The 53,583-nt window shown below is 65.1% G+C and carries 60 protein-coding genes and 2 tRNA genes (1 of these 62 only partly in view); 28 read left to right on the plus strand and 34 right to left on the minus strand.

Annotation, left to right across the window (positions count from 1 at the left end; genetic code table 11):
• The 3 genes from F9K20_RS15020 to F9K20_RS15030 form a co-directional block, all read left to right on the plus strand.
• On the plus strand, positions 1–1,152 hold a 1,152-nt coding region (locus tag F9K20_RS15020; protein ID WP_291003445.1), incomplete at its 5' end, for an OmpA family protein.
• A gap of 275 nt (positions 1,153–1,427) precedes the next feature.
• On the plus strand, positions 1,428–2,024 hold the full coding sequence (locus F9K20_RS15025; RefSeq protein ID WP_291003448.1) for an HdeD family acid-resistance protein: 597 nt from the start codon (positions 1,428–1,430) through the stop codon (positions 2,022–2,024).
• Between the two features lie 33 nt (positions 2,025–2,057).
• Positions 2,058–2,378: a hypothetical protein gene (locus tag F9K20_RS15030; protein ID WP_291003451.1), complete on the plus strand. Its 321-nt coding sequence runs from the start codon at positions 2,058–2,060 to the stop codon at positions 2,376–2,378.
• A 67-nt stretch (positions 2,379–2,445) separates the two neighbouring features.
• On the opposite strand, the gene F9K20_RS15035 is transcribed toward F9K20_RS15030, so the two are convergent.
• Positions 2,446–2,880: a heme-binding protein gene (locus F9K20_RS15035; RefSeq protein WP_291003454.1), complete on the minus strand. Its 435-nt coding sequence runs from the start codon at positions 2,878–2,880 to the stop codon at positions 2,446–2,448.
• 152 nt (positions 2,881–3,032) lie between these two features.
• Entirely contained in the window at positions 3,033–4,067 is a 1,035-nt protein-coding gene (locus tag F9K20_RS15040; protein ID WP_291003457.1) for a class I fructose-bisphosphate aldolase, read from the minus strand.
• 192 nt (positions 4,068–4,259) lie between these two features.
• On the opposite strand from F9K20_RS15040, the gene F9K20_RS15045 reads away from it, so the two are divergent.
• The 3 genes from F9K20_RS15045 to F9K20_RS15055 all read left to right on the plus strand — a co-directional run bounded on the left by F9K20_RS15045 (position 4,260) and on the right by F9K20_RS15055 (position 5,166).
• The gene (locus F9K20_RS15045; RefSeq protein WP_291003460.1) at positions 4,260–4,679 is read left to right on the plus strand and encodes a CHRD domain-containing protein; all 420 of its coding nucleotides are present in this window, start codon (positions 4,260–4,262) and stop codon (positions 4,677–4,679) included.
• 77 nt (positions 4,680–4,756) lie between these two features.
• Positions 4,757–4,912 (plus strand): peptide ABC transporter permease, encoded by a 156-nt coding sequence (locus F9K20_RS15050; RefSeq protein ID WP_291003463.1) that lies wholly within the window; start codon positions 4,757–4,759, stop codon positions 4,910–4,912.
• Between the two features lie 17 nt (positions 4,913–4,929).
• Entirely contained in the window at positions 4,930–5,166 is a 237-nt protein-coding gene (locus F9K20_RS15055; RefSeq protein WP_291003466.1) for a hypothetical protein, read from the plus strand.
• A 3-nt stretch (positions 5,167–5,169) separates the two neighbouring features.
• On the opposite strand, the gene F9K20_RS15060 is transcribed toward F9K20_RS15055, so the two are convergent.
• From F9K20_RS15060 to F9K20_RS15075, 4 genes are read right to left on the minus strand one after another with little or no spacing between them, the layout of a single operon-like run.
• Positions 5,170–5,757, minus strand: coding sequence for a hypothetical protein (locus tag F9K20_RS15060; RefSeq protein ID WP_291003468.1), 588 nt, complete (start codon positions 5,755–5,757; stop codon positions 5,170–5,172).
• Positions 5,758–5,783: 26 nt separating this feature from the next.
• On the minus strand, positions 5,784–7,007 hold the full coding sequence (locus tag F9K20_RS15065; RefSeq protein ID WP_291003471.1) for an aminotransferase class I/II-fold pyridoxal phosphate-dependent enzyme: 1,224 nt from the start codon (positions 7,005–7,007) through the stop codon (positions 5,784–5,786).
• A 12-nt stretch (positions 7,008–7,019) separates the two neighbouring features.
• Positions 7,020–7,994 (minus strand): NAD-dependent epimerase/dehydratase family protein, encoded by a 975-nt coding sequence (locus F9K20_RS15070; RefSeq protein ID WP_291003474.1) that lies wholly within the window; start codon positions 7,992–7,994, stop codon positions 7,020–7,022.
• Positions 7,995–8,021: 27 nt separating this feature from the next.
• Entirely contained in the window at positions 8,022–9,029 is a 1,008-nt protein-coding gene (locus F9K20_RS15075; RefSeq protein WP_291003477.1) for an NAD-dependent epimerase, read from the minus strand.
• A 378-nt stretch (positions 9,030–9,407) separates the two neighbouring features.
• Here F9K20_RS15075 and F9K20_RS15080 point away from each other — a divergent pair, with 378 nt between their 5' ends.
• From F9K20_RS15080 to F9K20_RS15090, 3 genes are all read left to right on the plus strand, one after another.
• A complete protein-coding gene (locus tag F9K20_RS15080) occupies positions 9,408–10,019 on the plus strand; it encodes an SIS domain-containing protein (protein ID WP_291003647.1) in 612 nt (203 codons plus the stop codon).
• An 87-nt stretch (positions 10,020–10,106) separates the two neighbouring features.
• Positions 10,107–11,537 carry an adenylyl-sulfate kinase gene (gene cysC / locus F9K20_RS15085; protein ID WP_291003480.1) on the plus strand — a complete coding sequence of 477 codons (1,431 nt, stop codon included), beginning with the start codon at positions 10,107–10,109 and terminating at the stop codon, positions 11,535–11,537.
• A 170-nt stretch (positions 11,538–11,707) separates the two neighbouring features.
• The gene (locus F9K20_RS15090; protein WP_291003483.1) at positions 11,708–12,103 is read left to right on the plus strand and encodes a hypothetical protein; all 396 of its coding nucleotides are present in this window, start codon (positions 11,708–11,710) and stop codon (positions 12,101–12,103) included.
• Between the two features lie 16 nt (positions 12,104–12,119).
• On the opposite strand, the gene F9K20_RS15095 is transcribed toward F9K20_RS15090, so the two are convergent.
• Positions 12,120–13,160, minus strand: coding sequence for a glycosyl transferase (locus tag F9K20_RS15095; protein WP_291003486.1), 1,041 nt, complete (start codon positions 13,158–13,160; stop codon positions 12,120–12,122).
• Positions 13,161–13,530: 370 nt separating this feature from the next.
• Here F9K20_RS15095 and F9K20_RS15100 point away from each other — a divergent pair, with 370 nt between their 5' ends.
• Entirely contained in the window at positions 13,531–14,160 is a 630-nt protein-coding gene (locus F9K20_RS15100) for a hypothetical protein (protein ID WP_291003489.1), read from the plus strand.
• A gap of 333 nt (positions 14,161–14,493) precedes the next feature.
• On the opposite strand, the gene F9K20_RS15105 is transcribed toward F9K20_RS15100, so the two are convergent.
• Together F9K20_RS15105 and F9K20_RS15110 are read right to left on the minus strand one after the other, a co-directional pair.
• Positions 14,494–14,805: a HigA family addiction module antitoxin gene (locus tag F9K20_RS15105; RefSeq protein ID WP_291003492.1), complete on the minus strand. Its 312-nt coding sequence runs from the start codon at positions 14,803–14,805 to the stop codon at positions 14,494–14,496.
• Positions 14,806–15,046: 241 nt separating this feature from the next.
• A tRNA-Gln gene (locus tag F9K20_RS15110) sits at positions 15,047–15,121 on the minus strand.
• A gap of 273 nt (positions 15,122–15,394) precedes the next feature.
• Here F9K20_RS15110 and F9K20_RS15115 point away from each other — a divergent pair.
• Positions 15,395–15,471, plus strand: a tRNA-Pro gene (locus tag F9K20_RS15115).
• A gap of 83 nt (positions 15,472–15,554) precedes the next feature.
• On the opposite strand, the gene F9K20_RS15120 is transcribed toward F9K20_RS15115, so the two are convergent.
• On the minus strand, positions 15,555–16,205 hold the full coding sequence (locus F9K20_RS15120) for a hypothetical protein (protein WP_291003495.1): 651 nt from the start codon (positions 16,203–16,205) through the stop codon (positions 15,555–15,557).
• Positions 16,206–16,381: 176 nt separating this feature from the next.
• Entirely contained in the window at positions 16,382–16,582 is a 201-nt protein-coding gene (locus F9K20_RS15125) for a hypothetical protein (RefSeq protein WP_291003498.1), read from the minus strand.
• A 159-nt stretch (positions 16,583–16,741) separates the two neighbouring features.
• On the opposite strand from F9K20_RS15125, the gene F9K20_RS15130 reads away from it, so the two are divergent.
• Positions 16,742–17,632 carry an MBL fold metallo-hydrolase gene (locus F9K20_RS15130; protein WP_291003500.1) on the plus strand — a complete coding sequence of 297 codons (891 nt, stop codon included), beginning with the start codon at positions 16,742–16,744 and terminating at the stop codon, positions 17,630–17,632.
• Here the strand turns inward: F9K20_RS15130 and F9K20_RS15135 are convergent.
• The 3 genes from F9K20_RS15135 to pdxH all read right to left on the minus strand — a co-directional run bounded on the left by F9K20_RS15135 (position 17,580) and on the right by pdxH (position 20,111).
• Positions 17,580–18,446 (minus strand): DUF1499 domain-containing protein, encoded by an 867-nt coding sequence (locus F9K20_RS15135; RefSeq protein WP_291003502.1) that lies wholly within the window; start codon positions 18,444–18,446, stop codon positions 17,580–17,582. The genes F9K20_RS15130 and F9K20_RS15135 overlap by 53 nt on opposite strands.
• A gap of 183 nt (positions 18,447–18,629) precedes the next feature.
• Positions 18,630–19,388 carry an SDR family NAD(P)-dependent oxidoreductase gene (locus F9K20_RS15140; RefSeq protein WP_291003505.1) on the minus strand — a complete coding sequence of 253 codons (759 nt, stop codon included), beginning with the start codon at positions 19,386–19,388 and terminating at the stop codon, positions 18,630–18,632.
• Between the two features lie 87 nt (positions 19,389–19,475).
• Positions 19,476–20,111: a pyridoxamine 5'-phosphate oxidase gene (gene pdxH, locus F9K20_RS15145; RefSeq protein WP_291003507.1), complete on the minus strand. Its 636-nt coding sequence runs from the start codon at positions 20,109–20,111 to the stop codon at positions 19,476–19,478.
• 158 nt (positions 20,112–20,269) lie between these two features.
• On the opposite strand from pdxH, the gene F9K20_RS15150 reads away from it, so the two are divergent.
• From F9K20_RS15150 to F9K20_RS15170, 5 genes are all read left to right on the plus strand, one after another.
• Entirely contained in the window at positions 20,270–20,752 is a 483-nt protein-coding gene (locus F9K20_RS15150) for a hypothetical protein (RefSeq protein WP_291003509.1), read from the plus strand.
• Between the two features lie 234 nt (positions 20,753–20,986).
• Positions 20,987–21,769 (plus strand): enoyl-ACP reductase FabI, encoded by a 783-nt coding sequence (fabI, locus tag F9K20_RS15155; protein ID WP_291003512.1) that lies wholly within the window; start codon positions 20,987–20,989, stop codon positions 21,767–21,769.
• A 22-nt stretch (positions 21,770–21,791) separates the two neighbouring features.
• Positions 21,792–22,379 (plus strand): histidine phosphatase family protein, encoded by a 588-nt coding sequence (locus F9K20_RS15160; protein WP_291003514.1) that lies wholly within the window; start codon positions 21,792–21,794, stop codon positions 22,377–22,379.
• Positions 22,380–22,880: 501 nt separating this feature from the next.
• On the plus strand, positions 22,881–23,981 hold the full coding sequence (gene aroC / locus F9K20_RS15165) for a chorismate synthase (protein WP_291003517.1): 1,101 nt from the start codon (positions 22,881–22,883) through the stop codon (positions 23,979–23,981).
• A gap of 291 nt (positions 23,982–24,272) precedes the next feature.
• A complete protein-coding gene (locus F9K20_RS15170; RefSeq protein WP_291003520.1) occupies positions 24,273–24,815 on the plus strand; it encodes a hypothetical protein in 543 nt (180 codons plus the stop codon).
• Positions 24,816–24,918: 103 nt separating this feature from the next.
• On the opposite strand, the gene rimO is transcribed toward F9K20_RS15170, so the two are convergent.
• The 5 genes from rimO to F9K20_RS15195 all read right to left on the minus strand — a co-directional run bounded on the left by rimO (position 24,919) and on the right by F9K20_RS15195 (position 30,063).
• Positions 24,919–26,277 (minus strand): 30S ribosomal protein S12 methylthiotransferase RimO, encoded by a 1,359-nt coding sequence (gene rimO, locus F9K20_RS15175; RefSeq protein ID WP_291003523.1) that lies wholly within the window; start codon positions 26,275–26,277, stop codon positions 24,919–24,921.
• 105 nt (positions 26,278–26,382) lie between these two features.
• A complete protein-coding gene (gene lon, locus F9K20_RS15180) occupies positions 26,383–28,770 on the minus strand; it encodes an endopeptidase La (protein WP_291003650.1) in 2,388 nt (795 codons plus the stop codon).
• Between the two features lie 7 nt (positions 28,771–28,777).
• A complete protein-coding gene (locus F9K20_RS15185) occupies positions 28,778–29,194 on the minus strand; it encodes an Hsp20/alpha crystallin family protein (RefSeq protein ID WP_291003526.1) in 417 nt (138 codons plus the stop codon).
• A 130-nt stretch (positions 29,195–29,324) separates the two neighbouring features.
• Complete coding sequence (locus tag F9K20_RS15190) at positions 29,325–29,648, minus strand: HPF/RaiA family ribosome-associated protein (RefSeq protein ID WP_291003529.1); 324 nt, start codon at positions 29,646–29,648, stop codon at positions 29,325–29,327.
• 40 nt (positions 29,649–29,688) lie between these two features.
• The gene (locus F9K20_RS15195) at positions 29,689–30,063 is read right to left on the minus strand and encodes a helix-turn-helix domain-containing protein (protein ID WP_291003532.1); all 375 of its coding nucleotides are present in this window, start codon (positions 30,061–30,063) and stop codon (positions 29,689–29,691) included.
• A gap of 327 nt (positions 30,064–30,390) precedes the next feature.
• Here F9K20_RS15195 and F9K20_RS15200 point away from each other — a divergent pair, with 327 nt between their 5' ends.
• Positions 30,391–30,639 (plus strand): hypothetical protein, encoded by a 249-nt coding sequence (locus F9K20_RS15200; RefSeq protein WP_291003535.1) that lies wholly within the window; start codon positions 30,391–30,393, stop codon positions 30,637–30,639.
• Positions 30,640–31,046: 407 nt separating this feature from the next.
• Here the strand turns inward: F9K20_RS15200 and F9K20_RS15205 are convergent, their stop codons facing one another.
• A complete protein-coding gene (locus F9K20_RS15205) occupies positions 31,047–31,490 on the minus strand; it encodes a PRC-barrel domain-containing protein (RefSeq protein ID WP_291003538.1) in 444 nt (147 codons plus the stop codon).
• Between the two features lie 345 nt (positions 31,491–31,835).
• Here F9K20_RS15205 and F9K20_RS15210 point away from each other — a divergent pair, with 345 nt between their 5' ends.
• Positions 31,836–32,510 carry a Crp/Fnr family transcriptional regulator gene (locus F9K20_RS15210; RefSeq protein WP_291003540.1) on the plus strand — a complete coding sequence of 225 codons (675 nt, stop codon included), beginning with the start codon at positions 31,836–31,838 and terminating at the stop codon, positions 32,508–32,510.
• Between the two features lie 26 nt (positions 32,511–32,536).
• On the opposite strand, the gene F9K20_RS15215 is transcribed toward F9K20_RS15210, so the two are convergent.
• Entirely contained in the window at positions 32,537–32,743 is a 207-nt protein-coding gene (locus tag F9K20_RS15215) for a hypothetical protein (RefSeq protein WP_291003542.1), read from the minus strand.
• Between the two features lie 151 nt (positions 32,744–32,894).
• On the opposite strand from F9K20_RS15215, the gene F9K20_RS15220 reads away from it, so the two are divergent.
• Positions 32,895–33,092 (plus strand): DUF892 family protein, encoded by a 198-nt coding sequence (locus F9K20_RS15220; RefSeq protein ID WP_291003545.1) that lies wholly within the window; start codon positions 32,895–32,897, stop codon positions 33,090–33,092.
• Between the two features lie 406 nt (positions 33,093–33,498).
• Here the strand turns inward: F9K20_RS15220 and F9K20_RS15225 are convergent, their stop codons facing one another.
• Entirely contained in the window at positions 33,499–35,547 is a 2,049-nt protein-coding gene (locus tag F9K20_RS15225) for a sensor histidine kinase (RefSeq protein WP_291003547.1), read from the minus strand.
• Between the two features lie 229 nt (positions 35,548–35,776).
• Between F9K20_RS15225 and F9K20_RS15230 the strand changes: the two genes are divergently transcribed.
• The 3 genes from F9K20_RS15230 to F9K20_RS15240 all read left to right on the plus strand — a co-directional run bounded on the left by F9K20_RS15230 (position 35,777) and on the right by F9K20_RS15240 (position 37,135).
• Positions 35,777–35,974, plus strand: a complete 198-nt coding sequence (locus F9K20_RS15230; RefSeq protein ID WP_291003550.1) for a CsbD family protein — start codon at positions 35,777–35,779, stop codon at positions 35,972–35,974.
• Between the two features lie 241 nt (positions 35,975–36,215).
• A complete protein-coding gene (locus tag F9K20_RS15235) occupies positions 36,216–36,557 on the plus strand; it encodes a NepR family anti-sigma factor (protein WP_291003554.1) in 342 nt (113 codons plus the stop codon).
• A gap of 59 nt (positions 36,558–36,616) precedes the next feature.
• Positions 36,617–37,135, plus strand: coding sequence for a sigma-70 family RNA polymerase sigma factor (locus F9K20_RS15240; RefSeq protein WP_291003652.1), 519 nt, complete (start codon positions 36,617–36,619; stop codon positions 37,133–37,135).
• A 76-nt stretch (positions 37,136–37,211) separates the two neighbouring features.
• Here F9K20_RS15240 and F9K20_RS15245 read toward each other — a convergent pair whose 3' ends face one another.
• Both F9K20_RS15245 and F9K20_RS15250 read right to left on the minus strand, forming a co-directional pair.
• Positions 37,212–38,021: a response regulator gene (locus F9K20_RS15245; protein WP_291003557.1), complete on the minus strand. Its 810-nt coding sequence runs from the start codon at positions 38,019–38,021 to the stop codon at positions 37,212–37,214.
• Between the two features lie 173 nt (positions 38,022–38,194).
• Entirely contained in the window at positions 38,195–38,368 is a 174-nt protein-coding gene (locus F9K20_RS15250) for a DUF1328 domain-containing protein (protein ID WP_291003560.1), read from the minus strand.
• A gap of 182 nt (positions 38,369–38,550) precedes the next feature.
• Between F9K20_RS15250 and F9K20_RS15255 the strand changes: the two genes are divergently transcribed.
• On the plus strand, positions 38,551–40,374 hold the full coding sequence (locus F9K20_RS15255) for a PAS domain S-box protein (RefSeq protein WP_291003563.1): 1,824 nt from the start codon (positions 38,551–38,553) through the stop codon (positions 40,372–40,374).
• Positions 40,375–40,476: 102 nt separating this feature from the next.
• Positions 40,477–42,141 carry a PAS domain S-box protein gene (locus F9K20_RS15260; RefSeq protein ID WP_291003566.1) on the plus strand — a complete coding sequence of 555 codons (1,665 nt, stop codon included), beginning with the start codon at positions 40,477–40,479 and terminating at the stop codon, positions 42,139–42,141.
• Positions 42,142–42,193: 52 nt separating this feature from the next.
• Here the strand turns inward: F9K20_RS15260 and F9K20_RS15265 are convergent, their stop codons facing one another.
• Positions 42,194–42,928 carry a response regulator gene (locus F9K20_RS15265; RefSeq protein ID WP_291003569.1) on the minus strand — a complete coding sequence of 245 codons (735 nt, stop codon included), beginning with the start codon at positions 42,926–42,928 and terminating at the stop codon, positions 42,194–42,196.
• A 135-nt stretch (positions 42,929–43,063) separates the two neighbouring features.
• On the opposite strand from F9K20_RS15265, the gene F9K20_RS15270 reads away from it, so the two are divergent.
• Positions 43,064–43,450 (plus strand): hypothetical protein, encoded by a 387-nt coding sequence (locus F9K20_RS15270; protein ID WP_291003572.1) that lies wholly within the window; start codon positions 43,064–43,066, stop codon positions 43,448–43,450.
• Between the two features lie 14 nt (positions 43,451–43,464).
• Here F9K20_RS15270 and ccoS read toward each other — a convergent pair whose 3' ends face one another.
• The 9 genes from ccoS to F9K20_RS15315 all read right to left on the minus strand — a co-directional run bounded on the left by ccoS (position 43,465) and on the right by F9K20_RS15315 (position 52,291).
• Positions 43,465–43,629, minus strand: a complete 165-nt coding sequence (gene ccoS, locus F9K20_RS15275; RefSeq protein WP_291003575.1) for a cbb3-type cytochrome oxidase assembly protein CcoS — start codon at positions 43,627–43,629, stop codon at positions 43,465–43,467.
• A complete protein-coding gene (locus F9K20_RS15280) occupies positions 43,626–45,839 on the minus strand; it encodes a heavy metal translocating P-type ATPase (protein ID WP_291003578.1) in 2,214 nt (737 codons plus the stop codon). Before F9K20_RS15280 ends, ccoS begins: the two co-directional genes overlap by 4 nt.
• Positions 45,824–46,345: a FixH family protein gene (locus tag F9K20_RS15285; RefSeq protein ID WP_291003581.1), complete on the minus strand. Its 522-nt coding sequence runs from the start codon at positions 46,343–46,345 to the stop codon at positions 45,824–45,826. Before F9K20_RS15285 ends, F9K20_RS15280 begins: the two co-directional genes overlap by 16 nt.
• Positions 46,335–47,777 (minus strand): cytochrome c oxidase accessory protein CcoG, encoded by a 1,443-nt coding sequence (ccoG, locus tag F9K20_RS15290; RefSeq protein WP_291003584.1) that lies wholly within the window; start codon positions 47,775–47,777, stop codon positions 46,335–46,337. The genes F9K20_RS15285 and ccoG overlap by 11 nt, the downstream gene beginning before the upstream one ends.
• 50 nt (positions 47,778–47,827) lie before the next feature.
• Complete coding sequence (gene ccoP, locus F9K20_RS15295) at positions 47,828–48,697, minus strand: cytochrome-c oxidase, cbb3-type subunit III (protein ID WP_291003586.1); 870 nt, start codon at positions 48,695–48,697, stop codon at positions 47,828–47,830.
• Positions 48,694–48,867 carry a cbb3-type cytochrome c oxidase subunit 3 gene (locus F9K20_RS15300; RefSeq protein ID WP_291003588.1) on the minus strand — a complete coding sequence of 58 codons (174 nt, stop codon included), beginning with the start codon at positions 48,865–48,867 and terminating at the stop codon, positions 48,694–48,696. The genes ccoP and F9K20_RS15300 overlap by 4 nt, the downstream gene beginning before the upstream one ends.
• A gap of 9 nt (positions 48,868–48,876) precedes the next feature.
• Positions 48,877–49,605, minus strand: a complete 729-nt coding sequence (gene ccoO, locus F9K20_RS15305) for a cytochrome-c oxidase, cbb3-type subunit II (RefSeq protein ID WP_291003589.1) — start codon at positions 49,603–49,605, stop codon at positions 48,877–48,879.
• A gap of 8 nt (positions 49,606–49,613) precedes the next feature.
• Positions 49,614–51,278, minus strand: coding sequence for a cytochrome-c oxidase, cbb3-type subunit I (gene ccoN / locus F9K20_RS15310; RefSeq protein ID WP_291003591.1), 1,665 nt, complete (start codon positions 51,276–51,278; stop codon positions 49,614–49,616).
• 329 nt (positions 51,279–51,607) lie between these two features.
• Positions 51,608–52,291, minus strand: coding sequence for a helix-turn-helix domain-containing protein (locus tag F9K20_RS15315; protein WP_291003593.1), 684 nt, complete (start codon positions 52,289–52,291; stop codon positions 51,608–51,610).
• A 184-nt stretch (positions 52,292–52,475) separates the two neighbouring features.
• Between F9K20_RS15315 and F9K20_RS15320 the strand changes: the two genes are divergently transcribed.
• A complete protein-coding gene (locus F9K20_RS15320) occupies positions 52,476–53,027 on the plus strand; it encodes a hypothetical protein (RefSeq protein WP_291003594.1) in 552 nt (183 codons plus the stop codon).
• A 21-nt stretch (positions 53,028–53,048) separates the two neighbouring features.
• Positions 53,049–53,583 carry the 5' portion of a sulfite exporter TauE/SafE family protein gene (locus F9K20_RS15325; protein WP_291003597.1) on the plus strand. Its footprint extends 290 nt past the window's final position, so the window shows 535 of its 825 coding nt (coding positions 1–535); its start codon is at positions 53,049–53,051; its stop codon lies beyond the right edge, outside the window.

Genomic DNA, 53,583 nt, shown 5'->3' on the forward strand with positions numbered 1-53,583 from the left:
GTCGAGACGCTACACGCACCGCCGCCCAGCGCTCCAGCCCCAGCAGCGCAAGGCGAAGGCGATGAGCGCCGTGGCGAGCGCAGGAAGCGTGGAGGCGGTGATCGTGCACCCGGCGCGCCTGCCCCCGACCAGCCGCCAGAGCAGGCCCAGCCAACCGCGCCTCCCGCGCAACCGGCCCCGGTGCAGCAGCCCGCCGTCGTCACTCCGCCGCCACCGCCGCCCGCTCCGGGCGCCGGCCCGCAGCAAGCCGGTCCTGCTCCGGCGTCGATCGAGGAGGTCAAGCGCCGCCGCCGCCAGCGCGTGGAGGAAGGCGGCACGCGCACCATCATCGAGGAGCCGGGCAACCGCACCATCGTGCAGGAGAAGGGCGGCCGCGCCATGATCCGCCACGACGAGACGGAGCGGATGCGCCGCACCTCGCGCGACCTGCGCCGCGAGCGCCGCCCCGATGGCGGCAACTTGACCATCGCCATCCGGCCCGGCGGCATCGAGGTGTACTCGGAGTTCGACTCCTCCGGCCGGCTCATGCGGCGCTACCGCCGCGACCGCGACGGGCGCGAGGTGAACCTCATCGACAACCGCCGCTTCCGCCGCGGCGCCCCGGTCATCCTCGATCTCGGCCCCGTCAGGTTGCGCATGCCGCGCGAGCGCTACATCCTCAACTACGAGCGGGCCAGCGACGAGGACATCTATGAAGCGCTAATGGCCGGTCCGGTGGAGCGGCTGCAGCGCGGCTACTCGCTCGACGAGATCCGCTACAACACCTACCTGCGCGACCGCATGCGCCGCATCGACCTCGATACGGTGAACTTCGACTTCGGCGCCTGGCAGGTGCACCCCGACCAGTACCGGCGGCTCGAGCGCATCGCCAACGTCATCAACCGCGTGCTCGACCGGCGCCCCGACGAGGTGTTTCTCATCGAGGGGCACACGGACGCGGTCGGCTCCGACATCGACAACCTGACGCTGTCGGACCGGCGTGCCGAGGAGGTGGCGATCATCCTCTCGGACACGTTCGGCATCCCGCCGGAGAACCTCGTCACGCAGGGCTACGGCGAGGAGTTCCTGAAGGTGCCGACGCTGCGCGCCGAGCGTGCCAACCGGCGCGTGGCGGTGCGGCGCATTACGCCGCTGCTCGCCCGCGGACGCTGACGAGTTGCAGCCGCCCGCTCGCCCGGGCGGCTGCTCGCACCGCAGCGAGTTGCATCGGCCGGGCGCCTAATCGAGGGTGCCAAATTATCCGCGTATTCGAGGTCATTTCGCGCCATTGAACGCGCATTGCTCAGCATGCGCGCAACGGCATCGCAGCACGATCGATCTTGGAACGGGCGTTGGCACTCGCGCCACCATAGAACGATGAAGGAGCGCCGAAGCGCCCGCGATTCTGCTATAGACTTGGCGGGAAACTCAGCATGGGGAGGACCGCTATGGCACAACCAATGTCAGTATCCGACATCGAGATGCGCGTTGCAGAAACACGGGCTCTCATCACCGCGAAGTGGGGCTGGTTCCTCGCCCTCGGCATCGTTCTCATCATCGCCGGCCTCGCCGCCATCGCCTTTCCGCTGGTGTCGACGATCGCCGCCAAAGTCATGCTCGGCTGGCTGTTCCTCATCGGCGGCGTGATGATGATCATCCACGCCTTCCAGGCCCCCGGCTGGCAGGGCTTCCTGTGGGAGTTGCTGATCGGAATTCTCTACGCGGTGGCCGGCGGCTATCTGGCCTTCTTCCCGCTCACCGGCCTGCTCACGCTGGCCATCCTGCTCGCCATGCTGTTCATCGCCGAAGGAGTCTTCGAGGTGATCATGGCCGTGCGCGTGCGCCCGCACGAAGGTTGGATCTGGCTGCTGCTCTCCGGCATCGCCGCGCTCGCCGTGGGCGTCATCATCGCGATGGGCCTGCCCGAGTCCGCCGTCTGGGCGCTCGGCCTTCTCGTCGGCATCAACCTTCTGTTCTCAGGTTGGAGCTATGTTTTCCTGGCGCTGGCTGGGCGGCGCGCGCACGAGGCAGCGGCAGCACGCTGACCCCGAGGCGCTGAGGGCGCGTAGGAGTCGGTCATGAATATGTTGGGGTTGTTTCCCGTGTTCGCGCTCGGCGCGGGCCTGATGCTGAATGCGCTCACCTCGGGCGTGCCCGACGCCCGGGCGCAAGCGCCGCTGCAGGTTACGGCGGCGCAGGCGTCCGAGGACGAAACCCCGGCCGACATCATCGCCGTGCAGATCCGCAAGCAGGGCTACGAGTGCACCAACCCGAAGAGCGCCAAGCGTGACCCCGAGGCTTCGAAGCCGGATCTGCCGGTGTGGATCCTGACCTGTGAGAACGCCACCTATCGCGTCCGCCTCGTCGGCAACATGGCCGATCACGTCGAGAAGCTTTGAGTTTTCTTAGCGCTACAAAAAAGGCGGGACGCCGGTCCCGCCTTCCTTTGTTTGCAGACGCGCGTCTTTAGGTGCGCCAGGGATGCGCGGGCAGCTCGCTGACACCCACCACCTTGAGGCCTGCAGCCGCCACCTTGTGGTCGTTCTCGACCGAGCTCCCCGAAACGCCGATGGCGCCGACCAGCACACCCTCGTCATCGACGATCGGCAGCCCGCCAGGGAAGGTGATCAATCCCTCGTTCGAGTGCTCGATGCCGTAGAGCGACTTGCCCGGCTGCGACAGCTTGCCGATCTCGCCCGTCGGCATGCCGAAGAACACGGCCGTCTTCGCCTTCTTGATGGCGATGTCGATGGAGCCGACCCAAGCATCGTCCATGCGCACGAAGGCCTTGAGGTTGGCACCGCTGTCGACGACGGCGATACACATCTGCGTCTTGAGCTTGATCGCCTCTTTCTGCGCGGCCTTGATCGCCGCCAAGGCGCTTTCCATCGTCACGTGCATTGTGGTTCTCCGCTAAGGGGCTAGGTGGAGCGTATGTAAGCCGCACAAAGGTTTGCAGAAGCGGGTAAACGTCCGGCCAATTGCCGCGGCAAAAAACGACGGCTCGCCGGTATCTCCAGCGAGCCGCCAAATCGTCAGCAATCGATGCGACTTCAAGCAGCCTTTTCGAGCTGCTGGCTCCACTTGCCGAGCGCTGCCAGCGAGTTCATGCGCGCGCGGTGCGTGAAGGCGCGCTGGCCGGCGGCGACGTTCTCGCTCTTGCCGCCCCAGGCCTTCAGCGCCGCCGCCTGCAGCGCCCGGCCATAGGAGAACGTCACCCTCCAAGGCAGATCGCCGATCTGATTGATCAGCGAGAGATTCTCCGTCGCCTGCTCGTCCGACTGGCCGCCGGACAGGAAGGCGATGCCGGGTACCGCTGACGGCACGGTGGATTTGAGGCACTTGACGGTGAGCTCGGCGACCTGCTGCGCACTCGCCTGCTGCGGGCACTTCTGTCCGGCGATGACCATGTTCGGCTTCAGCACCATGCCCTCGAGCTCGACACGCGCATCGTACAGCTCGCGGAACACCGTGCGCTGCGTCCACTCGGTCACCTCGTAGCAGCGCTCGATGGTGTGGCTGGAGTGTGCCCCGTCCATCAGCACCTCCGGCTCGACGATCGGCACGATGCCCGCTTCCTGGCACAGCGCCGCATAGCGCGCCAGCGCGTGCGCATTGGCCTTGATGCAGTTCCACGACGGCAGGCTGTCGGTGATGGTGATCACGGCGCGCCACTTGGCGAAGCGGGCGCCCAGCTTGTGATACTCGGCGAGGCGCTCGCGCAGGCCGTCGAGGCCTTCGGTGACCTTCTCGATCTCGGAGTGGGGGCCGGCAAGCGGCTTGGCGCCTTCGTCGACCTTGATGCCGGGGATCGACCCGGCCGCCTTCATGATGTCGACGAGCGGCGTGCCGTCTTTGGCCTTCTGGCGGATCGTCTCGTCGTACAGAATGACGCCGGAGACGCAGTTCTTCATGCCCTCGGAGGCGCGGAACAACATCTCCCGGTAGTCGCGGCGCGTATCCTCCGTGGAGGTGACGCCGATGGAATCGAAGCGCTTCTTGATGGTGCCCGAGCTTTCATCTGCGGCAAGGATGCCTTTGCCGGGAGCAACCAGCGCCTGGGCGATCTTTGAAAGCTCTTGTTTCATGAACGACCTCGTATGGGGAAGGCAGCTTCTCTGCAGAGCACTTAGCGCCAAATCGGCGCCGGGACCAGCCCCCGAGCCGCGATTGCGGGCTTCCGCTGCGCGCGGTCGCATGCATATGATGGCTTCGTCACGGTCCGGGCATAAAGGCTGTGAATTGTGGGTGTAACTGATGCCCGACGGGAGGGAGGACCAATGCCCGCAACAGCCATTCGCGCGGTGATCTTTGGGTTGGCACTGGCTGGTGCCGGCGCGTGCACCTCCGCCTCCGCCGAGATGCTGCGATTCAAGGCCGATCTCTTGCCGGTCGCCGGGACGGGCAGCACCGCTTCCGGCAGCCTCAATGCCGACTACGACACCGACAGCAAGAAGCTCACGTGGAGCGGCTCGTACAAAGGGGTCGGCACCTACGCGACGTCGGCGAGCTTTCACGGTGCCCCGGCCGGGCCGCGTCGCGCCTTCGTGCGCATCCTGAACTTCGATAGCCCGTTTGAAGGCACGGCCATCCTTTCCGCCCCGCAGGGCGAGGGCTTGCTCGCCGGCGAATGGTCGCTCGTCATCCGCACCGCCGGCTTCCCCAAGGGCGAGCTGCGCGGCCAGCTCGTGCGCAACTAGCCGGCAGGACAGCGCGGTGGAACCCTGCCGCCGGGCTCCGCGTTGCGTCTCGAATGTCTCATCGAGCGGAGACGCCCATGACACCGGCCGGCCGCCGCGATCTGCAGAACTACCCTGCCGACAAGGCCCGTCAGGGCGACATCATTCTTAAGACGCGCACGCAGCGCGCCATCTTTATCGGCGGTCTCGCCGGACTGGCGCTGTTGGCCCTGCTCGGCGTTTTCATGCGTTGACTGAGATGGAGGCGACCATGGCCGTCTGCGATACCTGCGGGAATGACTATGACAAGGCCTTCCAGGTGACGAAGGCCGGCAAGACGATGACCTTCGACAGCTTCGAGTGCGCCATCACCGCCATGGCGCCGCAGTGCGCCCACTGCGGCTGCCGCGTGATAGGCCATGGCCTCGAGGCCCAAGGCGGCCGCATCTATTGCTGCGCGCATTGCGCCGAGCAAGAGCACGTCAAGGGTCTCAAAGACCGGGTCTAAGCGTCAGAACAGACGCCGCTGCAGGAACTCCGCGTAGCTTTCGTTCTGTGCCTCGCCGAGCCCCACCTTGTTCAGCACGCTGAGCGCGGCCTCGGCGTCCAGCGACTCGAGGGCAACCGTCTGCAACTTGTCATCGCCGATCTGCAGCTCGCAGAACTCCGCAACGCAGTTGCCCAGATCATAGAGGGTGCGCTGCTTGTCGACCTTGACCGTCGCGAGCGAATGCTGACCCGAAACCAGCGCCGTCAGCGCACTCTCGCTGAGCGCGCCGCCGCGGCCGATTTCCAGGTCGAGGCCGAGCGCGGGCAGCACGATGCCTTCCACGTCCTCGACGGATACGGGAAACTCCGCGTTGAGCGGGCGCGCCCACTGCTCGAGCATCCCCTGGCGCCCGCGCAGCGTCTTCACCTGCAGGCGCCCGCCACGAATCTTGACGTTGGATTCGATGTTGAGGCGCGTGACGATGTAGGTTTCGCGGCTCACCGGCAATGACTTACCTGACCCAAGGCTCGCGAACGTGTCGCGCACCTTCGACAGATCCTGGTCAAACTGGCGGAACTCGTAGCGCGTCTCGTTATCCTCGAACTTCATGCAAGCTCCTCGGCTGCACCGCATGCTCAGCGGAAATTCGCCAGCGCCGCCAGCGCTTCGTCGATATCGGCGGTCGAGTGATCGGCCGAGATCTGGAATCTGATCTCCTCCTCGCCTTCCGGCACCACCGGGTATGCCAGGCCGGTCGCCAGGATGCCGCTGTCGCGCAGGTGCGCAACGAGCCGCGCCGTGCGCCCGGTGTCTCGCACCAGCAGCGGCACCACGGGGTGCTGGCCCTCGACGGTCTCGAGGCCGAGCTGGCGCAGGCCATCGCGGAAGCGCTGCGTCATGGCCCGCAGGTGCGCCAGCAGCGCATGCCCTTCCTCGCTGTCGACGCGATCGACGGCGGCGCGCGCCGCTTCCGCTTCGGAGGGCGTGATGGGGTTCGAGTAGATATAGAAAGGAGACGTCTCGCGCAGGTAGTCGACGATCGCCTGCGAGGCAACGACGTAGCCGCCGTTGACGCCGAACGCCTTGCCGAGCGTGCCGATCAGCACGTCCACCTTGACGCCGCCCACCACCTCCTCGGTGCCGCGCCCGCTGGCACCGAAGCCGCCAACGCCGTGCGAATCGTCGGCGACGACGATGACGTTCTCCGCGAACAAGGGGTCGAACTCGGCCGCGATGCGCATGATCTTGTCGAGCGGCGCATGGTCGCCGCGCATCGAGAAGACGCCATCGGTGACGATGATGGCGCGCGAGCACGTTTTCGATAGCCCGCCCAGCTGCCGCTCCAGCTCGTCGAGGTCGAGGTGATGGTAGATGAGCTTCTTCGCCGGCCGTGCCAGCGCGATGGCGTTGATGATCGAGTTGTGGTTGAGCTCGTCGCTGATCACCGCCGTCTTGTCGGTGATCAGCGGCGGCAGCACACCCATGACGGTCGCGTAGGCGGATGAGAACAGCATGGCCGCTTCGCGCCCGTGGAAGTCGGCCAGGCGCGCCTCCAGCTTGACGTGCGGCTGCCACGTACCGGAGATGAAGCGCACCGCGCCGGGGCCGACGCCATAGCGGCGCACGGCCTCCTCCTCGGCCTCGATGACACGCGTTGAAAACGACAGCCCCAGGTAGCTATTCGAGTTCATGCGCAGGAACGGCCGATTGCCGTGACCTTCGATGAGGAAGCGCGGCCCCTTGCCGTTCGCCGGTCCCAGCACGGCGACGGTCACCGCCTCGATGCCCTTCAGGCGGCCGGAGCTGCGCAGCTCATCGAGCTTCGTCTCCAGCAACGACGTCAGTCTATCGGTCGGCATGGCGGCCTCCGGTCATAACCGCTGGCGACGCGGCGCGGGTTTGAGCTTTTCTGTGAGGCGGGCCAGCATGTCCTGCGTCATAGCAGCGAGATCGAAGCGCGGTGCCCAGTCCCAATCGGCGTGCGCGGCGCTATCGTCGAGCGAGCGCGGCCAGCTGTCGGCGATCGCTTGGCGCACCGGATCGACGTCGTAGTCGATCTCGAAGCCGGGGATGTGCTCGCGGATGGCGGCGGCGATTTCTGCCGGCGTCACGCTCATCGCCGTGATGTTATAGGCGTTGCGATAGCGCAGGCGCGTGGCGTCCGCCGCCATCAAGTTGATCATGCCGGAGATGGCATCGGGCATGTACATCATGTCGAGGCGCGTGTCGGCCGACAAAAAGCACGTGTAACGGCCGTAGCGAATGGCATGGTAGAACATCTCCACCGCATAGTCGGTAGTGCCGCCTCCCGGCGCGGCGACGTACGATACGAGCCCCGGAAGCCGCAGGCCGCGCGTGTCGATACCGAAGCGCAAGGCGTAGTAGTCGCACAGCAACTCACCCGCGACCTTGGTCACGCCGTAGATGGTCGTCGGCCGCTGTATGGCGACCTGCGGCGTCAAATCGCGTGGCGTATCGGGGCCGAAGGCGCCGATCGAGCTAGGGAAAAACACCTGGCAGTCGTAGCCGCGCGCGACCTCCAGCACGTTATAGAGGCCACTCATATTGACGCTCCACGCCAGCTGCGGGGCAGCTTCGGCGGCAGCCGAGAGCAGCGCGGCGAGGTGATAGATGGCGCCGACATCATAGCGGCGCACCGCCTCGTGCAGTTGATGCGGGTCGGTGCAATCGAGGTGGTCGTAGGGCGCGATGGCGACCGCCCCGCTCGGAGGGAGAACTTTCAGATCGGTGGCGATCACCTTGTCGGCGCCGTAGTGCTGGCGCAGCGCCGGCACGAGCTCGGAGCCGATCTGACCAAGCGCGCCGGTGACCAGGATCGTCGTCATGCCAACCTCCGCGCGCCGCGCCGGCGCTCACGAGCCATAGTAGCTGCGATACCACGCGACGAAGCGAGGGATGCCTTCCTCGATCGGGGTCGAAGGAGCAAAGCCGACGTCGGCGATCAGATCGTCGACATCAGCGAACGTCACCGGCACGTCGCCCGGCTGCAGGGGAAGGAAGTTCTTCTTGGCCTCGCGCCCCAGCGCCTTCTCCAAGATGCCGATGAAGCGCATCAGCTCCACGGGGTGATGATTGCCGATATTGTAGATCCGATAAGGCGCCGATGACGTCGCCGGGTCGGGATGCGCGCCGCTCCAGCTCGGATCGGGCTGCGGGATGCGGTCGGCGGTGCGCAGCACGCCCTCGACCACGTCGTCGATATAGGTGAAGTCGCGCGCGTGATGGCCTTCGTTGAAGACGTCGATCGGCTCGCCGGCGAGGATTTTGCGCGTGAACAGGAACAGCGCCATGTCGGGACGCCCCCACGGTCCGTACACGGTAAAGAAGCGCAGGCCCGTGACGGGCAGCCGATAGAGATGCGCATAGGTGTGCGCCATCAGCTCGTTCGCCTTCTTGGAGGCGGCGTAGATGCTCAAGGGATGGTCGACGTTCTGGTGCACGCTGAACGGCATCGTCGTGTTGGCGCCGTACACCGAGCTCGAGGAGGCGAAGACGAGATGCTCGACGCCGTGGTGACGGCAGCCTTCCAGCACGTGCAGCGTGCCGACGATGTTGGCATCGACGTAGGTGTGCGGGTGCTCGATGCCGTAGCGCACGCCCGCCTGCGCACCGAGATGGATCACCCGCTGCGGCCGCACGGCAGTGAACAGGCGCTCCATGCCGGAGCGGTCGCCCAGATCGAGCTTGTGGAAGCTGAAGCCACCCTTGCCCTGCAGCTCGGCGAGGCGCGCCTCCTTCAGCTTAACGTCATAGTAGGGATTGAGATTGTCTAAGCCGATGACCTCATCGCCGCGAGCCATCAGTGCCCTGGCCGTATGGTAGCCGATGAAACCGGCAGCACCGGTCACCAGGACACGCATATCGCATATTCCCTGCGTTTATTCGCTACCGCGTCTTGATGCCGCCGCCATATCGCCAGCCGCGGCTAAGTGATACAATGCGAGGTGTCAAGGCGGGGTTTTCGTGCTGCCCCCTTGGGTTACCGACGGCGGTGTGGTTCGCATGCGATCCGCCGGACGCCCAGTGGAGAGATTCATCGAAAGCATTACGCACACCTTGGCCGCAATCTTCTAAGAGGGTTCCCGTCACCTGAGGATGTATCTAAGCGCGAATCCTGCCACCCCTTGATCCCGCAAGATAGACAGGCTGCAACAGCCCATGCATCCCGTGCACACAGTTTTGATGGCCGCGAAACCGCACAACGCGCGGCGCACATTCGGTCCTGGAGGGCTACAAGCGTGTTGAAAGGCGTCGTCGAAGCAACACCCGCCGATCCCATCTCAGCCTACTTCAATGAGCTGACCCGCGCCCTGACGGCCGTCAGGGTAAGCGATGGCGAGGGACGCCCGCTCGACATCAAAGACGGCTTCGAATGGGTCGCGGACACGGCCCGCAGCACCCACACCTCCGGTAACAAGGTCATCCTCATCGGCAATGGCGGCAGCGCCGCTGTCGCCAGTCACCACGCAATCGAATTCCTGAAGAACGGCGGCATTCGCGCCCTGGCGCTCAATGATGCGGCGGCGCTGACCGCCCTCAGCAACGACTTCGGCTATGCCAATGTGTTCTCCCAGCAGCTGAAGACGCAGGGCGTCCCCGGCGATATGCTCATCGCCATCTCGAGTTCCGGTCAATCGGTCAACATTCTCAAGGCGGTCGAGGCGGCGCGTACCAATGGGATGAAGGTCGCCACCTTGAGCGGATTCCAGCCCGACAACCTGCTGCGCGGCCGGGGGGATGTAAACTTCTACGTTAATTCCAACGAATATGGATTTGTCGAGGTTGCGCATCACGCGCTAATTCAGGCCATACTTGATATCTACGTCTTCCCGCGACGCCCCACGAAGTGACCGGCGCCCCGGGGCGCCACCTTCCGCAACGGGAACGCGAGCCGAATGCCAAGCGCAGGGCGTGCCAGAGAACCCGACAAGCGGGCCTTGAGAATAAGCGTCCGCGACGCAGCCGGGGCAGACAAATCAACGCTCATCGAGCAGCTCCAGCACCTCTTTCTGCCATCGCCGGTGCTGGCCGCCGAGGCCGACCTTTCACATGCCGTAGACGTCTCGGTGGTCGTAGTCGCCGCGGCCGGAGGCTTCTCGTCCGAGGCGCGTCGGGCGGCAGCCATTGCCCGCACCACCGGCGTACGTCACATCGTACTCGCCGTGAACATGCACGATCTCGCCGGATGGGATCGTGCTGCTTTCGAAGCGGTGAGCGCCGCCTTCTGCGAGTTCACGCGCAGGCTCGAGTTCTCGACCGCCGTCGCCATTCCGGTTTCCCAGTTGAACGTGCACGATCTAGATGAGCTGAGCGCAGACGCCGCGTGGTACGCGGGCCCGACGCTGCTGGCGCATCTCGATGCGCTCGCGGCCGAGGTCAGGTTAGCCCACCATGCGGTGCAGGAAGCGCCACAGCTGACTGAGCAGTTTGCGGCGCATGTCGCCTGCGTATCGGACGAAGAGCTGCTTCCGGGGCGTGAATACAAACTCAAGCTTGCCGGACGCGAGCTGACGGCAAGCGTAACGGCCATAAAGTATCGCCTCGACGTTGACAGCCTCCGCCGCCTGCCGGCGCGAACGCTGGCCCGGGGCGAGATTGGCGTCTGCACGATCGCGACCCAGACGCCCGTAGCGTTGGCCGACCAGGCTGACGCGCCGGACGCTGGCCGCTTCGTCATCAGCGACCTTCATACGGATGCGCCGATCGCCGCCGGCACCGTCGATTTCGCCCTGCGTCGCGGCATGAACCTGCATTGGCAGCCGCTGGCGGTGACCAAAAGCCTGCGCGCCTCCCTGAAGGAGCAGCGGCCGTGCGTGGTTTGGTTTACCGGCCTGTCGGGGGCAGGAAAATCCACGATCGCCAATCTGGTCGAGGGCTGGCTGGCGCAGCGCGGCCACCACACCTACCTGCTCGACGGCGACAACATTCGCCACGGGCTCAACAAGGACCTCGGCTTCACGGCAGTTGATCGCGTCGAGAATATCCGCCGCGTCGGCGAGGTGGCGCGGCTGTTCGTCGACGCGGGCGTCATCGTGTTGTGCTCGTTCATCTCGCCGTTCCGTGCCGAGCGGGAAGCGGTGCGCAGCCTCCTCGAGGAAGGCGAGTTCATGGAGATCCATGTCACCGCGCCTCTGGAGGTCTGCGAGCGCCGCGACCCGAAAGGCCTCTATGCAAAATGCCGTGCCGGCCACCTGCCGAACTTCACCGGCATCGATTCACCGTACGAAGCGCCGGAGAACGCGGACCTGGTGCTCGACACGACGTCGGCCTCCGCCACCGAGCTCGCGCAGCGCGTCGTCACCCTGCTCCAGGCGCGCGGAATTGTGGGCGCACCCCGACCGCGCGTCCGCGCGGCTGGGGGCCTTTAATATCGGCAATAGCTGTTGAAAGCGGCAGTCCGCGGCGCAACGTGTCGTCCAGAGCACAGGGCGCCGATTATGTTCCCGTACCGATAGTCTCTCCGATGACTTGTGCATAAATTCCGCTGTACGCGGAGATTCGCCAAACGATGGCAGCAACCTGGCGATCAGGGTCACGTGTGCAGAGAGCGGCGCTCGTCATTGCGCTGGCGATGAGCGCTGCCGGTTGCTCGACCATGGCCGATCTGAGCGGCGTTCCCCGCCCCGGCTACCAGAAGGACGGCACCTACGTTCTCAGCGCCGAGGAGCAAGGCCTCGGTTGTCGTGAGCTGCAGGCGCGCCAACTGGGATTGCAGGAGCAGCTCGAGGCGCTGCCGGCAAAGGCCGTTCAGCAGATGCAGGAGCTGCCGCAGACTATCGCCGGCGCCTGGGGACGTCTCGTGGGCGCGTCGGACCAGGGTGTTCCTGCGCTTGCCGAATACAACGAGGTAAAGGCCGAGTCCGCGGCACTCAATGAGAGCCTGCAGCGGAAAGGCTGCGGGACCTCGGTCGAGACGGCGTCGATCAAGCGCTGAGGTGAGCCAACCCGGCTCATGGCCGACGGCGCGCAAACTCGATCATGAGCCAGGCGACGAGGCTTAGCCCAGCCAGCAACGCCAGGCCCGCCGACACCGGTGAGCGCGCCACGACACTCAGGGCCGCCAGCGTTACGAGCCCGACATTGACCGCGAACACACGGCTGATGATCTGCGTGTTGCTGAAGCCATTGTCGCGCGCCCGCTGGTAGAAGTGCGTGCGGTGCGCCACCCACAGCCGCTCGCCGGTATGCGCCCGGCGCAGCAGGGTTATGCCGGTATCGGCAACAAAATAGAGGGGCAGCAGCACCGCCGCCGTCGCGTGCCCCGAAGCGGCAACGATGATCAGTAGCCAGGCGAGCAGCAGCCCCACGGGCAGACTGCCCATATCGCCCATGAACAAGCGCGCCACCGGTCGATTGAAGGGAGCAAAGCCGAGCATGGCGCCGTTGAGGGCCAGGGCGAGGACCAGCGCCTCGGGCGGCAACGCTCCCAGCGCCCCGATGATTGCCACCCCGGCGGTGATCGGCACGACCTCCGCCACCATCATCCAGTCGATGCCGTCCATGAAGTTGACGAGATTGACGAACCACAGCGCGCCGATGAACAGCAGCGCGCGCTCGAGCCAGGTGGGCAGAAACGGCAGCGCCCGCAGCTCATCGGGCAAAGCCGTCAGCACGATGCCGACCGCCAGCGCCTGAACACCGAGCTTGGCTGCGGCACCGAGATGGTAGATATCGTCGGCGGCACCGAGCAGCATCAGCATGAAGGCGGCGAAAAGCACGCGCAGCACGTCGTTGTGCGCGCCGGCAGCGGCGGCGTCGGAGGCTAGAACCGCCGCGGCCGTCACGCCCAGCGTCGCCGCACAGATACCAAGGCCGCCCCATTGCGGGGTCGGCGTCGCGTGCGAGGAGCGGTGCGTCGGCAGGGCAAGCGCGAAGCTGTGGAACAGCGGCGACAGAGCCAGGATGAGCGCGGCGCAGGCGAACAGCGCGCCGAGCCAGATGAGCGGCGCGAGGTTCCCAACGATCGTCCAGGCGCCGGCGGTGTCAGGCATCAAGACCGCTCTCGTGCAGTGCCGCTGCCGCTAAGCATGAATGAACGCTGGCTGGGGCGCCAGGATTCGAACCTGGGAATGGCGAAATCAAAACCACCCAGTTAGCTAACAAAATCAAGGGCCATTCCAACTTTCCTTGCTTTGTTCTCAGCATGCGAAATCAAGACCTTATACGATAAGTAGGAACGCATTTAACTGAGAGACGGGGGCATTGTCCTCCTGGATTTCTATGTCGCTCATTGAAGACGGGCCGCACCCGATGCACAGCCAGATAACCGGCCTGAGAAGGCGCCGACGTCTCCATCCCTGATCGCCACTGACCAGCTCATGCTACAGATAGGGCATCTGAGTCACGGGGGGCACTGACAGGATGGCGTGGGTTAAGGATCAAGTCACCACCCTCAAGGAGTTTGGCAGAAAGCGGCTGTGGCTTGGTGCGGCTAGCAGTGCAGCAGCGGCGTCGGCAACCGCTTTGTGGGCGTACTTGGGGCCAGACATGAGCACGTTCCCCAAGTACCTTCCGGCCCTGGTCTTCACAGCACTTGCTGGCGTGCTGCTGGTCTTGTGGCTGTTGTCAGGAGCCACGGACGTCAGAAAGAAGCTCAGAGGGGTAACGAACCTAGAGAATGTCTTGGACGTCCTGTCGACCTACTTCAGCGACGCGAACAAGGACCTCTTTAACCGGCGATTACACAACGATACAGAATACGGCACATGGCGCGCCGACTGGAAACGTTGGCAAAAGGAAGTCGAGGAGCATCTAGAGAAGCACCTCGGGCTACGCGAGCGCAACATCTTCCACAACATCGTGCTGTTCAAGGAGGAGTGGATTAACGGCAGCTACGTCGACTCGTCAGAGACGAGAGAAGGTGGCGAGTTGGTGGTTAAGTCCAGGCACAACTTTGATCGCAATATTCTGTACCGCCAGCTTGAGTCGATACGGCAAACGATCATCCGACATAGCGATAGGGCTGCCAAATGGCGCGCCGAAGATAATTGAGGAACCCTCTACGACTTCCGCACTCGCCCACTCCAAGAGCGACCAACTTCCAAGAAAAGCAACACGCATTCATGACGCGTCGCCCTACCCGACCTGTAATACCGCATGGGTGTTGGCCTCGACTTATGAACGCTGCGACCGCCGCCGGTTATTGCGGTGAGCCGTCGATTGCCTCATTCCGGCGTCGCGTCGGTAGCCACTATCCCCTGCCCGTCAACCTTCGAGGCCGCACCCTCGTTTGGGACAAGATCGCACTCGACGAAGCGATCGACGGTTTCAGCAGGCCATCATGCGTCGACGCTGTTAATGTGCTGTAGAACGCCGCTGGATACTTCATGCGAACGATTTGAGCGTCGGGATCTTGCTGACGTCGACGTCGCGGGCGGCGTGCCAGGTGTCATAGGCTGCCTGCAGCCCCACCCACAGGTCCGGGCCATTGCCGAATAGCTTTCCGAGTCGCACGGCGACCGCCGGCGAGACGGGCTTGCGCTCGTTCAGGATGTCGTCGAGGTGCTGGCGCGAGATCCCGGCCAGCTTCGCAAGCTCGATCTTGGTACGCCCCAGCGCCGGCAAGATGTCCTCGCGGATGATGGCCCCCGGATGCGTGGGTGGACGCTTAGGGTCACGGGTCGCGGTGTACGACATGGCTCTGATCCAGTGTGTTCGTCGCTCTGCTCACGCGATGCCGATCTAAACACCACACAACTGCAAACGTCTTCAAGGCGACGCGGTCAGATCGACGCCAGAAGGCAGCGGATGCCGGCTCCGCCGTTCGTGCTTTAGATTCAAGGAGCCCTCCAACTCGATCAACGCGAAAACGAGTCATTCGAGTTGGAATGGCGCTGCATTCCAACCTCAACAAAACGGTGCAAGTCATTGATTTAATTGGCTGGGGCGCCAGGATTCGAACCTGGGAATGGCGGAATCAAAATCCGCTGCCTTACCACTTGGCTACGCCCCATCGTCCCCAGCGCCGTCAGCTTCGGCAAAGCCATGCTTCGCTAAAGACGCGAGCACACGTTGCGTGGACGCGGGGCAGCGCCCCATATAGTCGGTGGCGTGTAAGCGAGCAATCCCGCGGCAATTGCGCCTGGGGACGCCGGTGCGGCGTGGCCCAAGGCGCATGAAAACCGTTCGCTTGCGGGGCTGGCGCATGGCCGCTATAAAGCCGCCCTCGCCGCAGGTCTCCCCCAGGAGACCCCGGCGCTGTCCCTCAAAGGACTGATTGGTCGGGCGGAGCGTAGCGCAGCCTGGTAGCGCACTTGCTTCGGGAGCAAGGGGTCGGGAGTTCGAATCTCCCCGCTCCGACCATCATTTCTAGCAGTCTCGACCTATCTCGACCTATCCGGCGCGGCTATGGCGCTGTCGGCTCCGCGCGGCACCTCCCGCGCCGATCAAAGGTGTGGGGCTGTGAGCGTGCGCCGGCAGGTGTCGCGCCACGTTTCCTTCGACATGTGCGTCGCGGCGTCCCAAGCGGCCTCGCACCCGGCCATCGTCTTGCCGACGGCCCCCTGGCGATTGGCGTTGCCGCCAGCGGTGAGCCGCGCCGGATCGCCGCTGTTGCGGTCTGGAGGTGCCTGGTCGGCGAAGCCGGGCGTTGCAGCTTCCGTCGCCGCGTCGCTGCTGCTGCCTGCGGAGGTGCCGCTGCGGTCGGCGCCGACGCCGGGCGCCGAGGGCGGAATCGGCGTGCCGGCCGGTGACTGCAGCGCGCGCTGTCGCGCCGCTTCGAGCGCGGCGCCCGAGGGAGGAGCCATGCCGGAAAGTGCCGTCGTGCCAGCGGGCTCTCCGGGAACGAGGATGCCCGGCGTCATTCTTGCAGCGGCACCGCTCCTATCGCTTCTCGTGCCGGCACCGCCCGCGTCGGATGTCGAGCCACCGATACGCGGTGCGGACATGCCGGCAGGCGAGCGGCCCGCACCGGCGCTGACGCCGCCGCTGGTGCCGCTCGATTGCGCAAAGGCAGTGCTCGCCGCAAGCATAGGAGCCGCGCCGAGCGCCAGGCCGAGCGTCAGCATGACTGCAAGCTTGTCGGCAGGGCGATGCATTCTCGACCTCCCGCGTTCAGCCAGCCTCGACATCCAAATCCAATGCGTCGCGTCCACCGAAGTTCCGCAGCCCGGAACGGCTCACATCGGACGCGCAATGCTATCGTTGGCGCGCTGCAGGCGCGCCGGCGATAATGTGGTTGCACGCAAGATGCTGCGCCCTCAATGGGGGCGGGCTACTCAGTGCGCACGGGCGGCGGGGTGTTGGGGACGACTTGTTCGGCGCTGGTCGGATTGTCAGTGTCCGAGCCTGTCGGGACCACGGCTATGACGAGCAGGGCAGCAAGAACGCCCAAGCCGAGCATGGCGAGAACCCAGGTGGTTGCGCTATCCGCGCCCCGATTGCGCGAAGCGGGCAAATCTCGTTCGCGTGCCATGTTGCACCTCCTTCCTACGAGGGAACTAACCCTTCAGGCTAGGAACCGTTCCTCCGCCGCGCGGGGGGTGCTGGAAAGCGTGGCAATCGGTCTCTAGGCTGGCGCTTGCACGCGAAGAAATTTCGAACAACACCGACAAAGTTCGAGATGAGTGAAAGCTTGAAGTTCAACACAGCCATGCAGTTCGCGTACGGCGTGCCCGACATTATGGCGGAGGGCGTCGCGCGCCTCGTCGCGCCCAATGCCGGGCCGTTGACCTTCAAGGGCACCAACACGTATCTCGTCGGCGATCGCAGCTTGGCGGTGATCGACCCCGGCCCCGCCGATGCCGCCCACCTCGCCGCCATCCTTGCCGCCGCGGCCGGGCGCCCGATCACGCACATATTTTCCACGCACGCCCATCGCGATCATGTCGATGGCATCGCCGCTCTCGCCGCCGCCACCGGCGCGCGCACCTACGCCTATCGCCGCTCGGAGATTCCGCACGGCGGCGCCGGCGATGCCGAAGCCGAATACGTCGGCCACGGCTTCACCCCCAACGTGCACCTCAAGCACGGCGACATGGTCGCGGGGGAGGACTGGACTCTCGCCGCCTTGCACACCCCGGGGCATGCGCCCGACCACCTGTGCCTGGCCCTTAAGGAACGCGGCGTCGTCTTCTCCGGCGATCACGTGATGGCGTGGAACACATCCGTCGTGGCGCCGCCCGAGGGACGCATGTCCGACTACCTGCGCTCCCTGGAGCTGCTGCTCGAGCGCGACGAGCGGCTGCTTCTGCCCGGACATGGCGGCCCGATCGAGGAGTCGCGGCGCACCGTCAAGGCCTACCTATTGCATCGCAAGTGGCGCGAGCAGGCGATCCTCGACGCCGTGCGCAAGGGAACGAACACGGTGCGCACGCTGTTGCCGGTGATCTACCGCGACCTCGACGAGTCCGTCGTGGGGGCGGCTACCTTGTCCCTGCGCGCGCACATCGACCATCTCGCCGAGCGCGGGCTCATCGCCTGCGCCGACTCCTCGAACGTCGACTGCGTGGCCGTTCCTCTTTAGCCGCCTTCGCCTCGTCCGGCGGCTCGGCACGTGCCGTGGGCACCGTCGATTCCATCACCGTCACGATCTCTTTGAGGATCAGGCGCACGCGGTCGGCGTTGCGGCCAAGATCGTGGGCGCCAAAGCGCGAGGCAGAGCGCACATCGAGCCGTGCATGCTGCGCGCTGCCGGCGACACGGATGGCGGCGTCGTCATAAAGCCCGAGGATGAGGGTGCGGTCGGCAATCTCGATGAGGCCGGGGCGCCCCGCGGAAAGCTCGGGTGCCTCCTGGTGCACGGTCTCCATCTTCAGCCGCTTGATAGCCTCGAGGGCCAGCTCGAACACCTCGTCGGCGGAGCGATCGATCTCGATGGGCTTGATGTCGGGATAGGCGGCCAGTTGCTTGCGCGCGAACGCCGGACCCGGGTAGCCGACGGGATTGGCACCCGGGGGACGCCGCTTGGCGATTTCGACGAACGGCGGCGGGTTCGTCATGTCGGTCGTCACGTCGTTGATGCTCGGCAGCCCTTCGTACTTCGGCAGGAAGATGAGTGGCCACAGCATCAGCCCGAGGCTGACGAGGACGGCGAAGACGACGCGGGCCGTACCCGGCCGGCCGGTCCGCCAAATGCCGATGGTCGCCAGAACCGACATGAGCAGCGACAGACCGGCTCCGAGGAAGGCGACGCCGGCGAGGTTCTCGGCGATCGGCGTCGGCAACGAGAACAGACGGTGCAGGAAGATCGCCGTGACCAGCAACGCGGCGCTGAATACGGCGATGCGGCTCGTCCAGCGAGCGAAGAAGGACGGACCGAGGGGCGGAGGCGGCCTCATGCGCGGCGCGGCCTTGCCGGAGTGGACGGGAGCACGGCGAGGATCATGAGATGTGGGGCTACCCTGGGTTTGGCACCGCTATGCCGCCTGCCGCGCGAGCGCGGCGCATCGGCGGAGAATAGCGCAGAATCGGGCGAAAAACAGCGATGGCCCACAGAAAGGCCACGACGCTAGCGTGCGCGCTCAAACGTGCTGGCCACCGTTAATATGCAGCTCCGCCCCGTGCACGTAGCTCGACTGCTCGCTGCACAGGAAATAGATGGCGCGGGCCACCTCCTCGGGCGAACCGAGGCGATGCATGGGGATCTGTTCCTCGACGATCTTGCCCGTTCCCGGAGACAGGATCGAAGTATCGATCTCGCCCGGCGAGATGGAGTTGACGCGGATGCCGCGCGGCCCGAAGTCGGCCGCCATCTCGCGCGTCAGCGCGGCGAGCGCGGCCTTCGACGTAGCGTACGCCGATCCGGCGAACGGGTGCACGCGGCTCCCGGCAATTGACGTGACGTTGACGACAGCGCCCTGCGCGCGCGCAAGCTCGTCGATGAGGCCTCGTGCCAGCATGATGGGAGCGAAGAAGTTGACCTGGAACACCTGCCGCCAGTCGTCAATGTCCGTATCGATGGAATTGAGCCGCCCGCCGCCCTCCGCCTTGGGGCTGATGCCGGCATTGTTGACCAGCGCATGCAGCAGTGAGCCATCAGCCGCTAAGCGCCGCTTGAGCTCGGCGATGGCGCGCACCGTATCGACTGCGTCGGCAAGATCGACCTGCAGGTGATCGTCGCGGCCCTTCTCCCATGGGCACTGCTCTGGAAAGGGATGCCGCGAGCAACTGATGATCCGCCAGCCCGACGCGGCAAAGCGCTTCACCGTGGCGTGGCCGATACCGCGGGAGGCGCCGGTAAGAACCAGCGTCTTGCGCTTCTGTTTGCCACTCGCCGGCATGCAGCTCACCGTTCGATTGAGGCAGCGATCGGGTTTGCCCGGGTATCCCGGCGGGGTCAAGCGGCGGCGCCCCGTTGGCTTAAGCGATCACGGATAGAGACGGGATTTCGACCAGTCACCGCTCGCCCCGGCACGCTTGAAGATGACGCGCTCGTGCAGGCGCGACAAGCGGGAATGCCAAAACTCGATCTCCAGCGGCGTGAGACGAAAGCCCGACCAATGCGGAGGACGCGGTACGGTTCCGACAAGATACTTCGCCGCCTCGATGGCGACGGCCTTTTCTAGCGCAAAGCGGCTTTCGAGCGGGCGCGACTGCAAGGATGCCCAAGCGCCGATTTGCGCCGAGCGTGGGCGCGTGGCGAAATACGCGTCGGCCTCGGCGGCGCTCACCTGCGTGACCGGACCGCGCACGCGCACCTGCCGGTGCAGGCTCTTCCAGTAGAAGTCCAGCGCGGCGTAGGGGGTGGCCAGCAACTCCTTGCCCTTGGCGCTTTCGTAGTTGGTGAAGAAGACGAAGCCGCGTGCCGCGTGCCCCGCAGGATCGACGGCCTTCAACAGCACCATGCGCACGTTGGGGTGACCTGAAGCATCGACGGTCGCCAGCGCCATGGCATTCGGATCGTTGAGCTCGTGACGCGTGGCATCGTGCAGCCACGTCTCGAACAGCGCAAACGGCTCGGCCGCTTCGGCAAAATCGCCGGGCTCGTGAAGCGGGTCGGTCACGGCAGGCTGTTCGCTCACATCATCCCCTCGTTTTTTCGCAGCCGCAGCCGGCAGGCTGGGACACGCGTTCAGTCGGTCTTAACCAAAGCAGCTCATACTCGAGACAGGTCACACCGCAAGTTGCGCATCGTAGCGTCGTCAGCATCGAGTGAAGCGTCATGAGTTCGCATCCCTCTCTAGTTACGCTTGCTGCAGTTGTCACCACCGGCCTGGTGCTCGTCTGCTTCATCCTGCTGGGGCCGAACACGGCCTTCGGCGGTGAGCAGTGGGAGACATCGGTCTCCCCCGAGATCGCCAACACGCCGGTGCCGCCTCTCCCTTCCGTGCCCGGGACCTCGATCATTCCCGGCACGACCGTCGACATTCCGGTCGGGCCCTACAAGCTTGATGAGAAGGATGAGATCGCCGCGCTGGAGCGGATCCAATATGCCCTTTCCGAGGTTGGCGACGGCAAGACCTATGTCTGGCGCCGTTGGCATGGTCGCCTCTCCGGGCTCGTGCAGCCGACCGGATCCTTCAAGGACACCAGCGGCAAAGTGTGCCGCCATCTGATCGTTCTGATGACGACCGGCAGGACCACCAAGAAACAGGAAGGCATCGCCTGCCGCCTGCCCAGTGGCCGCTGGCAACTCGACGGCTGACGCGGCGGTTCCCCCTTCCCGCTTCGCGATCGGCAAAAAGGCCGGCCCCAGGGTCGGCCTTTTTCCTGCGACCCGTGCGAAAAGCGCGCATCTGGACCCAACAATCCATTTGTGTAGGATGCGCGCCGAAAGCACCGGGCCATAACCAGGATCAGAGAGACACCCATGACGGAGCCAATGCCGAGCGCAGGGGTTGCGAAAGGCAACCTGTTGGCTGGCAAACGCGGCCTTATCATGGGTTTAGCCAATAATCGCTCAATTGCCTGGGGCATTGCCCGCGCGGCCGCCGCGCAGGGCGCCGAGCTCGCCTTCACCTACCAGGGTGACGCCCTCAAGAAGCGGGTCGAGCCGCTGGCCGCCGAGCTGGGCTCGAAGGTCGTGCTCCCCTGCGACGTCGTCGACGCCGGCTCCATGGATGCCGTGTTCGCCGAGCTGCAGCGGGTATGGGGGCGGCTCGATTTCTTCGTTCACGCCATCGCCTTCTCGGACAAGGCCGAGCTCGACGGCCGCTACGTCGACACCAGCGAGAAGAACTTCACCCAGACGATGCTTGTCTCCTGCTACTCGTTCACGGCGCTGGCCTCACGGGCGGAAAAGCTGATGCCGCCCGGCGGATCGATGCTGACCCTCACCTATTACGGCGCCGAGAAGGTGATGCCGCATTATAACGTTATGGGCGTCGCCAAGGCCGCGCTCGAAGCCAGCGTGCGCTACCTCGCCGCCGACCTCGGCAAGAGCGGCATCCGCGTCAACGCCATCTCGGCCGGACCCATCAAGACGCTCGCCGCCTCCGGCATCGCCGACTTCCGCTACATCTTGCGCTGGAACGAGTACAATTCCCCGCTGCGGCGCACCGTGACCATCGAGGAGGTCGGCGGCGCCGCGCTCTATCTGTTGTCGGATCTGTCGCGCGGCGTCACCGGCGAGGTGCACCACGTCGATTCTGGCTACCACGTGCAGGGCATGAAGAACGAAGATGCCCCGGACATCACGGTCGCCAAGTCCGAGGACAGCTGAGCCCAGCCGAGCGTATCGAGTGATGCGCGCCGACGTCACAATCTATTTCATCCGCCACGGCGAAACCGACTGGAACGCGCAATCGCGCTACCAGGGTCAGGCCGACGTACCGATGAACGAGGTGGGGCGCGCTCAGGCGCGCCGCAACGGCGAGGCGCTGCGCGCTCTGCTCCCCCGCATCGCTCATTGCAGCTACGTCGCGAGCCCATTGCTGCGGGCCCGTGAGACGATGGAGATCGTGCGCGGCACTATGGGGCTCGAGCCGCACGCCTACGCGCTCGACGAGCGCTTGAAGGAGCTTCACTACGGCCACTGGCAAGGCATCTTCGCGGCCGATCTGCCGGGCATCGATCGGTCCGGGGTCGAGGCGCGGGCACGTGACACCTTCCGCTGGAGACCGCAAGGCGGGGAAAGCTACGAGGACCTCATGGCGCGCTCCGTCGCCTGGCTCGCCGATGTGACCCACGATACGGTGGTTGCTGCTCACGGCGGCGTCAGTCGCGTGCTGCGCGGCTACCTTTACGGTCTCGAGCCGTCGGCAGTGCCGGAGCTAACCGTTCCGCAGGACCGCGTTCTCGTCCTGCGCCGCGACTGCATGGAGTGGCTGTAGCCGGCAGGCAAAGAAGAAGAGCCGAGGCAGCGGCTGCCCCGGCTCTCCCGTCACGTCGAATGGCCGCTCGGTGCCGGTTGCTCAAGCCGGCAGGGAGCGGCGATGATGCGGGCCCAACCATACGGCGACCCGTGACGCATACGCGGCTTGCGACACGCGACCGGCGGTTGTTGCGCCTCAGCTCAGAAACGTTGTGAAACCTGTTGGTCCCAAGGCCAAGCCTGATGGCGACCGGCGGTTCCCGCCCAATGGCGGTATTGCAGAAAGATCGCGCAGCGCACGAGCGATGCGTCCTCTAACGTGCTGTCTCCTTGCAGCTTGTCGCGTAGCGCGACGCGGTACTGCCGCCCACATAAACTGCGTCGCGCGAGTCTGTCACGGCCTTTGCCGGCTTGGGCTCTTGCGGGCGTGCGCTTGCACTCCTAAGACTGGCACAACTGCCACGGCAATCGGGTTGCACGCACACCCGGCCTGCCCTCCCCTCACTCTCGGCGACAGGCGATGTCCCACAACACCTTCGGCCATCTGTTCCGTGTGACGACCTGGGGGGAAAGCCATGGGCCGGCGCTCGGCTGCATCATCGACGGTTGCCCGCCGGGACTGCCGCTGGAAGCCGCCGAGATCCAGCACTTCCTCGATCAGCGGCGTCCCGGGCAGTCGCGCTTCACGACCCAGCGACAGGAGCCCGACGAGGTCGAGATACTGTCTGGCGTCTTCCCCGATGCGCAAGGACGCCAGGTGACGACCGGAACCCCGATCTCGCTCATCATCCGCAACGTCGACCAGCGCTCGAAGGACTACGGAGAGATCGCCGGCAAGTTCCGCCCCGGCCATGCCGACTACACCTATTGGAAGAAGTACGGCATTCGCGACTATCGCGGTGGCGGCCGCTCCTCGGCGCGCGAAACGGCGGCCCGCGTGGCCGCTGGCGCCGTGGCGCGCAAGGTGCTCGACGGCGTGACGATCCGCGGCGCGCTCGTGCAGATCGGCAATCTCGAGGTCGATCGCTCGCTGTGGGACTGGGACGCGGTCCACGCCAATCCGTTCTTCTGTCCCGACGCGGCGACCGCCGTCCATTGGGCCGAGTACCTCGACCGCGTCCGCAAGTCCGGCTCCTCCATCGGCGCCGTGATCGAGGTCGTGGCCGAGGGCGTCCCGGCCGGCTGGGGTGCGCCCATCTACGGCAAGCTCGACCAGGATATCGCCTCGGCGATGATGAGCATTAACGCCGTGAAGGGTGTCGAGATCGGGGCCGGCATGGGCGCCGCTGAGCTCACCGGCGAAGAGAACGCCGACGAGATCCGGATCGGTCACGATGGTCAGCCGTGCTTCCTGACCAACCATGCCGGCGGCATCTTGGGTGGCATCTCGACCGGGCAACCGATCGTCTGCCGCTTCGCGGTGAAACCGACATCCTCGATTCTGACGCCGCGCAAGACCATCGACGTTGCCGGCGAGGAGACGGAGGTCATCACCAAGGGGCGCCACGACCCATGCGTCGGTATCAGAGCCGTCCCCATCGGCGAAGCCATGCTGGCCATCGTGCTGGCCGATCACTTCCTGCGCCACCGCGCTCAGATCGGCTGCAGCTCCGGTGGCTGACGACGCGGACGGTCGCGACCATCGCGGCGCAAAAATTTATGCGCGCTTTCGAGCGATTTACGTTGCGCGAGGCTAGCCAAGCTGCGACGTGTGAGTTATTGTCACAGCACTGAAGCTCAAGAGAAATCTTGCCACTAACGTTGCGACCTCACGGGGGTTCTGCAGCGCGTGAGCCTCCGTGTGGAGAGTCACGCCTTGCGACACTCGCGAGCCGCGCGAACGACGAAACTTGCCCGCTGGTTCGGCACCGATGGGTGCCCAGCTTGGTTTCCGCGTGGGAGGCGTGGTGCTGTGCTAAGAGTTGAAGAACGTCGTGGCCGCTCGCCGCTGCTGAGCAAGGCCGCCATCGACAAAACGACCCCTGAAATCCGCTACGAAATCGGTTCAACGGTACCTCTCATCGCGCGCGACAGCTACGTCGCCGAGACGGCAAGCAAGATCGAGCAACTGCAGGCGACCGTGCGTCTGATGTCGCGCGACCTCTCCCAACTCGCCGCCAAAGTCGCCGACTTGCAGCAGACGGCCGAGCAGGACCAGCGCTGGCAAAACTTCCAAAAAAGCGAGAAGCGCAGCAAGGAGGCCAAGCTCGATGAGCTGCTGCGCAGTTGCCGCGATCTCAAAGGGCGTCTCGACCGCATCGAGGCGCGCTCCAGCGGCGACTTTCATGCTTACAACAGCTTCGAGGCGGTGAGCCGCAAGCTGGCGGAGTTCGAAACGTTCCGCGATGAAGCGCGCCGCATCGAGCGGACGCTGACGTTGAAGGCGTGGCTTTTGTGCGCGGCGGTGGGAGCGGCGGCACTTGTAATCGTGCTCGCCAACGCACTCGCGCACTAGGCGAGCGATGGTAGGCCAAGCGGGGTGCCTGCCATCGCTTCCCTATCACACCCTATCACTGGGGCCTGGGTCAGCTCGCGCGCCGGCGCCGCGTCATCGGCGTTCAGGCGCGCTCGGCCCACAGATCGTAGTCGTCGGCGTGGGTGACGCGCGCTTTGACGATGTCGCCGGCTTTCAGATCCGTGTCGCCGTTCAAGAACACGCTGCCGTCGATCTCGGGGGCGTCCCATTGCGAGCGTCCCAGCGCGCCTTCCTCGTCGACCTCATCGATGATGACGTCGATCTCGCGCCCGACCATGCGCGCGAGGCGCCTCTCGCTCACCTCCTTCGCCGTCGCCATGAAGCGATGCCAGCGCTCCTCCTTCACTTCCTCCGGCACAGCGCCGTCAAGGCCGTTGGCCGGCGCGCCGGCGACCGGCTCGTAGCGGAAGCAGCCGACTCGAGCGAGCTCGGCTTGGCGCAGCCAGTCGAGCAGCAGTTGGAAGTCGTCCTCCGTCTCGCCGGGAAAACCGACGATGAAGGTCGAGCGGATGGCAAGGTCGGGACACGTCTCACGCCAGCGGCGGATGCGCTCCAGCGTCTTTTCCTGCGCGGCCGGGCGGCGCATCGCTTTCAGGACACGCGGCGAGGCGTGCTGGAAGGGAATGTCGAGGTAGGGAAGGAGCTTGCCCTCGGCCATCAACGGGATGACGCTATCGACGTGCGGATAGGGATAGACGTAGTGCAGCCGCACCCAGGCGCCGAGCTCGCCCAGCGCCTCGCATAGGGGCTGAAAGCGGGCGGGGAGCGCGCTCCCCTTCCATTGGCTCTCGGCGTACTTGAGGTCGAGGCCATAGGCGCTGGTGTCCTGGCTGATGACCAGGAGCTCCTTGACGCCGGCTTTGACGAGGCGCTCCGCCTCCGTCAGCACGTGGTTCGACGGGCGGCTTTTGAGGTCGCCGCGCAGCTGCGGGATGATGCAGAACGAGCAGCGGTTGTTGCAGCCCTCGGATATCTTCAGATAGGCGTAGTGGCGGGGCGTCAGCCGCAGCCCTTCAGGGGGCACGAGGTCCATGAACGGGTCATGCACCGGCGGCACCACTGCATGTACCGCTTGCACCACCTGCTCGTACTGATGCGGGCCGGTGACGGCGAGCACGTCCGGATGGCTCTCGCGGATGCGGCCCTCCTCGACGCCGAAGCAGCCCGTGACGATGACGCGGCCGTTCTCGGCCATGGCCTCGCCGATGGCATCGAGGCTCTCCTGCTTGGCCGAGTCGAGGAACCCGCAGGTGTTGACAACAACGACGTCGGCGCCCGCATAGTCGGGAGCGACGCGATAGCCTTCGGCGCGCAGCTTGGTCAGGATGCGCTCGGAATCGACAAGCGCCTTGGGGCAGCCGAGCGAGACAAAGCCGACGGTCGGCACGTGCCCGCGCTTTTTCGCGGCCGGCGCATCTATTTTTACAGGGGAAGCTGTCATGGGCGCGGCTCTAGCACGGGCCGCAGCAGCGGGCGAGCCCCGCGGCGTGACCGGCCGCCCATTTGCTTGCCTGACGCAACGCCGCAGGCTGATGGCCCGCCGCCGTCAGGCGCTGGCCGCCGCGGGCCGTTCCTCCAGCGCCGCCCCGAGGGCGTCCTCGACCCGCTCCAGCCAGATGAGCTCCAGCTGCCGGCGCGTCTCCTCCGAAAGATCCTCGATGTCCTTCTTGTTGCGGGCGGGCAGCATGACGCGCTTCACGCCGGCGCGCGCCGCGGCGGCCAGCTTCTCCTTGATGCCGCCGACGGGCAGCACCAGGCCGCGCAGGCTGATCTCGCCGGTCATGGCGGTATCTGAGCGCACCGGTCGCTCCGTCATCAGCGAGGCGAGCGCGATGAACATGGCGACGCCTGCGGAGGGGCCGTCCTTGGGGATGGCGCCAGCCGGCACGTGCACGTGGATGTCGCTCTTCTCGAAAATGCCCGCGTCGATGCCGAGCTGGCCGGCGCGGTTCTTGACGATCGACAGCGCCGCCTGGACGCTCTCGCGCATCACCTCGCCGAGCTGCCCGGTGAGAATGAGCTTGCCGTTGCCGGCCGTGCGCGTCGCCTCGATGAACAGGATGTCGCCACCGACCGGCGTCCAGGCAAGGCCCGTGGCAACGCCCGGCACGGACGTGCGCATGGCGACCTCGCTTTCGAACACCGGCGCGCCGAGGATGCCGGCAAGTCCGGACGAGCCGATGTGGATCGGGCCCGCCTCGCCCTCGGCGATGCGCACGGCCGCGTTGCGCAGCGCCTTGCCGATCTCGCGCTCCAGGTTGCGCACGCCGGCCTCGCGCGTATAGAGGCCGATGATGTCGCGCAGCGCGTCATCATCAAGCACGACTTGCTCCGCCTTCAGACCGTTGGCTTCGAGCTGCCGCGCCACCAGATAGCGCTTGGCGATGTTGAACTTCTCCTCGGCCGAGTAGCCGGAGAGCTGGATAACCTCCATGCGGTCGCGCAGCGGCCCGGGGATCTGGTCGATCACGTTGCCCGTGGTGATGAACACGACGCGGGAGAGGTCGAAGGGCACGGCGAGGTAGTTGTCGCGGAAGGCCGAGTTCTGCTCGGGGTCGAGCACCTCCAGCATGGCCGCGCGCGGGTCGCCCTGGATGCCCGAGCCGAGCTTGTCGATCTCGTCGAGCATCATCACGCAGTTGCGCGCCCCGGCCTTGCGGATGGCCTGGATGATGTTGCCGGGCAATGCACCGATGTAGGTGCGCCGGTGGCCACGGATCTCCGCCTCGTCGTGCACGCCGCCGAGGCTAACGCGCACGAACTTGCGGTTCATGGCGCGCGCGATCGACTGACCGAGCGAGGTTTTGCCGACGCCGGGCGGTCCGACGAAGCACAGGATCGGCGCCTTGCCGCTCGGCGCCAGCTTGCGCACGGCGAGGAACTCGACGATGCGCCGCTTGATCTTGTCGAGGCCATAGTGGTCCTCGTCGAGAATGCGGCGCGCCTCCTTGATGTCGATCGGCGTCTCCTCGGGCAGCTTCCACGGCAGCTCGATCAGCCAGTCGAGATAGGTGCGCGTCATGCCGTAGTCGGGGGAGGCCTCAGGCATGCGCTCCAGCCGTCGCAACTCCTTACGCGCCTGATCCTCGACCTCCTTGGGCATGTCGGCCTTGGCCACCGCCTCCGACAGCTCGGCAATGTCCTGCGCCTTGCTCTGCTCGCCCTCGCCGAGCTGGCGCTGGATGGCCGCCATCTGCTCGCGCAACAGCACCTCGCGCTGGCGCTCATCGAGCGCCGCCTTGGTCTGCCGGCCGATCTCCTGCGACAGGCGCAGCACCTCGATGCGGTGCGCGAGCAGTGCCGAGACCTTGTCCATACGCGCCGAGACGTCGATCGTCTCGAGGATCTCCTGCTTCTCCGCTGGCTTTAGATCCATGTACGCGGTGGCGAGGTCGGCGAGCGTGCCGGGCGAGCGCACGCTCTGCACGGCGACGATCATCTCCGGCGGCGCCTGCGGCAGTAGCTCGAGCGCCTCGACGGTCTGGCGCTGCAGATTGAGGAAGCGCGCCTCGATCTCCGGCGTACGCTCTTCGGCCTCGGCGATGCGCTGCACGCGGGCGACGAGAAACGGCCAGCCGGTCAGGAACTCGACCGCCTGGAAACGCTCGTCACCCTGCACGACGAGGTGGTGCGTGCCGTCCGGTGCCGTGACGTAGCGCACGACGTTGGCCACCGTGCCGACGCGATGCAGGTCGATGGGCTGCGGCTCCGCCTGCTCGCTGTCGCGCTGCATGAGGATGCCGACCTGACGCTGCTCGCGCACGGCGCTCTGCGCGGCCGCTATCGAGCGCGGGCGACCGACGGTTACCGGCAGCACCACGCCTGGGAACAGCGTCATCTCGCGCACGGGGATGACGGCGATGGCGTCGGCCGGCAGAGGCGGCGTCGAGGGAGCGGCCGGATTTCCGGCCTCCTGTGCCTTGGGGGCGTCCATTTTCATCTCAACCACGCGAGGGCTCCGCTTTTGACAACAGCACGAGGAGGCAGCCGTCGGCGAACGTGCGGCGCACGTTGCTGTAGCGCCCCGCCGGCAGAGCGAGCCGGCGCTCGAACCTTCCTTGCGGCAGCTCGAGGCGATGAATGACGGCCGAGCCGAGCTCGGCGGGAAGCGTGCGCGCGCCGCTGACGATGAGATCGCCACCGTCGATAGCCGCCTCGACCTGATCCGGCTTCACGCCGGGAAGGGCGACCACCACCAAGACCTCGCGCTCGTTCTCGAGGACGTCGGCGGGAGGCTCCCAGGCCGGCTGGCGCGAGAAGGAGCGCACGGGCTGGAAGAACTGGCGGTGCATGCGCTCGGCGCGCGCCAACATCTCGCAGGCCTCCGACCACATCCACCGGTTTGGATCATCCTTCATGCGATGCGCTCTCGTCCGCTGCGCTTACCTAATGTCCGGCAGAGGACGCCGGCCCATGGGCCATGAAACATAGTAGTGAATTAAGGGATGTCTACCTCGGCCCCCCGAAGTTGGCCGCCCTAAGTCGATGTCAGCTCCGCTCGCTGAGCTGCTCGAGGCGCCGACGCAGCGACGTGAACGCATCCTTGATGGTTGCGTGCACATCCTCCTCGACGCCGGTAATGGCCGGATCGCGGGTGATGGTGATATCCGAGCCGTCGAGCCCTTCGATTTGAATGTGCACGCGGCAAGCGTCGGCACGATGGTTGCGGCGTTGTGGGCGACCGAGGACGACACGCGCCAGCTTTATGCGATCGGCCAGCTCGCCGAGTTGGGCGACCTCGTCGCCGACGCACACCCGCAGCTCATCGGAAGGTTTCACGCCCTCAAAGGCGATCTGCAGGGGGAAATCCATGCATCGTGCTCGAGGATCGAACAGGCTCCATTGCGATGGCTCAGTTCGCCAGGCGCTCCAGGCCTCGTATATCCCTGAGGCGCAGGGTCGCGTCTGCGCCGCTCTCAATCAGTCCGCGATTGCGAAGCTCGACGAGCAGGCCCGCAAGCTTGGAAATATCGACACCCAATAGGTCGGCGACAAAGCCCGACGTGAGTGCCTCGGGCATCGTCCTCGGGTCGCGGCCCTCGTAGGTGTTGTTGCGCGAGATCGACACGAGCAGCGCGGCGAGGCGGGCGAGCGGCTGAGGGTGCACCCCGCAGGCCCATCGACGGGCTGTCAGCGCGTCGTCGGCGCCATCGAAGATCGCACCCTGGGCCAGGTGCGCGTATCCCGTCCGGGCGACATGGCTTTCGGCTATCGAGGCGGTCGGCATTGCCAATCTCCGGTTTGAATGGCGATCAACACTTGCCGTGATAACGGCCGCCGGTTCCGCCAGTTCTCCGCCCGTGTGCAAATTCGTGCAAATTTGTGAAATTCGGCGCCAGAAAGCCGCAGTTTGTCTACGCCGTCTCCTACTTTCCGCCGGGCACCCATGAAAATCCCTTGAAAAAGCAGGAAATCCACCCGATATACGCGCCCCAGACATCGTGCTTTTCGGTGCCTGACTGGCCGCGCATCCAGAGAATCTCAACCTTTTTGCTGGAAACGCCGGGACCGCGGCGGCGTTCAGGCGTTTGCGAGCCAGACAACAGGCGAAGTGGTGAACGTGGTTGAGGACGAGTTGAGCAGTCTCAAGGAACATACTGGCGCGTACGCCGACTGCCACGACGCGTGCAACGACGGTTGCGTGGACGTCTGCGAGGCAGAGCGCGAGGCGCGGCGCAGCGCGGAGCACAAGATCAGGAAGTGCCTGATCTGTCGCGACCCGTTCCCCAGCGCGTGGGCGGGCGAGCGCGTGTGCCGAAAGTGCAAGTCGACCTCGACGTGGCGCAGCAGCGGCATGGAGTAAACTGCTGGTCCTGACCTGAATCTGAGAAGGGACGGCCCGATCGGCCGTCCCTTTCTATTTTTGCGACGCTGGGGGTCACGGACCAGGGGCCGTCTCCTGGGTCGGGGCTGGGCCGGGGGTGCTAACCGGGGTCGAGCCGCCGTAGAACAGCGCATAAAGCGCGGCGGCTGCGATGATGGCGAGCAGCAGCGAAACCGTGAGGACGCGAAAGTTCAGTCGCCGTGGCGACGCCTGGCGGGCCTCAGTCGGAGTCAAAACTTCCTGTGGCTCGTGCATTTTGCTCTCCCAAAATCGAGAAATGCACATGTCCGTGCAAAGGTTCCGCATGGGCACGATGTGCGTCGATGAAATGGCGGCCCGGAACGATCCGGGCCGCCGGCAGGCTCGAGTAGGTCAGCTCCGCCGCCTTATGAGCGGTCTTCTGGTTTGGTGTACTCAGGGGCCGCCTGCAGGCTCTCCTTCGTGGCGCTCGTGCTCACGATGAGATCATCAGCCGCGTCCTTCGCAAAGATCAGCTGATCGAAGGGTAGTGCGACGTTCTTCTCTCCCATGCCGAGAAATCCGCCAACCCCGATGATGACGGCGGCAATCTTGCCGTCGCCGCCGATGAGCACGTCGTTGATGTTGCCAATGCTCTCGTTGGCGGCGTTGCGCACGTTCTCGGCCAGGAGCTCCTTCGCGGAGATTTCACCGGAGCCAAGCGCACCGGCCATCTCGCCGGTGGGTGCCGGCGCAGCGGTCGACTCGGTCGCCGGGGACTTCCCGGTCGCCGGCGGTGGCGTCGCATTCTGAGCGACGGCGGGGATCGCCAGAAGGGCGATGATCGAAGCGGCTGCGACAAGCTTCTTCATGGTGGATGCCTCTTCACCTTGTGGGACACCGACGGCGCGCCTAGCGCCGGAGTGCCCTGCTGCCGATCGCATGAAGAACGGTTTCTCGCAGCGCCGGTTCCGCGCTTCTCGCGCTGCACTGCGCAATATTCACCATACGCGCATGATCCGCGCGCTAAGTGCCGGTGCTCGGAAACAACGATGCCGTGCTGGACGAAGAACGTGCATGTTACTCAGGGAACAGCGCCGCGACGCCATCGTTGTAGAGATAGCCAAACCGCTTAGGGGATTGAGACGGTTCAGATTTTGGCTTGAATGTGGCAGCGGCCATCCCCATGTCGTCGGCTCGTAGGCGTGAGTGTGTCAATGCTTGCAGTATCTTCGCAGCCCCCCGATAGGCACGAGTCCAACAGCGATACTGGCCTTGTCCGTACGCGAGGCTCGACCCGCGTCCGCCGCCTCGCCCGCGGCGAGACGCTGTTTCACAGTGGCGACAAGCGCGACCAGCTCTACCGCGTCGAGCGTGGCGCGCTGTGCCATTACCTGCGGTGGGCCGATGGCCATCACGAGGTGATCGAGTTTGCCTTCCCTGGCGACATCATCGGCTTTGGCCACCTCGATGTGCATACGAGCACGGCGCAGGCCGTGGCCAAGACCATCGTCAGCCCGATCAGCGAGGATGAGTTCGAGCAACTGCTCGCGGGCGATGGCCAGCTCGCGGCGCGGTATGCGGCAGCCGCCGATCGCGAGTTCGACTACCTGCGCGTTCGGGCTCTCGCGGGCAGCCGCAGCGCGCCAGCCAAGCGCGTTGCCTCATTCCTCGCGGCCCTGTCGCGCATGGGCGCCAGCGAGGGCCGCGACCCGAGCATCATCAGGGACGAATTCTCATCTGGCGCGGTCGCCGAGCATCTCAATATGACCGTCGACGCCCTCGCCGGCGTCCTCCGCGAGCTCGAGGCGCGCGGCATGGTGACCTCGGTGCGCGAGGGTCTGCGCATCACCGACATCGAGGCGCTCGAGACGTTCGCAGACACCCTCTAGAGCCAACCAAGGAGCAGAGCGGCAGTCTAATCGCTGCTCCCCCTGGAGCGGATACGCATCGTCGTTTCGAGGATGGCATCCTTCTTCGACCAGGTATGTTGTCCGCCGCACGCGGGGCATTGCACCGGCGCGGCCTGCACTTCCGGAAGCCCCAGGAAGCTGTCCTTATCCGTGTCGATACCGACGGGAATAAGCTCGTTCGTCGCCGGACAGCGGATCATGATCGCGCCCATCGCACCCTCTCGTCAGCGCAGCACGGAACCGTTGGTGAGCCAGCGGCTCCCCCAAATCGCGCGCACATCTCCTGAACCCCGCTGCAGAATATCTTCAAACTCGGCCAAATGATGTTCACTCGGCCCGCCACCAGGTGCCCGCGACGCGGCCATGATCGCCGCTGCGCAGGCCGTCGAGCATCATGAGATTACCCACTACGGCACCCTAGTGTCGTGGGGGGCAGCTGCTCGATCTTCCCGAGGCGGTAAAGCTGCTCTCCATGTCGCTCAAGGAGGAGCATGGGGCCGACAGCAAGCTCAACAAGCAGGCGCCCTGAGGGGCGCGGCCGGACGCTCAAGCAAGTCGTAAAGCCGGGGCCACCTCCCCGGCTTTGCTGTTGCCGCCCTTCACGATGCTACCCGGGGTTCTTCAGCTTCCTCCGGTGCAGAATCGGGGGCCGCGGGTCTGCCGGGGTAGGGATCTTCGGTGTCCACGCCGTCGTCCGGAGTGGCGGCGAGCCGGTCCTCCAGTTGCTGGAGCTTGGCGAGCCCACTTGCGATGGCCACAGGGATTTCGCCGGGCGCTTCACTCGCGCACGCTTCCCGCAATCGGCGCCCGATCAGCTTCGTAAGCTCCTGGTTTCTCTGGACCTTCACCTGAGCATCTCGCTTGAAAACGTCGTTCGCCTTTCAACACGACAATTCAGCGAAAGTTCCGCCCAACCGAGCTTCAATTTCGATCGGCGTGGCACTGCCACCACATGCCCCATGACGGCCTACGACTTCAGGAGGTGGCTGGCGGGAATGTCCAGCGTCCAACGCACCCCGTCGCGCTCGAACCGAAGGTTCGCCTTTCCCTGCAGGGCACGCGCCGTGAGCTGCTCCGTCACCACGTGACCGAAGCCCCGGCGGGAAGGAGGAACGACCTCCGGGCCGCCGCTCTCTATCCAACTCATGTGCAGCCGCGCATCCTCACTGCCATTTCCCGTGCGCGACCAGCTGACCGCGACGCGACCTTCCGGCACCGATAGCGCCCCGTACTTGGCCGCGTTGGTCGAGAGCTCGTGCACCGCCAGACCGATGTTCTGAGCCGCCTCGGGCGTAACGATCAGCCCCTGTCCCTCGATCGCAATCTGACTGGCATGCTGGTCGAGGTAGTGGGCCAGCTGCGACCTGACGAGCTCGGAGATCGAAACGCCGTGCCAGTTGCGCTGGACGAGAAGATCATGCGAAGCGGCCAGCGCCTGCAAACGACCGGAAAAGCGTACCTCGAAGTCGTTGACGTCGCGGCTGGCGAGCTTGGTCTGACGTGCCATGGCCTGGATCACCGCAAGCAAGTTCTTGGACCGGTGCGTCACCTCGCGCATCAGGAGCTGGATGTGCTCCTCCCACCGCTTCCTGTCCGTGATGTCGCGCGCGGTGCCGGTCATGCGCACGGCCTTGCCGGCGCTGAAATGCGCGCGTCCCTTGGCGGCAACCCACCGCTCGATCCCATCGCGGACACCGTTGACCCGGTACTCGACATCGTACTCGGCATTTGCCGTCGGATCCTGCGCGCGCTCGATGGCCGCAAACGTCGCCTCGCGATCGAGTGGATTGAGTGCGGTAACGAAGACCTCGAACGAGACCGGGTCGTCGGCGTTGAGACCCCAAAGGGCGCGCATACGCGTATCCCAAGTCAGTGCGCCGCTTGTCAGATCCCAATCCCAGGCGCCGGTGTCGGCGGAAGCGAGCGCCAATCGAAGTCTGTCCTCGCTCTCGCGCAACGAATGCTCCATCTGCCGGCGCGTCTCGCTGGCCTTGGCCAATGCCTCGCCGACCGCGCGCACCTCGAGGATGGAAGACTTGATCGGCGCGACGATTTCACCGCGGCCAAGCTCGCGCGCGCCTCCGACGAGCGCGCGCACCGGCTCGGACATCAAGCGCCCGAACAGGTACGCGAGCAGCGCGGACAAGAGCGCGAAGCTCACCGCGAGCGTCGCGACCAGCATCCAGGAGCGGACAATCGGGCGGTTGGCGACGGACTCCGGTACGCTCGTCGATACGAGCCATCCGGATTGCCGCGAGTATGTCGAGGCGAGCAGCACGGGCTCGCCGTCGCCCTCTGTTACGCGCCACAAGCCGGCGCGGGCTTCCGTGCTGCCCGCATGCTTCGTCGGCGACGCCTTGCCGACGTGCCTCTCGAAGTCGAGCGAGCGTGCGACGACTGTCCCGGCCTGGTCGGTAACGGTCGCCACCCAGCCCGGGTCCAGCTCGGCGCGCTCGAAGATCTCCAGGATACGTTGCGAGGATATGGATGCGCTGAGCAGGTAGATCGTCTTGTTGCCGCGCTTTACCGGAACGCTAATGCTGAATGTCGGGGCCCCATCGACGGTCTCGCGATAGACGTTCGATACCTGCGGCTCTGCCGATTGCATGACCTGCTTTGAATCGATCGGCGAGACGGCAGACGTTTCGGCTCCCCACTTGGTACGAGTAGTGAGAAGCTGCTTGCCGCCGCGGCTGGTCAGGAAGAAGTCGTTGCCGCTCACTTCCCTCGCCGCCATCGCCTGATTGTAGAAGGCTTTGCGGTCGCCGTCGGTCAGCGCTGGCGAGGAAGCGAGCGCGTTGAGCGTCGTCGTCGTGGCGGCGAGCTCGCGATCGATCGCCGTCGCCACGGCGCGCGCGACATCGGTGATCTCGTCCTCCATGGCGGTCCGCTCGAGCGAAGCGGACCGCAGGATCATCAAGCCGCTGAAGACGAGAGCGGGGATGAGCAATGCGGAACTGTAGAGCAGGAATTGGGCCTGGATGGACCAACCGCTCTGGCGTAGCCGCTCAAGCATCGGACTAAAGGGCTTTATATTTCATCAAACGGTGGCGCCCATCCCCCTTGGCCGTCGCGCGCACGCGCGCGCATAGCGGAATGCAACGCCGCGGCGGTCTGCTTGTTCCCGCACTGCGGCGAAATTTGTGATGAGCACCCAAAGCGCTCGCTCTTGCCGATGCAGGAACTATTCGACGCAGGCACCCGTTTTGAACTGCGCACAACGCCACGCAGCCAAGGAGATAATCATGAACTGGGATCGCGTTAGCGGTAACTGGAAGCAGTTCCGCGGCAAAGTGAAGGAGCAGTGGGGTAAGCTCACCGACGACGAGCTCGACCAGATCAACGGCAATCGCGAGCAGCTCGAGGGGAAGATCCAGGAGCGCTATGGATTGGCCAAAGATGCCGTCAAAAAGCAAGTGGACGAGGCCCTGAACCGCTGGTGAGGTGCCAAGCGCCTCGAATGGGCCGCCCCCGCAAGACCCGGCTTCAATCGGCAAGCCCGCGGCGCAAGCCGCGGGCTGCTGGGTTTCGGGCCGCCGCCCCCCGAATTGGAACTTATCCTCGCATTGGGCGTTGTTTAGCCTTACGAACCGGATGATATGGTCCGCGCCCGCAAAAGCCCCGGTCTCGCGCCCGGGGGTAGCAGCGCGAAATGACCAAGACGGGAGGCGGGAGGGCCGTTCTATGTCCGAGGAGAAGAAGACCTCTTGGGGAAAGGCGTTTGACGCGACCGCCCCTCGAGAGCCGCAACGTGCCGCCGCGGCACCGGAAGGTGGCGCGCCCGCACGCCCATCCTCCCGCCTGGCTCATCAGGATACCGACGAGCGCGAACCCAGCCGCCCTGCACGCGCCCGTAATCAGCACGTGCTGCCTGGGATTCTCGGCAAGCAGCTCAGGGCCGCATACGGCGAGCTTCTCAACGCCCCCATACCCGATAGCATCACGGACCTCATCAAGCAGCTCGAGAGCGGAGAGGCGGACAAGCCCGCAAGCGGCCAGGTGCGCGATGAGGAGGAGAGCAGGTGAGCAGTCGGCCACCGCACGACAGCACGCTCCGCGATGATCTCGTCGCGGCGATCCCGAACATGCGGGCGTTCGCAATCTCGCTGTGCGGCAATCGTGATCGCGCCGATGACCTTGTGCAGGAAGCTCTCGTGAAAGCTTGGAACCACCTCGATTCTTTCGAGGAGGGGACAAATCTCAAGGCGTGGCTGTTCACCATCCTGCGTAACGCCTACTTCTCCGAGCTGCGCAAGACGAAGCGCGAGATAGCCGACAGCGAAGGACAGCTGGCCGCCAAGCTCTCGGTGCCCGCCGAGCAACAGGGCCATCTCGACCTCATGGATCTCAGTCGTGCCCTCGCCAAGCTGCCTCCCGACCAGCGCGAGGCGCTCATATTGGTCGGCGCGGAGGGCTTCTCCTACGAAGACGCGGCCAACATTTCCGGCTGCGCCGTGGGCACGGTGAAGAGTCGCGTCAATCGTGCGCGCTCGCGTCTCAACGAGCTGATGACATCGCCATCGTCCGACCAGCCGGGGGCGACATCGACCGACGCAGCGGACGCTCCGCCCCGCCAACGCTCACGCTCGGCCCGCGCCGTCTAAGTCAAATCGGATTGGGTTCACCGCTAGCGGTGGCCAAGAGAAAAGCGGGCCTCGGCCCGCCTTTCTCGTGTTGCGCTCAGGCGACCTGAGCGTTCGGTCGGTGTGCTTTGTAGTCGAAGAACAACGCCTGACTGATTACCGCCTGCACCGTCTCGGTGCGGAACGGCTTGTTGACGAGGAACGTCGGCTCCGGGCGGCTACCGGTCAGCAGTCGCTCCGGATACGCGGTGATGAAGATGACCGGCACGTCGAAGGACTGCAGGATCTCGTTGACGGCCTCGAGCCCGGAGCTGCCATCGGCGAGCTGAATGTCGGCCAGCACGAGACCCGGCTTATGCCTCTTGAACGCGGCGACGGCTTCGTTGTGCGTGCGAGCCGTTTCGCACACTTCGTGGCCGAGGCCGATGACGAGGTCGGCGAGGTCGAGCGCGATCATCGGCTCGTCCTCGATGATGAGAACGTTGGTTGCCACCTGTTCGGCAATCTCCGATGCGGCCTGATCCACCAGGGCCTTCACCTCGGCCTCATTCGTCTTCAGCACTTTCGCGGTGTCGGAGGTCGAGAATTCTTCGACCGCCATCAGCAGGAACGCCTGGCGCGCGCGGGGGGTGATCGCCTCGAGCTTGCGATCGGCAGCGGCAAGACGCTCGGGAACCGGGTTGTCGTACTTCTTGTGGTTGAGACGCACCGAGTTCCAAACGTCGAGGAAGCTCTGATAGGTGGCGACGCGCGGCTCGAGATCGACAGGGAACATCGACGGCTCCGCGGCGATGGCCTCGAGCATGGCGACGACGTATGCGTCGCCACTTTCCTGACTGCCCGACAGAACGCGCGCAAACCGCCTCAGGTACGGCAGCTGCGGTGCAATGATCTCTGAAATGGACATGATCTCCCCTTTATAGGCCGCCCACTTGTCGGTGTCTTCGTAACCCGCACAAACGCTCAACTTCGGCAAAAGTTCCGCCGCTCGGCAGCCGCGCCCAAAGACACCGCCGACGCAGTACGCTATGTTGTTGGTAGGGCATACTTAATTTCGGGTAGCCTGGCGCTCGGCGGCGGCTATCCGCGGCGCAGCATGCCGCCGATGAATGACAGAACGACGAGGATGATCGCCACCCAGAACAGGATGCGCGCGCCCTCGGTCGCTACGCCGGCGACGCCGCCGAAACCGAGGAAGGCAGCAACCAGCGCGATGATGAGGAAGATAACGGCCCAGTAGAGAAGATTGCCCATGCTTTCCTCGTGTCTCGAAGGCCGGTAGCGGCATCGTAGGGAAACTGAACGGTGCCGCGTTGGTTCCCGCACTTGCGAACACCGAAAGGGACTGAAACCCAGCGGGAATGGGAACCCAAGTCTACAACTGCAGTTGATCACAAGCACCGCACGCCGCCATGCAACTGTCCGCAAGCAACGAAATGAAAAGACGGATTGAGGAATTCGACTGGAGCTCTACTCCGGTCGGACCGATGGAGGCTTGGCCGACGAGCCTCAAGTGCGCGGTCGATATCATCACTGCTTCGCCAGTTCCGATGGTCCTGTTGTGGGGCCCGCAAGGGATCATGATCTACAACGACGGCTATGCCGCCTTCGCCGGCTCGCGCCACCCGGAATTGCTCGGCATGCCGATCGTCGAGGCTTGGCCGGAGGCGGCCGACTTCAACCGCCGCGTGCTCGAATGCGGGCTTGCCGGCGAAGCCCTTTCATTTCGCGACAAGCATTTCAGTCTCGGGCGGCGCGGCACACCGGAGGACGTCTGGACGAACCTCGACTACAGCCCGGTGCGCGGCGAGGATGGCAATCCCGCCGGGGTGCTCGCCATCGTCGTCGACACGACGCCCTGGGTCTACGCCGAACGCGCTCAGCGCGAAAGCGAGTCACGTTTCCGGACGCTGGCCGACAACATCGCGGCCTTCGCGTGGATGGCCGACGAGGCCGGCAACATCTTTTGGTACAACAAGCGCTGGTTCGACTACACCGGTCCGCCGTTCGACGAGGCCAAGCAGTGGGGCTGGCCGCTGCGTCAGCACCCCGACCATGTCGACCGCGTCATGGAAAAGATCAACCGCTGCCTGACGACGGGCGAGGTGTGGGAAGATACCTTCCCGCTGAAAGGGCGCGATGGCGTCTTTCGCTGGTTTCTGTCGCGCGCCATGCCGATCCGCGACGAAGCCGGCAACGTCATCCGCTGGTTCGGTACCAACACCGACATCACCGAGCACCTCGAGGAGGCGGAGAAGAACGCGCAGCTCGCGACCATCGTCGCCACCTCCGCGGACGGCATCATTTCGATGTCCAACGAAGGCCTCATCCAGTCTTGGAATCCGGGAGCCGAGCGCATGTTCGGCTACACGGCTGAGGAAGTCCTCGGTAGGTCGGAGCGTCTGCTGTTTCCTGAAGGCGCCGAGGAGGAGTTCGAGGAGAAGTACCGCCACCTGCGGCACGGCGAGCACGTGTTGCGCGACACGGTGCGTCGCCGCAAGGACGGCAGCATGCTGGACGTCGCCATCAACGTTGCGCCGATGCGGCGCCCGGACGGACGCATTTTTGGCTTCTCCGCAGTCTTTCGCGACATCACCGAGCGCAAACGCGTCGAAAAGCATCTGCGCATGGTGATGCGCGAGCTCTCCCACCGCACCAAGAACCTGTTGGCCGTGATCGTCGCCATGGTGCGGCAGACGGCGCGCTCCACCTCCGACGTCGCCGTTCTGCAATCGCAGCTCATTCAGCGGCTGCAGAGCCTCTCTGCCTCACACGACCTTCTGGTCGCGGAGGACTGGACGGGCGCATCGCTGGAGGAGCTGATCCGCGCCGTGCTGCAGCCGTTCATCGGCAATTCGTCCGAGGCGCTCGCGTGCCATGGTCAACCGGTATTCATCAATGCCACCGCCGCGCAGAACCTCGGACTGGCGATGCACGAGCTTGCCACCAACGCGGCCAAGTACGGAGCATTGTCTACGATCGCGGGTCGCGTGCGCGTCGCGTGGGGCTTCGAGCCGGACGAGGGCGGCGTGTTGCGCCTGGTGCTCCGCTGGGAGGAACGCGGCGGCCCGAGAGTTGTGCCGGCGACGGTGAGGGGCTTCGGCCACGTCGTCATCGAGCGCGTTGCCGGACAGGCGCTGAACGCCAAGGTCGACTATCAGTTTCCACCCGAGGGCGTGCGTTGGACGATTGCCATGCCGCTTGAGTTCGTCGTGCGCTGGCGCAGCACGACCGCCGAGGCGGCACCTGCCGCAGGCTAACCGGAAACGTTGGTGTGGAGCATCTGCCGCGGCTTTCGGCACTTGATCGTAGGGCCTCGTTGGCATTGAATGATCGAGAGCCCCCAGCGAATCCGACCCCCGATGCCCCAGCAATCCAAGGATCCGGCGACCCTCGACACCCAGGCCGAGTTGCGGCTCGCCGAATCGCAAATCGCAACCATCTTGGCCATTGCCGCCGACGCCATCATCTCCCTCAACGAGCAGATGCGCATCATGGTCTTCAACGACGGCGCATCGGCGATGTTCGGCTATACCAAGGACGAGATCATTGGCCAGCCGCTCGAGCTACTGATACCCGAGCGCTTTCGCGCCACGCATCACGGGCATGTGGCTTCCTTCGCCAACTCCCCCGTCGCCTCCCGCCGGATGGGCGAGCGGCAGGAGATCTTCGCGCGCCGCAAGGACGGCAGCGAGTTTCCGGCCGAGGCCTCCATCGCCAAGCAGGAGATAGGCGGGCGCCGCATCTTCATGGTGGTTCTGCGCGACGTGACGGAGAGAAAGCGCGCTCAGGCGGTGCTCGCAAGAGCCAACTCCGACCTCGAAAGGCGCGTCGCCGAGCGCACGCGCGAACTCGAGGCGGAGATCCGGCGCCGTGAGGAGGCGCAGGCCGCACTCATCCAGGCGCAGCGCATGGAAGCCTTCGGCCAGCTCACCGGCGGCGTGGCGCACGATTTCAACAATCTGCTCACCATCGTCACCGGCAACCTCGAGCTGTTGAGCGACGCGACGGAAAACGATGGTTCGCGCAAGCTCTTGAAGCGTGCCACCGATGCGGCCGATATGGGCGCCGCGCTCACCAAGCGGTTGCTGACTTTCGCCCGGCGGCGGCGCCTGTCGCCAGAGATCCTCGATCTCAACGAGCTCGTGCTGGGGCTGATGGAGATCCTGAAGCGCTCCATCGGCGAGCCGATCACGTTGACGACCATGCTCGCCGGAAACCTCTGGCAGACGCAGGTCGACCCAAGCGAGGTTGAGAATGCCATCCTCAACCTTGCCATCAATGCCCGCGACGCGATGCCGAACGGCGGCGAGCTGATCGTCGAGACGCGCAACGTTGTCGATGATGCCCTGCCCTTCGACGGCGGCGGGAGCGAATTCGTTCTCCTCTCGGTGAGCGACACCGGTGAGGGCATGCCTCCGGAGGTGCTGGAGCGCGCCTTCGAGCCGTTCTTCTCAACCAAGGAGCCAGGCCGCGGTACGGGCCTCGGCCTCAGCACCGTCTACGGATTCGCCGTCCAGTCGGGCGGCCACGCGGTGATGAGGAGCGAGCTCGGCAAAGGCACGACGGTCAGTCTCTACCTTCCGCGCGCTGGCGCTGCAGCGGCCACCGAGACTGCGCAGCCCGCGGAGACCGTCCCCCTCTCGGAGCAGAACGAAGTCGTGCTTGTGGTCGAGGACAATGCCGAGGTGCGTGAGCTCACCCTGCAGCGCGTCGAGGGGCTCGGCTACGTAGCGCTGGAAGCGGAGAGTGGGCCCGCCGCCATCCGCATCCTCGAAAGCGGCGAGCACGTCGATCTGGTGTTGAGCGACATCGTCATGGCCGGCGGCATGTCGGGGTACGACGTCGCCCGCTGGATCGGCGCCAACGCGCCTTCGGTAACAGTGGTGTTGACGACCGGCTATGCCGCCGAGGAAGCGCGCCATGATCCCATGGCTTCGGGGGCAACACCGGTCCTGCGCAAACCCTACAAGCGAGCGGAGCTGGCCACTACGCTGCGCGACGCACTGTGCAACGGACGCGGCTAGATGAGACCGATGATTCACGCTTCGGACGGATAGGGTCCGAAGCGATCATGGTCTAAAGCCGCTTCACCGCGCCGGCGAAGGCGTATCCGACGCCCCGTACCGTCTTGACCAGGGTCGGCCGCTCGCTCTCCGGCTCGAGCTTCTTGCGCAACCGCGCGACGAGCGCGTCGATCGAGCGATCCATCGGCGTCCAATCATGGCCTTTCAGTAGATCCATCAACTCGTCGCGCGACAGGACACGACCTGGCTTTTGCAGGAAGAGCGCCAATAGGTTGAACTCGGCCGTCGTGAGCTCCCGCAGCTCATCTCTTGGATCGCGGACCTCGCGGCGTGATAGGTCCACGGTCCAGCCGTCAAAGCCGTACCGCTGCCCCCCATCCGAACGGGCCTCGCTCGAAGCGTTGGCAGCGCCCGTGTAGCGCCGCAACACGGCGCGAATGCGCGCCACCACCTCGCGCATGAGAAACGGCTTGGGGATATAGTCGTCGGCGCCGAGCTCCAGACCGACAATGCGGTCGACCGCATCCCCTTTGCCGGTAATCATGATCATCGGCGTGTTCTTGGCCGCCCGCAGCTCGCGCGCTACCTTGAGGCCGTCTTCACCGCCGAGCTTGAGGTCGAGGGTGACGAGGCTGATCGGCAACCTGTCGATCAGGGCCATCGCCTGCTGGCCATCGGCCGCCTCGACCACCGCAAAGCCTTCGCCTTCGAGCCCCGTGCGCAACAGGGCGCGCACCTCGGGCTCGTCATCGACAATGAGAATGGTCTGCTGATCGCCTGCAGGCATCTTAAGCTATTCGCGGGCCAATGATTTCCTGTCCCTGTTACACGCTGTCACACAAGCGCACAATCGGGTCAAACCCCGGCGACGCCAAGAAGTTAACTTGGCCACCAATTTTGGCCACTCGAAAAGGTAACGCCGGTGCCCGACGATCACAGCAACGGTACGCAAGGCGAATGCTGTGGCTCCTGCGAGAACAGCGAGCGCCAACGGCCGCGGTTTGTCGTCGGAGTATTCACCGACGCGGCCGGCGCCAACGGCGCAGCTGAGAGGCTGCGCGTCGGTGCGGCTGGAAAGGTAAACGTGCTCTCCAGCGCAGGGTCCATGCTGGAGAACGATCTTGGCGCCCTGCCCGGCCTGGGCTGTGGGCGGCTTTTCGAGCAGATTGCCCGCCACCTGGAATCGGGTGCATCGATCGTTATCGTCGATGTGCAAAGCCCTGAGCACCAGCTCGGCGTATCGCGAGTGCTGCTAGAATCAAAATGCGACCTGTTGGTGACGCACGATGGCACGCGCCACGCCGATTGACATTGGCTTGGACGCTAGCGTGGCGGAGCGTCCCCGTCCGGCTCTTCATCCTGAATGGCTCGCCACCCGGCGCCCTCCAGGTCTTCGAACTGACCCGACCGGAGCGCCCAGAGGAAGGCGATGAGCCCCAATAGGCCGAGTGCGAGCGCGCAGGGGATGAGCCAGGCGAGTGCCGTCATTGCCGCCCCCCCAGAATGAGCCGCCTTCCGCGTAGACGCAGCGCGTTGCCCGTGACCGCGATGGAGGACAGCGACATGGCCAGTGCGGCGATCAACGGCGTGACATACCCCATCATTGCCAGCGGGACCGACACGGCGTTGTAGGCAATCGCAATGGCGAAGTTCTCCAGCGCCATGCGTTGCGAGGCGCGGGCGACTTTCAGCGCTTCGACGATCGGCGACAGAAGCTCACCCTGAAAGACAGCGTCCGACGTGGTCTGACTGACATCGGCGGCGGTCGAGGGCGAAAGCGATGCATGCGCCGCCGCGAGAGCCGGAGCATCATTGAGGCCATCGCCGACCATCAACACCCTGCGGCCCTCCGCCTTGAGCGCGTTGAGACGCGCTATCTTACCATCGGGACGCACCTCGGCCATCCACTCGGCGATGCCGACGGCGTGCGCCGCCGCGCGCACCGATGCTTCCCGATCGCCCGACACGAGGTAGATACGATACCCGGCACCTTGTAGCTCGGAGATGACGGAGGCAGCATCCGGCCGCAGCGCATCGTCGAAGCGCAGGGCGACGGGAGCGGATGCCCCATCGCGGAACCACAGGGATGCGGTTCCAGGACCTGCGGCGCCGGCACCGCTCCCAACCCACGTGGCCGATCCGAGGCGCCGCTCGCCTTGCTTCGAGCGGGCGCAGAGGCCCCTGCCCGGCTCCTCGACGACACCGTCGGCGACGGCAAAGGTCAGCCCACGCTCGCGCGCCGTGCGCACGACGGCCCGCGAGTAGGGATGACGGCTGGCGATGGCTAGGGAAGCAGCGGCGGCCAGCATCGCATCGTCGATCTCATTGGCGTTGGCAAGCGATGGCTCGCCGCGCGTAAGCGTGCCGGTCTTGTCGAACACGATGGTGTCTATCTCGGAAAGCCGCTCGAGACCGTCCGGCGCCTTGACGATGACGCCCTTGGCGAACAGCCGCCCGGCGGCCGCCACCTGCACGGCGGGCACGGCGAGCGCCAGCGCACACGGGCAGGTGATGATGAGCACCGCGATGGCATAGGTGAGCGACTGCTCGAACCCGCTTCCGACGATGAGCCACCCGATCAAGGTTGTAGCACCCAACGCGTGCACGGCCGGCGCATAGAGACGCGCTGCACGATCGGCAAGCCGCACGTAATGGCCGCGGCCCTGCTCGGCCGCCTGCACGAGCCGTGCGATTTCGGCCAGCAGCGTGTTGTCATCGGTTGCGGTGGCTTCGACGGTGATGGCGCTCGCCAGGTTGACCGTGCCGGCGTGCACCAACTCTCCGACGACGGCCTTGCGGGGCACCGTTTCACCGGTGATCAGACTGGTATCGACGAGGGTTGACCCGCTGAGCACACGGCCGTCGACCGGGATACGCTCGCCTGCAGCCACTTGCACGCGCATGCCAGGTGCGAGGGCCCGCGCCGGCAGCCGCCGCACCACCCCGTCATCGCCGACGACGTCTGCTGCCAGCGCCTTGAGACCGATGAGGTTCTCGGCGGCACCGCGCGCCCGCACGCGCACTTTCTCGTCGAGATAGCGGCCGATCAGAAGAAAGAACGTGAGCATGACCGCGGCATCGAAGTACACCTGCTCGGTGCCGCGCAGCGTTTGGAACAAGCTCATCGCCGTCGCCAGGATAATGCCCAGCGAGATTGGGACGTCCATGTTGAGATGGCGCGACCTGAGGGCCACCGCCGCTGAACGGAAGAACGGCTGCCCCGCATAGGCGATCGCCGGCATGGCGATGAGGGCCGAAAGCCAGTGGAAGAGATTCGCCGCCGACTGGTCCATGTCGCTGGCGGCACCCGCCCACACCGACACTGACAGCAACATGACGTTTGCAGCCGCAAACCCGGCGACGCCGAGCCGGCGCAGCAGGTCGTCGGCGCGCGCGGCGGCGCTCTCGTCGGCGCTGCCAACGGATTCGGCAGCGCGATAACCGCTGCGGTCGAGCGCTTCGATGAGCTTCAGCGGCTCGGTCGCCGCCGCATCGAACGTTACCGAAACGCGCTTGGCGGCGAGGCTGGCGCGCGCCGCCGCGACCCCTGGGGTGGCGCGCAGAGTGCGCTCGATGCGGCCCATACAGCTGCCGCATTGCATGTTCTCGACGATGAGCGAGATCGTTCGATTTGCGGGCGCCTCTTCGCGCCCGGTATCGAAGCGCGCCGCTGGAGAAAGTCTCAGGGCCCTATCCATGCGCGCCTCCGCGCCTGATAGAGCGGCGAGCCGCTTGCATTGGCGTCGTAAGCGCTGAGATCGACGATCCAGGAACCCTCGCTGGCCGCGGGCAGCGGAGCCTCGTAGATGCCGGGCGAGATCTCGGCCAGCTCGAGCGTCATGTCGAAGCGGTCCGTAGCCGGTCGTCCTACCGTGGCGATGAGCCGTTTGCCGGCGATGGCGGCAGCGCTCTGGTCGCGGAGCGCGACGTGCAGCCGATGCGGCGAGCCGACGACCTTGACCTCGTCCCTCCAGCCCGCAAGGGACTGCTCGGCGTCCTGAGCGATACGCTGGTTGTACGCCAGGCCCTTGCGATAGGCATCCTGCGTCTCCAGCCCGCCGAAGGTCGATACGGCCTGATAGATCATGAGACCGTCGACGGCGACGACCGTGATGAAGAAGCCAAGGAAGATCGCCAGCACGTGTCCGCCACGCAATCCTCCTCGACCCTTCGTCATGCCCGGGACGATTCCTCTATCGCTCATTTTCGGGACCCCGGAACGTCGCATCGTGGTAGGTCACGGACCCGTCGCCGGCATCGATAATGGCAAAGCGGAACTCGGTCGCGTTTCCGTCGAGCCTATCGCGCATCGCCGCCGGAACGGTGACGAGCACCTTCAGCGCCCGCAGATCGTCCGGCACAACCTCGATGACCGGCTCCTTCCCTTCGAACCCGACGACAGACATGCTGGCGCCGTCGAGATCAGCAAGCGCCAAGCGGAAGTGGCGCACCTCATGCTGCTTGTTGAGGATCTTCAGCGTGAAGCCGTTGCGCAGGCTGCCGTCGGAGAGCTGCACGAACATTGGGTTGCGGTCGTGCAGGATATTCACATCGAGGTCGGCGCGATGCAGCCATGCAGTGAGCATCAGGCCGCCCACAGCAAGCATCAGAGTGGAATAGATCAACGTACGCGGACGGATCAGCCGCACCGGAACGCGCTTGTCGTGCGAGGGGGCGTCCAGATTGCGGAAGGTGTCGTAGGCGATGAGCCCCTTGGGGCGGCCGACACGCTCCATGATCTCGTCGCACGCGTCGATGCAAAGGGCGCACTGGATGCATTCGAGCTGCGAGCCGTTGCGGATGTCGATGCCCATGGGGCAGACGGTGACGCAGGCCGTACAGTCGACACAGTCGCCGCGCCCCTCCCACGATTGCCCCTTCTTGTGGGCCCCGCGTGGCTCGCCGCGCCAGTCGCGATAGGAAACGAGCAGCGAGTCCCGGTCAAACATGGCGGCCTGGATGCGCGGCCACGGACACATGTAGATGCAGACCTGCTCGCGGGCGATGCCACCAAGCAGATACGTCGTCCCGGTGAATACAGCGAGGAACACGTAAGCGACCGCCGGCGCGTCGCCATTGATGAGCTCATTGGCGAGTGTCGGCGCATCGCGGAAGTAGAAGACGAGGGCGCCGCCCGTCGCCACGGCGATCAGCAGCCATGAGATGTGCGTGCCGGTCTTCTTCCAGACCTTCTCGAAGGTCCAGGGTCCGTTGTCGAGGCGGATACGCGCGTTGCGGTCGCCCTGCCAGAAGCGCTCGACGACGATCATGAGATCGGTCCATACCGTCTGCGGGCAGGTATAGCCGCACCACATGCGCCCGGCGACGGCGGTGACGAGAAAAAGCCCCAGCGCCGACAGGATCAAGAGGCCCGTGATGTAATAGAGCTCCTGCGCCCAGATCTCGATCGGCCCGAAGAACAGTCGCTGGTTGGCGAAGTCCAGCAGGAACGCTTGGTCCGGTAGATTGGGTCCGCGATCCCAGCGGATCCACGGCAGCAGGTAGTAGATGCCGAGCGTGACGACCATCACGGCCCATTTGATCTTGCGGAACTTGCCGTGCGCCAGCTTCGGATAAATCTTCTGGCGCCCGGCATAGGCCTGTGCCGGGCGTTGCCCGGCTGCGATCTCGCTCATTCGGTTCATCATATTCATGCGCGACTCTCGCCAGGAAAGCGCACGCTGCTTTACTTTCCGCCGCCCAGCGAATGTACGTAGGCAGCCAGCATCTTGATTGTCACAGGATCAAGGCGGCCGCTCCAATAAGGCATAACGCCGCCGCGCCCCGTCTCGATCGTCTTCTCGATGTCGGCGAGCTTGCCGCCGTAGAGCCAGATGCCGTCGGTCAGGTTCGGGGCGCCGACGTCCTGGTTGCCCTTTCCAGCCTCGCCATGACAGGAAGCGCAATTGTCAGCGAAGATCTTGCTCCCGCGCTCGGCAGCCGCCGTGTCGATCGCGTGCCCCGACAGCGAGAGGACGAACTGAGCGGTATCCGCGATCTCGGCGGGCTTCAGGATGCCGTCGAGGCCGAAGCGCGGCATGGCCATGTCGCGCGCCTCGGGGTGGCCCGAGCGGATGCCGACCTGGATCGTGTGCTCGATCGCCTCCGGGCTGCCACCCCAAAGCCAGTCGTCATCGTTGAGGTTGGGGTAGCCGACGGCTCCGCCGCCGCCCTTACCATGGCAGGGTCCGCACTTATCGCCGAAGACGGCAGCGCCGCCGGCCATAACGAAGGGCAGCAGCTCCTGGTTCTTCTCGATCTCCGCAATCGGCGTGGCGGCGATCTGCTCGAAGTACTTCGCCTGCGCCGCCTTGGCCGCAGCGACCTCTTTGTCGACCTCGCCGCGTTGGCTGTAGTCGAGCACGCCCTTGGTGTAGCCGTGCAGCGTCGGCCAGGCCGGATAGACGATCCAGTAGCCGACCGCCCACACGATGGTGGCGTAGAGCACATACAGCCACCAGCGCGGCAGCGGCTTGTTCAGCTCCTTGAGGTCGCCGTCCCACACGTGACCGGTCGTCTCGACGCCGGTGACGCTGTCAATTTCCTTACCCGTCATCGACCGTCTCCCTCCGGTTCGTCGTTGTCGTCGAGTGGAAGCTGCGCCGCTTCATCGAACTTCTTCTTGTTCCCCGGCCAGAACACGTAAGCGACGATGCCGACGAACAGAGCGACGAAGAGAACGAGCGCCACGGTCTGCGACAGTACAGTTGCGGCTTGATAAGTCATGGCCTGTCCTCAGCGAAGATTGGGGCCGGCGGCGTCGAACGTGGCAAAGTCGACGAGCGTTCCCAACATCTGCAGGTAGGCGATCACGGCGTCGAGCTCGCTCGGCTCGCCGGCGGCAGCGCCGTCGAACTTGCGTACCTGCGCCTTCGGGTAGCGCGCCAGCAGTTCCTTCGCCTCGTTGCCGTCGGGCGAAATCTGCGCGACGACGTCCGCTTGCGCCTTTTCGATCATCTCGTCGCTATACGGCACGCCGGCCAGTTTCAGCGTCTGCATGCGCGCCGCAATGTCACTGTAGTTGAGCTTACGCTTCTCGAGGAACGGGTAGCCCGGCATCACAGATTCCGGCACCACCGAGCGTGGCTGACGCATGTGATCGACGTGCCAGCCGTCGGAGTACTTGCCGCCGACGCGCGCAAGATCGGGACCTGTGCGTTTCGAGCCCCACTGGAAGGGGTGGTCGTACATGCTCTCGGCCGCGAGGCTGTAGTGACCGTAGCGCTCCACCTCGTCACGCAATGAGCGGATCATCTGCGAGTGGCAGTTGTAGCAACCCTCGCGCAGGTAGATGTCGCGGCCGGCGAGCTCCAGCGGAGAGTACGGGCGCATGCCTTGCACCTTCTCGATCGTCGAGGAAAGCAAGAACAGCGGAGCGATCTCAACCAGGCCGCCGATGGCCACAACGACGAGGATGCCGATCAGCAGCACCATCGAGTTCTTTTCGAAGAAGTCGTGCTTCATGGCTCCCCTCACTCCGCCGGCACGGCCGCGATGTCGTGGCGCAGCTCCGGCGCCGCCGCCGACGCGGGCTGTTCGGCAATGTCAGATGAAACTTCACCGCGGATCGTGCGCCAGACGTTGATCGCCATCAGCACGGCGCCGAGAACGAACAACATGCCGCCGGTCGCACGGATCACGTATGGCCAGTGCATCGCCTCGACAGTCTCGACGAACGAGTACTTGAGGAAGCCGAGGTTATCGTAGGCGCGCCACATGAGCCCCTGCGTGATGCCCGACACCCACATCGCCGAAATGTAGAGAACGATGCCGATGGTGGCGGTCCAGAAGTGCCATTCCACGAGACGCAGCGAATAGAGCCCGCGCCGCTTCCATAGCCACGGAACCAGACAGTAGATGGCGCCGAAGGAGACCATGCCGACCCAGCCGAGCGCGCCCGAGTGCACGTGCCCGATGGTCCAGTCGGTGTAGTGCGACAGCGAGTTGACCGACTTGATGGACATCAGTGGCCCCTCGAAGGTCGACATGCCGTAGAAGGCGACCGACACGACGAGCAGCCGAACGACCGGATCGGTGCGCAAACGGTCCCAGGCGCCCGACAGAGTCATGAGACCGTTGATCATGCCACCCCATGACGGCATCCACAGCATGATCGAGAACGTCATGCCGAGCGTTTGCGCCCAGTCGGGTAGCGCCGTGTAGTGCAGGTGGTGAGGACCGGCCCAGATGTAGAGGAAGATCAGCGACCAGAAGTGCACGATCGACAAGCGGTAAGAGTAGACCGGCCGCTCCACCCTCTTCGGGATGAAGTAGTACATTATGCCGAGGAAGCCGGCGGTAAGGAAAAAGCCGACCGCGTTATGGCCGTACCACCACTGCGTCATCGCATCCTGCACGCCGGAGAACAGCGAGTAGCTCTTGGAGCCGAGGAACGAGACGGGGATCGCGAGGTTGTTGACGACGTGCAGCATGGCAATCGTCACGATGAAGGCGAGGAAGAACCAGTTGGCGACGTAGATGTGCGGTTCGCGGCGCTTCCATAGCGTGCCGAGGAAGACCAACAGGTAGACGACCCAGACGATGGTCAGCCACAGATCGACGTACCATTCCGGCTCGGCATACTCCCGGGCTGCCGTGACTCCGAGCACGTAGCCCGATGCTGCCAAGACGATGAAGAGCTGGTAGCCCCAGACAACGAACCACGGCATCCAATAGCCGAAAATGCGTGCGCGCGACGTGCGCTGCACCACGTAGAGCGACGTGGCGAGCAGTGCGTTGCCGCCGAAAGCGAAGATGACCGCCGATGTATGCACCGGCCGCAGGCGCCCGAAGTTCGTCCACGGAAGATCGAGGTTGAGGGCGGGGAAGGCGAGCTGCCAGGCGATGATGTCGCCAACGAGGAAACCAACGACGCCCCAGAACACCGCGGCGATCGTGGCCACCTTGATCGGGCCGTCCATGTAGTGCGACTGCTCGTCCGGACCGCCGGCGCGCGGATGGCCCAAAACGTAATAGCCCGCGGCCCCGCTCGCTACGAGGAAGAGCAGTCCATGTAGCCGCATGACGTCGTCATGACCGAACAGCGCGAGCACGAGACCTATGGCAGCCCCGAGCAGCGCCATGATCGTTGCTGTCGCGCCCGATAGCGCAATGACCTCTTCGCTGGTTGCCTTCATCGTCGAACCCTCGTCCTCGCCCAAGGTGGGCACGATAGAGGCGTGTGGGCCTCACCCATTGATGGAGATCAAGCCTGCGACGAAAGGCCAGCGCGTCCGCGCTGCATTCACGAGCGCACCGACAAGCAGTCCGATGCGTTGTGGCATCCGCTTCAATGGTCGCAGCTCGGCGCTCAGATCACGTGCCGAGGCTGGTGCCTCCGCGTGCGTTCGGTTCAGCGACAATGAGTGGTCAAACGAATGCGCCCGCAGCCACTCGCCATGCCAGGAGAGGCGGCGGGACAGCGGGCGTCAGCAAGTCAGCCGATAAGCGATCAATACGGCGACACCTACTCGTTGGCGAGTTCGGTGAGGCGCGGAAGATCACATAGATCTACGCGCGTTCCACCCTGCCCGATATCGATGACGGACATGGCGCGCAGTTTGGTGAGCGTGCGGCTCACCGTCTCGATCGTGAGCCCGAGCAAGTCGGCAATGTCGCTGCGACGCATGGCAAGCTTGACCGCGGTTGAGCCATCCGTCGCCGTGCGGCGATGCAAGGCGACGAGAAAGGCGGCAACCCGCTCGATGGCGCTGCGCTGCCCGACGGTGACTAGGAGACTGCGAGTCGCAGCGAGCTCTTGGCATACCGACTTGTAGAGCTTCAGCGCCAATCCGGCGTCGGTCTCGGCGATGCGCTCGAGGGCGGAGGCCGAGAGACACCGCACCTTCGAGGGGACGGTCGCCTGCGCACTGAGCACGTGCTCGCCCAGAACACCCAACCCGATAAGGTCGCCCGGGTACGCGAAGTCAATGATCTGGCGGCGACCATCGGGAAGTGTCTTGTAGACGGCAATGACGCCTTCCTCGACGCGGAAGACGTGATCGCGGTCATCGCCTTCGCAGAACACATGCTCCTTGGCGAGGAGCCTGCGGACGGTTGCGTACGCCATCCGCTCATCGAGCGAGAAGCTCGCAGAGCCGGCCGGAGGACGCTTGGCGTGGACGGTTTGTCGGGGGTGCGCCGCAAGCATTGGTCTTCTCCGTCGTTGATCTATTCAAGATCCATTGGACGGGGTTTAGCGATGCCCTGCCGCGCGGGTATGCCGGGCGCGTTACGTTTTGTAAGAGAATGTAACAGCACCTCGCGGCCGGTGCCCTCGCGCTTGGATGATTTCGATCAAGGCACGAAGAAATTGGGGGCTTTAGGGTGCGGCGATGGACACCGCACCGAACATCCGCGCGCACCTCGATGCGGATGTGCACCTCCAGTCTGAGATTAACCACGCCCTGCTGGCGGTCGCCGATGGCTTGTCAGCCGGCAGCGACCGCAGGCTGGTGCGCATCCTGAAGCGCACGCTGGAGGCAAGCTGGACGGAACACGTCAGCTTCCAGGAAGAGGTCGTCTTTCCGATCATCGAGGCCCGGCACGGGCAGGAAACCAGGGACTCGATCGATCGGCTGCGCTCCGATCATGCCAGTTTGTCGCAGCGCCACGGTGAGGTCGCGCAAGCGCTGCAGGGGATGCTTCATGGTAGGGACGCGGATCCCGCCTTGCTCGATGCCCTACTGAGGATGACCGTCGAGCAACGCCGGTCCCACGTCCACAAGGATGCCGAGCTCGACAAGTGGCTGCCCGCAACGTTTACAGAGCACGAAACGTGGCTTTGCGCAGAATGGATCTCGACGCGGCCGAGACCGCGGTTCCCGCTCAATCTGCTGGGGGCGACGGGGCGTCCCATTCCCCGGCTCGGCGGACGTCTGCATTGATGGCGCGCTAACGAGGCTTGTATGGACGCCATCGTGGTCATCGCTTTGAACGGCCTGGCGCTAGGCCTCGCCAGCACCCTGCATTGCGCGGGCATGTGCGGCGCGATCTCATGCGGCCTTCTCATGGCGCAGGAGCGCGGCGGGCTGTGCAGCGCGCGTGTGGCCTTCACTCTGACGCACGTCGGGCGCGTCGCCTCTTACGCCTTCGCCGGTGCCATCATTGGGGCACTCGGATCGCCGGCGATTTCATGGCTCGATCGCGATGTGGCGTTCCGGCTCCTGCAGTGGGCCGGCGCCACGTCCCTCATCTGGGTCGGACTTTCGACCGCCGGACTATTACCGTCCCTCGCCCTCGTCGATCGCGGCCTTACCTCGGTTGCCGACGCCGTAGCGCGCATCCATGCCGCAGCACAGGGCCGAGCCTTCGTACCGCTGCTTTCGGGCTTCGCATGGGGCATGATGCCGTGCGCCATGGTCTATGCCGCTCTGTTCACGGCCATGCTGACCGGGTCGGCTGGCGGTGGCGCCGCCACCATGACCGCTTTCGGCATCGGCA

Source organism: Hyphomicrobium sp. (assembly GCF_009026145.1).
Classification (GTDB): Bacteria; Pseudomonadota; Alphaproteobacteria; order Rhizobiales; family Hyphomicrobiaceae; genus Hyphomicrobium_A.

What these genes read in the sequence shown, in the direction of transcription:
- F9K20_RS15025 (WP_291003448.1), top strand. Translation starts at nt 1,428, where the DNA reads ATGGCACAACCAATGTCAGTATCCGACATCGAGATGCGCGTTGCAGAA.
- F9K20_RS15030 (WP_291003451.1), top strand. Translation starts at nt 2,058, where the DNA reads ATGAATATGTTGGGGTTGTTTCCCGTGTTCGCGCTCGGCGCGGGCCTG.
- F9K20_RS15035 (WP_291003454.1), bottom strand. Translation starts at nt 2,880, where the DNA reads ATGCACGTGACGATGGAAAGCGCCTTGGCGGCGATCAAGGCCGCGCAG.
- F9K20_RS15040 (WP_291003457.1), bottom strand. Translation starts at nt 4,067, where the DNA reads ATGAAACAAGAGCTTTCAAAGATCGCCCAGGCGCTGGTTGCTCCCGGC.
- F9K20_RS15045 (WP_291003460.1), top strand. Translation starts at nt 4,260, where the DNA reads ATGCCCGCAACAGCCATTCGCGCGGTGATCTTTGGGTTGGCACTGGCT.
- F9K20_RS15050 (WP_291003463.1), top strand. Translation starts at nt 4,757, where the DNA reads ATGACACCGGCCGGCCGCCGCGATCTGCAGAACTACCCTGCCGACAAG.
- F9K20_RS15055 (WP_291003466.1), top strand. Translation starts at nt 4,930, where the DNA reads ATGGCCGTCTGCGATACCTGCGGGAATGACTATGACAAGGCCTTCCAG.
- F9K20_RS15060 (WP_291003468.1), bottom strand. Translation starts at nt 5,757, where the DNA reads ATGAAGTTCGAGGATAACGAGACGCGCTACGAGTTCCGCCAGTTTGAC.
- F9K20_RS15065 (WP_291003471.1), bottom strand. Translation starts at nt 7,007, where the DNA reads ATGCCGACCGATAGACTGACGTCGTTGCTGGAGACGAAGCTCGATGAG.
- F9K20_RS15070 (WP_291003474.1), bottom strand. Translation starts at nt 7,994, where the DNA reads ATGACGACGATCCTGGTCACCGGCGCGCTTGGTCAGATCGGCTCCGAG.
- F9K20_RS15075 (WP_291003477.1), bottom strand. Translation starts at nt 9,029, where the DNA reads ATGCGTGTCCTGGTGACCGGTGCTGCCGGTTTCATCGGCTACCATACG.
- F9K20_RS15095 (WP_291003486.1), bottom strand. Translation starts at nt 13,160, where the DNA reads ATGCCTGACACCGCCGGCGCCTGGACGATCGTTGGGAACCTCGCGCCG.
- F9K20_RS15100 (WP_291003489.1), top strand. Translation starts at nt 13,531, where the DNA reads ATGGCGTGGGTTAAGGATCAAGTCACCACCCTCAAGGAGTTTGGCAGA.
- F9K20_RS15105 (WP_291003492.1), bottom strand. Translation starts at nt 14,805, where the DNA reads ATGTCGTACACCGCGACCCGTGACCCTAAGCGTCCACCCACGCATCCG.
- F9K20_RS15120 (WP_291003495.1), bottom strand. Translation starts at nt 16,205, where the DNA reads ATGCATCGCCCTGCCGACAAGCTTGCAGTCATGCTGACGCTCGGCCTG.
- F9K20_RS15125 (WP_291003498.1), bottom strand. Translation starts at nt 16,582, where the DNA reads ATGGCACGCGAACGAGATTTGCCCGCTTCGCGCAATCGGGGCGCGGAT.
- F9K20_RS15135 (WP_291003502.1), bottom strand. Translation starts at nt 18,446, where the DNA reads ATGAGGCCGCCTCCGCCCCTCGGTCCGTCCTTCTTCGCTCGCTGGACG.
- F9K20_RS15140 (WP_291003505.1), bottom strand. Translation starts at nt 19,388, where the DNA reads ATGCCGGCGAGTGGCAAACAGAAGCGCAAGACGCTGGTTCTTACCGGC.
- F9K20_RS15150 (WP_291003509.1), top strand. Translation starts at nt 20,270, where the DNA reads ATGAGTTCGCATCCCTCTCTAGTTACGCTTGCTGCAGTTGTCACCACC.
- fabI (WP_291003512.1), top strand. Translation starts at nt 20,987, where the DNA reads ATGGGTTTAGCCAATAATCGCTCAATTGCCTGGGGCATTGCCCGCGCG.
- F9K20_RS15160 (WP_291003514.1), top strand. Translation starts at nt 21,792, where the DNA reads ATGCGCGCCGACGTCACAATCTATTTCATCCGCCACGGCGAAACCGAC.
- aroC (WP_291003517.1), top strand. Translation starts at nt 22,881, where the DNA reads ATGTCCCACAACACCTTCGGCCATCTGTTCCGTGTGACGACCTGGGGG.
- rimO (WP_291003523.1), bottom strand. Translation starts at nt 26,277, where the DNA reads ATGACAGCTTCCCCTGTAAAAATAGATGCGCCGGCCGCGAAAAAGCGC.
- lon (WP_291003650.1), bottom strand. Translation starts at nt 28,770, where the DNA reads ATGGACGCCCCCAAGGCACAGGAGGCCGGAAATCCGGCCGCTCCCTCG.
- F9K20_RS15185 (WP_291003526.1), bottom strand. Translation starts at nt 29,194, where the DNA reads ATGAAGGATGATCCAAACCGGTGGATGTGGTCGGAGGCCTGCGAGATG.
- F9K20_RS15190 (WP_291003529.1), bottom strand. Translation starts at nt 29,648, where the DNA reads ATGGATTTCCCCCTGCAGATCGCCTTTGAGGGCGTGAAACCTTCCGAT.
- F9K20_RS15195 (WP_291003532.1), bottom strand. Translation starts at nt 30,063, where the DNA reads ATGCCGACCGCCTCGATAGCCGAAAGCCATGTCGCCCGGACGGGATAC.
- F9K20_RS15205 (WP_291003538.1), bottom strand. Translation starts at nt 31,490, where the DNA reads ATGAAGAAGCTTGTCGCAGCCGCTTCGATCATCGCCCTTCTGGCGATC.
- F9K20_RS15210 (WP_291003540.1), top strand. Translation starts at nt 31,836, where the DNA reads ATGCTTGCAGTATCTTCGCAGCCCCCCGATAGGCACGAGTCCAACAGC.
- F9K20_RS15215 (WP_291003542.1), bottom strand. Translation starts at nt 32,743, where the DNA reads ATGGGCGCGATCATGATCCGCTGTCCGGCGACGAACGAGCTTATTCCC.
- F9K20_RS15220 (WP_291003545.1), top strand. Translation starts at nt 32,895, where the DNA reads ATGATCGCCGCTGCGCAGGCCGTCGAGCATCATGAGATTACCCACTAC.
- F9K20_RS15225 (WP_291003547.1), bottom strand. Translation starts at nt 35,547, where the DNA reads ATGCTTGAGCGGCTACGCCAGAGCGGTTGGTCCATCCAGGCCCAATTC.
- F9K20_RS15230 (WP_291003550.1), top strand. Translation starts at nt 35,777, where the DNA reads ATGAACTGGGATCGCGTTAGCGGTAACTGGAAGCAGTTCCGCGGCAAA.
- F9K20_RS15235 (WP_291003554.1), top strand. Translation starts at nt 36,216, where the DNA reads ATGTCCGAGGAGAAGAAGACCTCTTGGGGAAAGGCGTTTGACGCGACC.
- F9K20_RS15240 (WP_291003652.1), top strand. Translation starts at nt 36,617, where the DNA reads ATGCGGGCGTTCGCAATCTCGCTGTGCGGCAATCGTGATCGCGCCGAT.
- F9K20_RS15245 (WP_291003557.1), bottom strand. Translation starts at nt 38,021, where the DNA reads ATGTCCATTTCAGAGATCATTGCACCGCAGCTGCCGTACCTGAGGCGG.
- F9K20_RS15250 (WP_291003560.1), bottom strand. Translation starts at nt 38,368, where the DNA reads ATGGGCAATCTTCTCTACTGGGCCGTTATCTTCCTCATCATCGCGCTG.
- F9K20_RS15255 (WP_291003563.1), top strand. Translation starts at nt 38,551, where the DNA reads ATGAAAAGACGGATTGAGGAATTCGACTGGAGCTCTACTCCGGTCGGA.
- F9K20_RS15260 (WP_291003566.1), top strand. Translation starts at nt 40,477, where the DNA reads ATGCCCCAGCAATCCAAGGATCCGGCGACCCTCGACACCCAGGCCGAG.
- F9K20_RS15265 (WP_291003569.1), bottom strand. Translation starts at nt 42,928, where the DNA reads ATGCCTGCAGGCGATCAGCAGACCATTCTCATTGTCGATGACGAGCCC.
- ccoS (WP_291003575.1), bottom strand. Translation starts at nt 43,629, where the DNA reads ATGACGGCACTCGCCTGGCTCATCCCCTGCGCGCTCGCACTCGGCCTA.
- F9K20_RS15280 (WP_291003578.1), bottom strand. Translation starts at nt 45,839, where the DNA reads ATGGATAGGGCCCTGAGACTTTCTCCAGCGGCGCGCTTCGATACCGGG.
- F9K20_RS15285 (WP_291003581.1), bottom strand. Translation starts at nt 46,345, where the DNA reads ATGAGCGATAGAGGAATCGTCCCGGGCATGACGAAGGGTCGAGGAGGA.
- ccoG (WP_291003584.1), bottom strand. Translation starts at nt 47,777, where the DNA reads ATGAGCGAGATCGCAGCCGGGCAACGCCCGGCACAGGCCTATGCCGGG.
- ccoP (WP_291003586.1), bottom strand. Translation starts at nt 48,697, where the DNA reads ATGACGGGTAAGGAAATTGACAGCGTCACCGGCGTCGAGACGACCGGT.
- F9K20_RS15300 (WP_291003588.1), bottom strand. Translation starts at nt 48,867, where the DNA reads ATGACTTATCAAGCCGCAACTGTACTGTCGCAGACCGTGGCGCTCGTT.
- ccoO (WP_291003589.1), bottom strand. Translation starts at nt 49,605, where the DNA reads ATGAAGCACGACTTCTTCGAAAAGAACTCGATGGTGCTGCTGATCGGC.
- ccoN (WP_291003591.1), bottom strand. Translation starts at nt 51,278, where the DNA reads ATGAAGGCAACCAGCGAAGAGGTCATTGCGCTATCGGGCGCGACAGCA.
- F9K20_RS15315 (WP_291003593.1), bottom strand. Translation starts at nt 52,291, where the DNA reads ATGCTTGCGGCGCACCCCCGACAAACCGTCCACGCCAAGCGTCCTCCG.
- F9K20_RS15320 (WP_291003594.1), top strand. Translation starts at nt 52,476, where the DNA reads ATGGACACCGCACCGAACATCCGCGCGCACCTCGATGCGGATGTGCAC.